This is a genomic window from Streptomyces sp. SL06, assembly GCF_058244745.1.
Window position 1 is genome coordinate 5365683 of the sequence record NZ_JBSYOT010000002.1, and the last position, 57671, is coordinate 5423353.

Sequence of the window (57671 nt, forward strand, 5' to 3'; positions counted from 1 at the left end):
CTCGCCGAGATCGCAGAAGTCGTCGGCGGGCGGATGCACGACATACCGGACGCGTCCGTGCCGGTCACCGGGCCCGTGGTCCGGGACTCCCGGGAAGCGGGGCCCGGCAGCCTGTTCGTCGCCTTCGTGGGCGAGCGGGCGGACGGCCACGACTTCGCCGGCGCGGTCGTCGAGGCCGGTGCCGTGGCCGTGCTCGGCTCCCGCCCCGTCGGCGTGCCCGCGATCGTCGTGGACGACGTCCAGGCCGCCCTCGCCGCCCTCGCCCGGCACGTCGTACAGCGGCTGGGCGCCACCCTCGTGGCCCTCACCGGGTCCGCGGGCAAGACCAGCACCAAGGACCTCATCGCCCAGGTGCTGCGTCGCAAGGCGCCCACGGTGTTCACGCCGGGCTCCCTCAACAACGAGATCGGGCTGCCGCTCACCGCGCTCACCGCCACCGAGGAGACGCGGTTCCTCGTGCTGGAGATGGGCGCCCGCGGCATCGGCCACATCCGCTATCTCACCGGGCTGACCCCGCCGAAGGTCGGCCTCGTCCTCAACGTCGGCTCCGCGCACATCGGCGAGTTCGGCGGCCGGGAGCAGATCGCCCAGGCCAAGGGCGAACTCGTCGAGGCGCTGCCGCCGGCCGAGGAGGGCGGCGTCGCGGTCCTCAACGCGGACGACCCCCTCGTACGGGCCATGGCCTCCCGAACGAAGGCGAAGGTGCTCCTTTTCGGAGAGTCCGACGAAGCGGACGTGTCCGCCGAGAACGTGCGACTCACGGACAGCGGACAGCCCTCCTTCCGGCTTCACACACCCTCCGGTGCAAGCGATGTGACCATGCGCCTGTACGGTGAGCACCACGTGTCGAACGCGCTCGCCGCGGCCGCCGTCGCCCACGAGTTGGGCATGTCCGCAGACGAGATCGCCACCGCGCTCTCCGAGGCGGGCTCCCTCTCCCGCTGGCGGATGGAGGTCACCGAGCGCCCGGACGGCGTGACGGTCGTCAACGACGCCTACAACGCGAACCCCGAGTCCATGCGGGCCGCTCTGCGCGCGCTCGCGGCCATGGGCAAGGGGCGCCGTACGTGGGCGGTGCTCGGCCGGATGGCCGAGCTGGGGGACGAGGCGCTCGCCGAGCACGACGCGGTCGGGCGGCTCGCCGTCCGGCTCAACGTCAGCAAGCTCGTCGCGGTCGGGGGCAGCGAAGCCCGGTGGCTGCAACTGGGCGCATATAACGAGGGTTCGTGGGGTGAGGAGTCGGTGCACGTGTCCGACGCACAGGCGGCGGTCGACCTGTTGCGCAGCGAGTTGCGCCCGGGGGACGTTCGTGCTCGTGAAGGCGTCCCGTTCGGTGGGTCTGGAGAGTGTCGCGACGGCGCTGCTCGAGGCCGGCGCCGAGGGTGAGGTCGCCGCCCGATGATGAAGCAGATCCTGTTCGCGGGAGTCATTGGCCTCTTCCTGACGCTGGTCGGCACCCCGCTGCTGATCAAGCTGCTGGCCCGCAAGGGCTACGGCCAGTACATCCGCGACGACGGCCCGCGCGAGCACGCCAGCAAGCGCGGTACGCCGACGATGGGCGGTATCGCCTTCATCCTGGCGACGGTCGCCGCCTACTTCCTCGCCAAGGTGATCACCGGCTACTCGGACCCCGACGTTGACGCGACGCCGACCTTCTCGGGTCTGCTGGTGCTCGGCCTGATGGTGGGCATGGGCCTGGTCGGCTTCCTCGACGACTACATCAAGATCGTCAAGAGGCGTTCGCTGGGCCTGCGGGCCAAGGCGAAGATGGCCGGCCAGCTCATCGTCGGCATCGCCTTCGCGGTGCTCTCGCTGCAGTTCGCGGACAACCGGGGCAACACACCGGCGTCCACGAAGCTGTCGTTCATCACCGACTTCGGCTGGACCATCGGCCCGGTGCTGTTCGTCGTCTGGGCGCTGTTCATGATCCTCGCCATGTCCAACGGCGTGAACCTCACCGACGGCCTGGACGGTCTGGCCACCGGCGCCTCCGTCCTGGTCTTCAGCGCCTACACCTTCATCGGCGTCTGGCAGTTCCAGGAGTCCTGCGCCAACGCGCTGACCCTGACCAACCCGGGCGCCTGCTACGAGGTGCGAGATCCCCTCGACCTCGCGGTGGTCGCCTCCGCGCTGATGGGTTCCTGCCTCGGCTTCCTGTGGTGGAACACCTCGCCGGCCAAGATCTTCATGGGCGACACCGGTTCGCTCGCGCTCGGCGGTGTGCTCGCGGGTCTGGCGATCTGCTCGCGCACCGAACTGCTGATGGCCATCCTCGGCGGCCTGTTCGTCCTGATCACCATGTCGGTGGTCATCCAGGTCGGCTCCTTCCGGCTCACCGGGAAGCGGGTCTTCCGAATGGCCCCGCTCCAGCACCACTTCGAACTCAAAGGCTGGTCCGAGGTCCTTGTCGTGGTCCGTTTCTGGATCATCCAGGGCATCTGTGTGATCGTCGGACTGGGCCTCTTCTACGCGGGATGGGCAGCGGACAAGTGACCTCCTCCTCGGTGCCCTTCGCCTTCCGGGGCAAGCACGTCACCGTCGCCGGACTCGGCGTCTCCGGCGTCCCGGCCGCCAAGGTCCTGCACGGCCTCGGCGCGCGCGTGAGCGTCGTCAACGACGGCGCCGACGAGCGCGCGCGGGCGCAGGCGGCGGAACTGGAGGCGCTCGGCGTCACCGTGCGCCTGGGCGACGGGGACACGCTGCCCGAAGGCACCGAGCTGATCGTCACCGCGCCCGGCTGGAAGCCGGACAAGCCGCTGTTCACGGCGGCCCGCGAGGCCGGCGTCCCGGTCTGGGGCGATGTCGAACTGGCCTGGCGCCTGCGCGGCCTCGACGGCAGGAAGCCGGCCCCGTGGCTCGCGGTCACCGGCACCAACGGCAAGACCACCACCGTCCGGATGCTGGCCTCGATCCTCGCCGCCGCGGGCCTGCGCACCGCGGCCGTCGGCAACATCGGCGTCTCCCTGCTGGACGCGGTCACCGGCGACGAGGAGTACGACGTCCTGGCCGTGGAGCTGTCCAGCTACCAGCTCCACTGGGCGCCCTCCCCGCGCGCCCACTCGGCCGCCGTGCTCAACCTCGCCCCCGACCACCTCGACTGGCACGGCTCCATGGAGGCCTACACGGCCGACAAGGGCCGTGTCTACGAGGGCAATCGCGTCGCCTGCGTCTACAACGCGGCCGACAAGGCGACCGAGGACCTGGTCCGCGCGGCCGACGTGGAAGAGGGCTGCCGCGCGGTCGGCTTCACGCTGGGCACCCCCGGACCCTCCCAACTCGGCGTCGTGGACGGCATCCTGGTCGACCGCGCCTTCGTCGAGAACCGGCAGACGAACGCCCAGGAACTCGCCGAGGTCCGCGACGTCGACCCGCCGGCCCCGCACAACATCGCCAACGCCCTCGCCGCGGCGGCCCTCGCCCGCGCCTTCGGCGTCCCCGCCGCGGCCGTACGGGACGGGCTGCGGGCCTTCACGCCCGACGCCCACCGCATCGCGCACGTGGCCGACGTCGACGGCGTGGCGTACGTGGACGACTCCAAGGCCACCAACACCCACGCCGCCGAGGCCTCCTTGGCGGCGTACGAGTCGATCGTCTGGATCGCCGGCGGGCTGGCCAAGGGCGCGACCTTCGACGAACTGGTCGCGGGAGCGGCCGGGCGCCTGCGCGGAGCCGTCCTCATCGGCGCCGACCGCGCCCTGATCCGCGAAGCCCTGGCGCGACACGCCCCGGAAGTACCCGTGGTCGACCTCGACCGGACCGACACTGGGGCGATGCTCCAGGCCGTCCAGGAGGCGCGGCGGCTCGCCCGGCCCGGCGACACGGTGCTGCTGGCCCCGGCCTGTGCCTCCATGGACATGTTCACCAACTACAACAAGCGCGGCGACGCGTTCGCGGAGGCCGTTCGCGAACTCGGCGCCTGACCCGGCCGCCTCCTGCGCCGGGCCGACCTCGGGAGGACGCGTGGGACGGTCCATGCCGACGTACGGCGGAGGCAGCGATGCCCGGTAGTCCGCAGAGCCGTACCGGACGTCCGCCCGTGCAGCGGGCCGTCAAACGACCCGCCGCGCCGAGGCCGCCGCGCGAGAACCCCGTGCTCCGCGTGTATCTGCGGCTGCGCCGGGCCTGGGACCGGCCGCTGACCGCGTACTACCTGATCTTCGGCGGCAGTCTGCTGATCATCGTGCTCGGCCTGGTGATGGTCTACTCGGCCTCCCAGATCACCGCGCTCCAACTGTCGCTGTCCGGTTCGTACTTCTTCCGCAAGCAGGCCCTGGCCGCCCTGATCGGCGCCGGCCTCCTCGTGGCCGCCATGCGGATGCCGGTGAAGCTGCACCGGGCGCTCGCCTACCCGATCCTCGCCGGAGCCGTCTTCCTGATGATCCTGGTGCAGGTGCCGGGGATAGGAGTCGCGGTCAACGGCAACCAGAACTGGATCGCGCTGGGCGGCTCCTTCCAGATCCAGCCCAGCGAGTTCGGCAAGCTGGCCCTGGTGCTGTGGGGCGCGGACCTGCTGGCCCGCAAGCAGGACAAGAAGCTGCTGACGCAGTGGAAGCACATGCTGGTGCCGCTGGTGCCGGCGGCGTTCATGCTGCTCGGGCTGATCATGCTCGGCGGCGACATGGGTACGGCGATCATCCTCACGGCGATCCTGTTCGGCCTGCTGTGGCTGGCCGGGGCGCCCACGCGGCTGTTCGCCGGTGTGCTGTCGGTCGCCGCGCTGCTCGGCTTCATCCTCATCAAGACCAGCGAGAACCGCATGGCCCGGCTCAACTGCATCGGTGCCACCGACCCCGGTCCAGGCGACTCCTGCTGGCAGGCCGTGCACGGCATCTACGCCCTCGCCTCGGGCGGGCTGTTCGGCTCCGGGCTCGGCGCGAGTGTGGAGAAATGGGGACAACTGCCCGAAGCGCACACCGACTTCATCTTCGCCATCACCGGTGAGGAACTGGGCCTGGCGGGGACACTGTCGGTACTCGCCCTCTTCGCGGCTCTAGGCTATGCGGGTATCCGCGTGGCCGGACGCACGGAGGACCCCTTCGTGAGGTATGCCGCGGGAGGCGTGACCACCTGGATCACGGCCCAGGCCGTGATCAACATCGGTGCGGTCCTCGGGCTGCTGCCGATCGCCGGTGTTCCCCTCCCGCTGTTCTCCTACGGGGGTTCCGCCCTGCTGCCGACCATGTTCGCCATCGGTCTGCTGATCGCCTTCGCGCGTGACGAACCCGGTGCGCGGGCGGCGCTTGCGTTGCGGCAACCCCGCTTTGGTAGAAAGCGGGGAGCCGGGGGTCCCGGGTCCAAACGGAGCCCCCGGAGTTGGAACACGATGCGACGGCGCGCCTCGGCGGCGCGTTCGTCCGGAGAGCGGTGAATTTCGGTGCATGTCGTACTCGCCGGCGGAGGAACCGCGGGCCACATCGAGCCCGCGCTCGCCCTCGCGGACGCCCTGCGCAGGCAGGATCCGACCGTGGGTATCACGGCCCTGGGCACGGAACGCGGCCTCGAGACCCGCCTGGTACCCGAGCGCGGGTACGAACTGGCGCTGATCCCGGCCGTTCCGCTGCCGCGCAAGCCCACCCCCGAGCTGATCACCGTCCCGGGTCGGCTGCGGGGCACCATCAAGGCGACCGAGCAGATCCTGGAGCGCACCAAGGCGGACGCCGTGGTCGGCTTCGGCGGCTACGTGGCCCTGCCGGGCTACCTCGCGGCCAAACGGCTCGGGGTGCCGATCGTCGTCCACGAGGCCAACGCCCGCCCCGGCCTGGCCAACAAGATCGGCTCGCGCTACGCCGCCCAGGTCGCCGTCTCCACCCCGGACAGCAAGCTGCGCAACTCCCGCTACATCGGCATCCCGCTGCGCCGCGCCGTCGCCACCCTCGACCGCGCCGCCGTGCGCCCCGAGGCCCGCGCGGCCTTCGGGCTCGACCCCAACCTGCCGACGCTGCTGGTCTCCGGCGGCTCGCAGGGCGCCCGCCGCCTCAACGAGGTGGTGCAGCAGGTCGCGCCCTGGCTCCAGCAGGCCGGCATCCAGATCCTGCACGCGGTCGGCCCCAAGAACGAACTGCCGCAGGTCCATCAGATGCCGGGAATGCCCCCGTACATCCCGGTAGGTTATCTGGACCGGATGGACCTCGCGTACGCCGCCGCCGACATGATGCTCTGCCGCGCGGGCGCGATGACCGTCGCCGAACTCTCCGCCGTCGGGCTCCCGGCCGCCTACGTCCCGCTGCCCATCGGCAACGGCGAACAGCGGCTCAACGCCCAGCCGGTGGTCAAGGCCGGCGGCGGACTGCTGGTCGACGACGCGGAACTGACGCCCGAGTGGCTGCAACAGAACGTCCTGCCCGTGCTCGCCGACCCGCACCGGCTGTACGAGATGTCCCGCGCCGCCGCCGAGTTCGGCCGCCGGGACGCCGACGACCTGCTCGTCGGCATGGTGTACGAGGCGATCGCCGCCCGTGCGCACAGCTAGTCACGTATGACGGGAGGCAGGGAGCGTGGCCGGACCGACCACCGCCGAGCGCGGTGCACGCCAGCAGGAGTCGTCCGGCCCGCCCCGCGCACGGCGGTTCCGCCCGCCCCGACTCCGTACGATCATCATCCTTTCCGTCGTCCTTGTGCTCGTCGCGGGCGGCGCCGGCTGGCTGCTCTACGGCTCGAACTGGACCCGTGTGGAACGCGTCTCGGTCTCCGGAACCCGCATCCTGACCCCCGCTCAGGTGCGCGAGGCGGCCGACGTACCGGTCGGGGACCCGCTGATCTCCGTCGACACCGAGGCGGTCGAGGCGCGTCTGCGCCGGGCACTGCCCCGTATCGACGAGGTGGCCGCGGAGCGTTCCTGGCCGCACGGAATCACCCTGAAAGTGACGGAACGCACCCCGGTTCTGCTGGTCCGAAAGGGCCGGAACTTCGTGGAAGTCGACGATGAGGGCGTCCGTTTCGCCACGGTCTCGCAGGCTCCCAAAGGCGTGCCCGGACTGGAACTGGCGCCCGCCCCCTCCGGCTCCGCCGAGGCGAGCCTGCGCCGCTTCGACGAGGACCGGCTGGTGCGGGAGGCGGTGCGGGTGGCCGGCCGTCTTCCGGGCGCGGTCGCCCGGGACACACGGACCGTCAAAGTCCGTTCCTACGACGACATCTCGCTGGAGTTGAGCGGCGAGCGGACCGTGGCGTGGGGGAGCGGTGAGCAGAGTGCGCGCAAGGCGCGCGCCCTCACCGCGCTCATGAAAGCGACTCCCGATGCGCGGCACTTCGACGTGAGTGTCCCCACCGCCCCGGCGTCATCGGGGAGTTGACGGGTATATGTGCAGGCCAGCACCCTGGTTGGGCAGCGCTACGGCTGATCACATAGGGTGAAAAGAAAAACGGGAGGTTCGGCGTGTTCGTTGAACGTGCGCCACTTGTCGACTTAGTGTCCTGTTCAGAAGACTCCAAGGAACAGACACACTGGTAACCCTAAACTTCAGCGTTAGGGTTCGGGTCGGCGCTACGGACCGTCCCATTCGGCATCAGTCGTCGCGTCGCGAGGCAGCAGTGCTTCAACGATTCGGCGACACGTAACTCGAGGCGAGAGGCCTTCGACGTGGCAGCACCGCAGAACTACCTCGCAGTCATCAAAGTCATCGGTGTCGGCGGCGGTGGTGTCAATGCCATCAACCGGATGATCGAGGTCGGTCTCAAGGGCGTCGAGTTCATCGCCATCAACACCGACGCGCAAGCTCTGTTGATGAGCGACGCCAACGTCAAGCTCAACGTCGGCCGCGAACTCACCCGCGGACTCGGCGCCGGAGCCAACCCGGCCGTCGGCCGCAAGGCCGCCGAGGACCACCGCGAGGAGATCGAGGAGGTCCTCAAGGGGGCCGACATGGTCTTCGTGACAGCCGGAGAAGGCGGCGGCACCGGCACCGGCGGCGCGCCCGTCGTGGCCAACATCGCCCGTTCGCTGGGCGCCCTCACCATCGGCGTGGTCACCCGCCCGTTCACCTTCGAGGGACGGCGCCGGGCCAACCAGGCCGAGGACGGCATCGCCGAACTCCGCGAAGAGGTCGACACCCTCATCGTCATCCCCAACGACCGGCTGCTGTCCATCTCGGACCGCCAGGTCAGCGTGCTCGACGCGTTCAAGTCCGCCGACCAGGTGCTGCTGTCCGGTGTGCAGGGCATCACCGACCTCATCACCACGCCGGGCCTGATCAACCTGGACTTCGCCGACGTGAAGTCGGTCATGTCCGAGGCGGGTTCGGCCCTCATGGGCATCGGCTCGGCCCGCGGCGACGACCGCGCGGTGGCCGCGGCCGAGATGGCGATCTCCTCGCCGCTCCTGGAGGCGTCCATCGACGGCGCCCGGGGCGTGCTGCTCTCCATCTCCGGCGGTTCCGACCTCGGCCTCTTCGAGATCAACGAGGCCGCCCAGCTGGTCAGCGAGGCCGCCCACCCCGAGGCCAACATCATCTTCGGCGCGGTCATCGACGACGCCCTCGGCGACGAGGTGCGGGTCACCGTGATCGCGGCCGGCTTCGACGGGGGCCAGCCGCCGTCCAAGCGGGACAACGTCCTCGGCTCCTCCTCGGCCAAGCGCGAGGAGCCCGCTCCGGCCCGGCAGCCCGAGAGCCGCCCGTCCTTCGGCTCGCTCGGCAGCGTCAAGCCGAAGGAGGACCCGGAGCCGGTCCCCGCGCCGGAGCCGGTGAGCGAACTGCCGCCGGTCTCCGCGCCGCCGGTCCCGCCGTCGAGGACCTACTCGGACAGCGCGGCCGAGGAACTGGACGTGCCGGACTTCCTGAAGTGATAGGCCAGCGCGACACCGCGAACGGCGCGCACTTCGGCTTCACCGACCGGTGGGGCGGAGTGAGCGCCGTTCCGTACGAGGAGCTGAATCTCGGCGGCGCGGTCGGCGACGACCCCGGCGCCGTCCTGGCCAACCGGGAGCTGGCGGCCACGTCGCTGGGCGTCGACCCGGCCGGGGTGGTCTGGATGAACCAGGTGCACGGGGCCGATGTCGCCGTGGTCGACGGGCCCTGGGGGGAGCGGCCGGTGCCGCGGGCCGACGCGGTCGTCACCGCCGAACGCGGCCCGGTCCTCGCCGTCCTGACCGCCGACTGCGTACCCGTCCTGCTCGCCGACCCCGTCGCGGGCGTCGCCGCCGCGGCCCACGCGGGCCGGCCAGGCCTGGTCGCCGGGGTCGTCCCCGCCGCAGTACGGGCCATGACCGGACTCGGCGCCGACCCGGCCAGGATCGTCGCCCGCACCGGACCCGCCGTGTGCGGCCGGTGCTACGAGGTGCCCGAGCGGATGCGCGCCGAGGTGGCCGCCGTCGAACCGGCGGCGTACGCCGAGACCGGCTGGGGCACTCCGGCCCTCGACGTGGCCGCCGGCGTGCACGCGCAGCTCGAACGCCTCGGGGTGCGCGAGCGGGCGCAGTCACCGGTGTGCACCCGGGAGTCGAAGGATCACTTCTCGTACCGACGCGACCGCACCACCGGGCGGCTCGCGGGCTATGTGTGGCTGGACTGATGGGACATGACGGACCGTAAGCACGAACTCGCCGAGAACCTGGCGAAAGTGGAGGAGCGCATCGCCGCGGCGTGCGCGGCCGCGGGCCGCGCCCGGGAAGAGGTGACACTCGTCGTGGTCACCAAGACCTACCCGGCGGACGACGTGCGCGTGCTCTGCGAACTCGGTGTGCGCCATGTCGCCGAGAACCGCGACCAGGACGCGGCCCCCAAGGCCGCCGCCTGCTCGGACCTGCCGCTCACCTGGCACTTCGTCGGCCAGTTGCAGACCAACAAGGTGCGGTCCGTGGTCGGTTACGCGGATGTCGTGCAGTCCGTCGACCGGGCCAGGCTGGTCACGGCGCTGTCGAAGGAGGCCGTGCGGGCCGGACGCGAGGTGGGCTGCTTCCTCCAGGTCGCGCTCGACGCGGGGGAGAACGAGCGCGGCGAGCGCGGTGGCGTCTCGCCCGCGGGAATCGAAGAGTTGGCCGACCTGGTCGCCGATTCGGAGGGTCTGCGCCTCGACGGACTGATGACCGTCGCCCCGCTCACCGGCGAGTACGCGGGGCGCGAACAGGCCGCGTTCGAGCACCTCATGGATTTGTCGACCCAGGTGCGCCGAACCCATCCGGCTGCGAACATGGTCTCCGCGGGGATGAGTGCGGACCTTGAGCAGGCCGTGGCCGCCGGAGCGACACATGTACGCGTCGGCACTGCGGTACTCGGAGTCCGCCCCAGGCTCGGGTAACGTCGCCAAGAAGTCGGACCACAGCAGAAAATATGGTCATTACCGCCGAAAGGCGGAGGCAACGACCTCGTGGATCGCGGGCACTTGGCAGTCGTCAGCCGATCCACCACAGAGCGGAGGACTCAGAGCATGGCCGGCGCGATGCGCAAGATGGCGGTCTACCTCGGCCTCGTGGAGGACGATGGGTACGACGGCCGGGGCTTCGACCCCGACGACGACTTCGAACCGGAACTGGACCCGGAGCCCGAGCGGGACCATCGGCGTCATGAACCGGCGCACCAGTCGCACGGTTCACATCAGTCCCAAAGGGACGAAGAGGTACGAGTCGTACAACCGCCCGCACAGCGCGAGCCGGTGTCCCGTTCCGCTTCGCTCGCGGCGGAATCGGGCCGCCCGGCGCGTATCGCGCCCGTGGCGTCCATCACACAAGAACGCGCAAGCCTGGAAAAGAGCGCACCCGTCATCATGCCCAAGGTCGTCTCCGAACGAGAGCCCTACCGGATCACCACACTTCACCCCCGGACCTACAACGAGGCCCGTACTATCGGGGAACACTTCCGTGAGGGCACGCCGGTGATCATGAATCTCACTGAGATGGATGACACAGACGCGAAGCGACTTGTCGACTTTGCGGCGGGTTTGGTGTTTGGTCTTCACGGCAGTATCGAGCGGGTGACGCAGAAGGTGTTCCTGCTGTCTCCTGCTAACGTCGATGTCACAGCGGAGGACAAGGCCCGTATCGCAGAGGGCGGGTTCTTCAACCAGAGCTGAGACGCACCACCGGCAGAGAGCAAGACCACGGGCCCGAGACGGGTCCGAGAGATGGTTCAGGGGAGAGGGAAGCACAGGTCATGAGCGTGGTTCTGGATGTCGTCTACATCGCGCTGATGTGCTTCCTCATCGTGCTCATCTTCCGGTTGGTCATGGACTACGTTTTCCAGTTCGCCCGCTCGTGGCAACCCGGCAAGGCGATGGTGGTCGTTCTCGAGGCCACCTACACTGTCACCGATCCACCGTTGAAGCTTCTGCGGCGGTTCATCCCGCCGCTGCGTCTCGGGGGCGTGGCGCTCGACCTGTCCTTCTTCGTACTGATGATCATCGTCTACATCCTGATCGCGATCGTGAGCCGGCTGTGAGCGATGAGAGAGATACGGGCTTGCCGAATGCCGACGACAACGTTGAGGTGAAAAGATGCCGTTGACCCCCGAGGACGTGCGGAACAAGCAGTTCACGACCGTCCGCCTCCGTGAAGGCTATGACGAGGACGAGGTCGATGCCTTCCTCGACGAGGTCGAAGCCGAACTGACCCGTCTGCTCCGCGAGAACGAGGACCTGCGCGCCAAGCTGGCCGCGGCGACGCGCGCGGCCGCGCAGAACCAGCAGAACATGCGCAAGCCACCGGAACCGCCGCAGGACCAGCAACAGCATCAGCAGCATCAGCAGCAGCACCCACCCCAGCAGGGTGGTATGCCGCAGCAGGGCATGCGAGGTCCCGGCGCTCCGGTGCCCGCCGGCATATCGGGCCCGCCGCAGCAGCAGATGGGCGGCCCCATGGGTGGCCCGCCCCAGCTGCCGAGCGGTGCCCCGCAACTGCCCGCCGGCCCCGGCGGACAGGGTGGCCCGCAGGGCCCCGGCCCGATGGGTCAGGGTCCCGGGCCGATGGGCCAGGGTGGTCCCGGGCCGATGGGGCAGGGCGGCCCCGGTCCCATGGGCCAGGGTGGTCCCGGACCGATGCAGCAGCAGATGGGTCCCGGTCCGATGGGTGGCCCCATGGGCGGCCCGCAGGGTCCCGGTGGCCCCGGCATGCCCGGTCAGGGCGGCCCCGGTGGCGACAGCGCCGCCCGTGTCCTCTCGCTGGCCCAGCAGACCGCCGACCAGGCGATCGCCGAGGCCCGGTCCGAGGCCAACAAGATCGTCGGCGAGGCGCGTTCGCGTGCCGAGGGTCTGGAGCGGGACGCCCGTGCCAAGGCGGACGCCCTGGAGCGGGACGCGCAGGAGAAGCACCGCGTCGCGATGGGCTCCCTGGAGTCCGCCCGCGCCACGCTGGAGCGCAAGGTCGAGGACCTGCGCGGCTTCGAGCGCGAGTACCGGACGAGGCTGAAGTCGTACCTGGAGTCGCAGCTGCGTCAGTTGGAGACCCAGGCGGACGACTCGCTGGCCCCGCCGCGTACGCCCGCCGCGGCCTCCCTGCCGCCGTCCCCGGCGCCCTCGATGGCTCCGGCCGGCGCGAGCGCCCCGTCGTACGGCGGCAACCAGTCGATGGGCGGCGGTCCGGGCCAGTCCGGTCCGTCCTACGGCGGCCAGCAGCAGATGTCGCCGGCGATGACCCAGCCGATGGCGCCGGTGCGGCCGCAGGGGCCGTCTCCGATGGGGCAGGCGCCCTCGCCGATGCGCGGGTTCCTGATCGACGAGGACGACAACTGAGCCGGTGCGCACCGACGTCCAGTAGTACGGCGTAGCCTCCGGCAGCGTTCAGGGCGGGCCCCGGGTTTGAGACCCGGGGCCCGCCCTTGCGCGCGGGGCGGTCCGCCACGGCGCAGGGCCCGCATCCCTCCGGGGGATACGGGCCCTGCGCCGTCGGGTTGTTCGGTCACCGCTTGCGCAGACGGAACGTCAGGGACAGGCCCTCGTCCGTGAACGGGGCGCCGTACGTGTCGTCCGCCTCGCCCTGGGCGAAGTCCGTGGCGAGGACCTCGTCGGCGATCAGGCCCGCGTGGTTGGTCAGGGCGGCGATGGTCGCCGGGTCCGTGGCCGTCCAGCGCAGGGCGATGCGGTCGGCGACGTCGAGGCCGCTGTTCTTGCGGGCCTCCTGGATCAGGCGGATCGCGTCCCGGGCCAGGCCCGCCCGGCGCAGCTCCTCCGTGATCTCCAGGTCAAGAGCCACCGTCGCGCCCGAGTCGGAGGCGACCGACCAGCCCTCGCGCGGCGTCTCCGTGATGATCACCTCGTCGGGGGCGAGGGCGACGGTCTCGCCGTCGACCTCCACCGAGGCCGTGCCCTCGCGCAGGGCGAGGGAGAGCGCCGCGGCGTCCGCGCCCGCGACGGCCTTCGCGACCTCCTGGACGCGCTTGCCGAACCGCTTGCCGAGGGCACGGAAGTTGGCCTTCGCGGTCGTGTCGACCAGGGAGCCGCCGACCTCGCTCAGCGAGGCGAGACTCTCGACGTTCAGCTCCTCCGTGATCTGCGTGTGCAGCTCGGGGGAGAGCGCGTCGAAGCCCGTCACCGCGATCAGCGCGCGCCGCAGCGGCTGACGGGTCTTGACGCCCGACTCCGCGCGCGTGGCGCGGCCCAGTTCGACCAGGCGGCGGACCAGGAGCATCTGCGTCGACAGCTCCGGGTCGATCGCCGACAGGTCGGCCTCGGGCCACGAGGACAGGTGGACCGACTCCGGGGCCCCCGGGGTGACCGGCACGACCAGGTCCTGCCAGACCCGCTCGGTGATGAACGGGGTCAGCGGGGCCATCAGCTTCGTGACCGTCTCGACGACCTCGTGCAGGGTGCGCAGCGCCGCCTTGTCGCCCTGCCAGAAGCGGCGGCGGGAGCGGCGTACGTACCAGTTGGACAGGTCGTCGACGAACGCGGACAGCAGCTTGCCGGCGCGCTGGGTGTCGTAGGCGTCCAGCGCCCGGGTGACCTGGTCGGTGAGCGCGTGCAGTTCGGACAGCAGCCAGCGGTCGAGGACCGGGCGGTCGGCGGGGGCCGGGTCCGCCCCGCTCGGGGACCAGCCCGAGGTGCGGGCGTACAGGGCCTGGAAGGCGACCGTGTTCCAGTAGGTGAGGAGCGTCTTGCGGACGACCTCCTGGATGGTGCCGTGGCCGACGCGGCGGGCCGCCCACGGAGAGCCGCCGGCCGCCATGAACCAGCGGACCGCGTCGGCGCCGTGCCGGTCCATCAGCGGGATGGGCTGCAGGATGTTGCCCAGGTGCTTGGACATCTTGCGGCCGTCCTCGGCGAGGATGTGGCCGAGGCAGACCACGTTCTCGTAGGACGACCTGTCGAAGACCAGGGTGCCGATCGCCATCAGCGTGTAGAACCAGCCGCGGGTCTGGTCGATGGCCTCGCAGATGAACTGCGCGGGGTAGCGGCTCTCGAACAGCTCCTTGTTCTTGTACGGGTAGCCCCACTGGGCGAACGGCATCGAACCCGAGTCGTACCAGGCGTCGATGACCTCCGGCACGCGCGTGGCCGTCTTCCCGCACCCGTCCTGCGGGCAGGCGAAGGTCACGCCGTCGATGTAGGGGCGGTGCGGGTCCAGGGCGGACTGGTCGGTGCCGGTCAGCCCGGTCAGTTCCGCGCGGGAGCCGACGACCGTGAGGTGGTCGTCCTCGCAGCGCCAGATCGGCAGGGGGGTGCCCCAGTAGCGGTTGCGGGACAGGGCCCAGTCGATGTTGTTGTTCAGCCAGTCGCCGTACCGGCCGTGCTTGACCGAGTCCGGGAACCAGTTGGTCTTCTCGTTCTCCTGGAGGAGACGGTCCTTGACGGCCGTGGTGCGGATGTACCAGGACGGCTGCGCGTAGTACAGCAGCGCGGTGTGGCAGCGCCAGCAGTGCGGGTAGCTGTGCTCGTAGGGGATGTGCCGGAACAGCAGGCCCCGGGCGGCCAGGTCCTCGGTGAGCTTCTCGTCGGCCTTCTTGAAGAAGACGCCGCCGACCAGCGGGACGTCCTCCTCGAAGGTGCCGTCGGGGCGGACCGGGTTGACCACCGGCAGGCCGTAGGCGCGGCAGACCTTGAGGTCGTCCTCGCCGAAGGCGGGGGACTGGTGGACGAGCCCCGTGCCGTCCTCGGTGGTGACGTACTCGGCGTTGACCACGTAGTGCGCGGGTGCCGGGAACTCCACCAGTTCGAAGGGGCGCCGGTATGTCCAGCGCTCCATCTCGGCGCCGGTGAAGGACTGCCCGGTGGTCTCCCAGCCCTCGCCGAGCGCCTTGCCGACCAGCGGCTCGGCGACGACCAGCTTCTCCTCGCCGTCGGTCGCGACGACGTAGGTGACCTCGGGGTGCGCCGCGACCGCGGTGTTGGAGACCAGCGTCCAGGGGGTGGTCGTCCACACCAGGAGCGCGGCCTCGCCGGCCAGCGGGCCGGAGGTCAGCGGGAAGCGGACGTAGACGGAGGGGTCGACGACCGTCTCGTAGCCCTGCGCCAGCTCGTGGTCGGACAGGCCGGTGCCGCAGCGGGGGCACCAGGGGGCGACGCGGTGGTCCTGGACCAGCAGGCCCTTGCCGAAGATCTCCTTGAGCGACCACCAGACGGACTCGATGTACTCGGGGTCCATCGTGCGGTACGGGTTCTGGAGGTCGGCCCAGTAGCCCATGCGGGTCGTGAGTTCCTCGAAGGCGTCCGTGTGGCGGGTCACCGACTCGCGGCACTTGGCGTTGAACTCGGCGATGCCGTACGCCTCGATGTCCTGCTTGCCGGAGAAGCCCAGCTCCTTCTCCACCGCCAGCTCCACCGGGAGGCCGTGGCAGTCCCAGCCGGCCTTGCGGCCCACGTGGTAGCCGCGCATCGTGCGGAAGCGGGGGAAGACGTCCTTGAAGACGCGCGCCTCGATGTGGTGGGCGCCGGGCATGCCGTTGGCGGTGGGCGGGCCCTCGTAGAACACCCACTCGGGGCGGCCCTCGGACTGCTCCAGGCTCTTGGCGAAGATCTTCTGCTCGCGCCAGAAGTCGAGCACCGCGTGCTCCAGCGCGGGCAGGTCTACCTGGGCGGGTACCTGGTGGTACTGCGGCTGCGTATTCAACGGGCTTCCTCCGGCGGACGTGCTGCCTTCCGTCGGAGGGACGAGAGCTGCGCTCCCGCGGTACCACCCTCCTTGGCTCCCCGGTGCGTCGGGTGCGCCGGTGAGCCCCCTCATTGGGGCCGCGAGCCGGTTCTAGTCGCCGTGGCTGTCCGGTCACGGCTTTCTTCCGGCGGCTCCGGGGTGATCTTCACGTCGCGCTCGCCCCCGGGCTCACACCGTCCCCGGGTCGCTCTGGGCTGCTGACGCCGCTACTCGTCCCCATCCACGCCTTTCGCTCCGCCCAGTGTACGGCGCCGCGCGGACGACGGCCGACCGGTTTCGGCGCCGGGCGGGCGGGGGTGCCGTGCGGCCTTCCGCCGGGGCGGGCGTGACCCGAATGCCGCCGGCGGGTGTCCGGCCGGCGGGCGGCCGGGCCGGGCCCCGTCGCGGCGGATTACCGGGCGGGGAGCTGGGCACAACGCATTCATGCTCGCCGCTCGGCGTGCGGTGGGCGGGCTGACCGGGCGGCGTGCCCCGTTGCCGCGGGACCCGAGTCGATTTATCGTCCCAGCACGATTCGCGCGCAAGATCACAATATGTGAAGGGGCCGCGGCCATGGTGGCGAAGAAGACCGCCGAACGGCAGTCGGAGACGGCTGCGAAGAAGACCGCTGCCAGGAGGACGACGGCCGCGGGGAAGGGCGGCGCCGAGAAGAGCGGCGCCGAGAGGAGCACCGCGAAGAAGAGCCCGGCGAAGAAGACCGGGGCCCGGAAGAGCCCGGCGAAGACCGCGGCGAAGAAGAGCACGGCCGAGAAGACCGCGGCGAAGAAGAGCACGTCGAAGAAGAGCACGGCCAAGAAGGCGGGCGCGGCCGAGGCCGCGGAGCAGACGGGAGCCACGACGGTGGTTGCGAAGAAGACTCCTGGCACGGCCACGGCGGCCAAGACGGCGGTTCCCAAGGCACGCGGCGTCGCCCCCGGCGACCTCGCGGTACGGCCGGGCGAGGACCCGTGGACCCCGGAGGAGGTCGAGGAGGCGCGCGGGGAGCTGCAGTCCGAGGCCGACCGGCTGCGCACCGAGATCGACTCCTCCGAGCGCTCGCTCCAGGGCATGATGCGCGACTCCGGGGACGGCGCGGGCGACGACGAGGCGGACACCGGCAGCAAGAACATCACGCGCGAGCACGAACTGGCGCTGGCCGCCAACGCGCGCGAGATGCTCACCCAGACCGAGCGCGCCCTGGAACGCCTGGACGCGGGCACCTACGGCCTGTGCGAGAACTGCGGCAATCCCATCGGCAAGGCGCGCATGCAGGCCTTCCCGAGGGCGACCCTGTGCGTCGAGTGCAAGCAGAAGCAGGAGCGCCGGTACTGATCCGCCGCGGTTGTGCGCGCGGATGCCTCCTGAGCACGTGCGGGACGGAATGTGTGCCGTACTCTCGTCCTCAGTCAGGTACCTAGGCTGAGGGATTCACGTGGCAGAGGCGGAGCGCATCATCGGTACGCCGGACACTCCGGACGCGGCGGGGGACGGGCAGGAGCGGCCCGACACCGAGCAGGCTCCGGAGCGTCCCCGGGGCAGGCGGCGCGTCGTGCTGCTGTTCACGGTCGCCGCGTTCGCGTACCTCCTCGACCTGGTCAGCAAGACGATCGTGGTCGCCAGGCTGGAGCACCACGAGCCGGTCGACATCATCGGGGACTGGCTGAGGCTCGTGGCGATCCGCAACGCGGGCGCGGCCTTCGGCTTCGGCGAGGCCTTCACCGTCATCTTCACCGTGATCGCGGCGTCCGTGATCGTCGTCATCGCCCGCCTCGCGCGCAAGCTCCACAGCCTGCCCTGGGCGGTCGCGCTCGGCCTGCTGCTGGGCGGGGCCCTCGGCAATCTCACCGACCGGATCTTCCGCGCCCCCGGCGTCTTCGAGGGCGCGGTCGTCGACTTCATCGCGCCCAAGCACTTCGCCGTCTTCAACCTCGCCGACTCGGCGATCGTCTGCGGCGGCATCCTGATCGTGCTCCTCTCCTTCCGGGGCCTGGACCCGGACGGGACCGTCCACACGGACTGAGCGCGCTCGGGGCGCCGGGCGGGCGTACGGACCTGCCCGGCCCGTCCGGCATACTCGACGGGTGAGCACGCTTCCCGAGATCCGCACCCTGCCCGTGCCCGACGGCCTGGAGGGCGAGCGCGTCGACGCCGCCATCTCCCGCATGTTCGGCTTCTCCCGTACCAAGGCCGCGGAACTCGCCGCGGCGGGCAAGGTGCAGGTCGACGGATCGGTGGTCGGCAAGTCGGAGCGGGTGCACGGCGGCGCCTGGCTCGAGGTCGAGATGCCGCAGGCGCCCGCGCCGGTGCGGGTGGTCGCCGAGCCCGTCGAGGGCATGGAGATCGTGCACGACGACGACGACGTGGTCGTGGTCGTCAAGCCGGTGGGCGTCGCCGCCCACCCGTCCCCGGGCTGGAGCGGCCCCACCGTCATCGGGGGACTGGCCGCCGCCGGGTACCGCGTCTCCACGTCCGGCGCCGCCGAGCGGCAGGGCGTCGTGCACCGCCTCGACGTGGGCACCTCCGGTCTGATGGCGGTGGCCAAGTCGGAGCGCGCGTACACCTCGCTCAAGCGCCAGTTCAAGGAGCGCACGGTGGACAAGCGCTACCACACGCTCGTGCAGGGCCACCCCGACCCGACCAGCGGCACCATCGACGCCCCCATCGGCCGCCACCCCCAGCACGACTACAAGTGGGCCGTCACCGCCGAGGGCAAGCCCTCCGTCACGCACTACGACCTCATCGAGGCCTTCCGCGCCGCCTCCCTGCTCGACGTGAAGCTGGAGACCGGCCGCACCCACCAGATCCGCGTCCACATGGCCGCCCACCGCCACCCCTGCGTCGGCGACCTGACCTACGGCGCCGACCCCACGCTCGCCAAGCGGCTGCGGCTGACCCGCCAGTGGCTGCACGCCGTACGGCTCGGCTTCGAGCACCCCGGCGACGGACAGTGGGTCGAGTACTCCAGCGACTACCCCGAGGACCTCCAGCAGGCCCTCGACCTGGTCCGCGAGGAGACCTACGGATGAGCGCGGCCCGGCCCGTGCCGGTCTGCGCGGTGCGCGTCGCCGAGGACCCCGCCGACCGGGAGGCGTGCTTCGCGGTGCGCAAGGAGGTCTTCGTCGGCGAGCAGGAGGTCCCCGCGGACCTCGAGTACGACGCCCACGACACCGACGCCGTGCACGTCCTCGCGATCCGGGACGACGGGGTGCCGCTGGGCACCGCCCGGCTGCTGCACGGCGAGGCCGCCGCGGAGAGGAACGGCGACGGCGACCCGGCCGTCGGCTCCCTCGGACGGCTCGCCGTCATCCGGGACGCCCGGGGGCTGGGCGTCGGGGCCGCGCTGGTGCGCGCCGTCGAGGACGCGGCACGCGCGCGTGGACTCACCGCGGTGGACCTGCACGCGCAGACCCACGCCCTCGGTTTCTACGCACGACTGGGGTACGAGGCGTACGGACCGGAGTTCCCCGACGCCGGAATGCCGCACCGCGCGATGCGGCGCGCCCTGTGACCTGCGCCGCCGAACGGACTGGTGGGACCGGTGGCATGGCAGGCTTGAGGTCCGCCGTGTGAACGCCGAGACCCCACTGGAGCGGTGACCGTGGATCAGCTGGCCCTGTTGTTCATGCTGTTGTTCGGGGCCCTGCTGAGCGTCCCCATCGGGAACCGGCTCGGGCTCCCGGCGCCGGTGCTGATGACGCTGCTCGGGATCGTCCTCGCGCTCCTCGACTTCGTGCCCAACGTCGACATCCCGCCCGAACTCATCCTGCCCGCGCTGCTGCCGCCGCTGCTGTACGCGGCCGTACGCCGCACGTCCTGGCGGCAGTTCGCGGCCAACCGGCGCCCGATCTTCCTGCTCGCGGTCGCGCTGGTCTTCGTCACCATGGTCAGCGTCGCCGCGGTGGCCAGCGCGATCGTGCCGGGGCTGCCGATCGCCGCCGCCTTCGCGCTGGGCGCGCTGGTCGCGCCGCCCGACCCGGTCGCGGCGACCGCGGTGGCCGGGCAACTGGGGCTGCCGCGCCGCCTGGTGTCCATCCTGGAGGGCGAGGGGCTCTTCAACAACGTCACGGCCATCGTCCTGTACCACGTGGCCATCGCCGCCGCCGTCGGCGGCACCTTCTCGCCCTGGCATGCGGGGATGGACCTGGTGGTGTCCGCCGTCGTCGCCGTCGCGGTCGGCCTCGCGCTGGGCTGGGCCACCAACAAGCTGCTGAGCCTGCTGGGGGACGCCACTCTCCAGATCGGGCTGACCCTGCTGGTGCCGTACGGGGCGTACGTCCTGGCCGAGGAGCTGCACGGCTCCGGGGTGCTCGCGGTGCTCACCACCGCGATGTTCCTCGCCGAGTACGCCTTCGGCGCCGACGACGTGATGACCCGGCTCGCCGGGCACACCGTGTGGGACGTCGTCGACACGCTCGTCACCGGCGTGGCGTTCGGCCTGGTCGGACTGGAGCTGCACAACGCGATCCGCACGGCCTCGGGACGCTGGGCGGAACTGCTCGGCTGGGCCGCGGCGGTCGTGGGCGTGGTGATCCTGGTGCGGCTGCTGTGGCTGCTGCCGGCCACCTGGCTGACCAAGCGGCTGCACGCCAGACGCGACCACGACGAGGACATCCCCATGTCCATGCGGGAGACCATCGTCATGTGGTGGGCGGGGATGCGGGGTGTCGCCTCGGTCGCGCTGGTGCTCGCCATCCCGCTGGAGACGGACGACGGGTCCCCCTTCCCGGACCGCGAGGAGCTGGTCTTCATCGCGTTCGGCGTGATCATGGTCACGCTGCTGTTGCAGGGCCTGACGCTGCCGTGGCTGGTGGGCCGGCTCGGCGTGCGGGCGGACACCGAGCGGGAGAAGGAGTACGAGAAGCAACTGGCCGTCCGGGCGGCCAGGGCGGCGAAGGAGCGGCTCAGGGAGATCGAGTCGGTCGAGGAGCTGCCGGAGGAGCTGTTCGAGCAGTTGGTGCGGCGGGCCTTCGACATCGGGGTGCGGATCAGCCCCGACATCGGCGACGAGGAGCGGCGCGAGGCGATGGAGCAGCGGTCCCGGCGGCTGAAACGGTTCCGCCGGATCCAGGGCGAGATGCTGAGCGCCGCCCGGCACGAGGTGCTGGCCGCACGCAGCGAACCCGGGGCCGACCCGGAGATCGTGGACCGGGTGCTGCGCCACCTGGACGTGCGCAGCCTGCGGTGAGCCGGGCGGCCCGGCGCTCACAGCTGCTTCGTCGGCCGTTCCGGGAAGCGGCGGGAGCCCGCTTCGGGGGAGCGGCGGGGCCGGTGGACGCCGTCGCGGGCCGGCGGCAGGGCCGCGTCCGCCGTGTTGACCCGCGGCAGGGCATAGGGGTGCTCGTCGGCGAGCCAGCGGATCATCCCCTCGCGGACCGTGACCCGTACCGTCCAGATGTCGTCCGCGTCCTTCGCCGTCACCAGGGCCCGCACCTGCATGGTGTTCGGAGTGGTGTCCGTGACGGTCAGGTTGTAGTTGCGGCCGTCCCAGGCCGGGCACTTGCGCAGCAGGTCGCGCAGTTGCTCGCGCATCGCGTCCAGCGGCGCCGTGTGGTCGAGGTCCCAGAAGACGGTCCCGGTCATCTGCGGAGTGCCGCGCGACCAGTTCTCGAACGGTTTGGACGTGAAGTACGACACCGGCATGGTGATCCGGCGCTCGTCCCAGGTGCGCACGGTCAGGAACGTGAGGGTGATCTCCTCGACGGTGCCCCACTCCCCGTCCACCACCACCGTGTCGCCCATGCGCACCATGTCGCCGAAGGCGATCTGGAACCCCGCGAACATGTTGCTGAGCGTGGTCTGCGCGGCGATGCCGGCCACGATGCCGAGCACACCGGCCGAGGCCAGCAGCGAGGCACCCGCCGCGCGCATCGCCGGAAACGTCAGCAGCATCGACGAGACGGCGACCACGCCGACGACCGCCGAGACCACCCGCATGATCAGCGACACCTGGGTGCGCACCCGCCGTACCCGGGCCGGGTTCTGCCGGGCGTGGGCGTGCGCGTAGCGGGAGTACGACGTCTCGACGACCGCCGCCGCGATCCGGACCACCAGCCAGGCCACCGAGCCGATCAGCACCAGCGTCAGGGTCCGGCCGACGCCCGCCCGGTGCTCCGGGAACACCCGCGCCTGGATGTAGGACCCTCTCAGCAGCGCCGAGCACAGGACGAGCTGGTAGGGGATGCGGGCGCGGCGCAGCAGTCCCCACAGCGGCGTCTCGGGGTGCCGTCCGTCGGCCTTGCGCAGCAACAGGTCGGTGGTCCACCCGATGACCAGGGTGAGCAGCACGGAACCGCCGACCACGATCAGGGGGCGGAGTATGGTCTCCATGCCCTCGAACGTAACCGTCCCCGCCCCCTCGTGAACCTGTGACTTGCGTCCCGTCCCGGGTACCGCCGCGCCCGGTGCTGTCACACCCGGCTGGCACCATGTCCTCATGAACATCGTGCTCTTTCACTCGACCCTCGGCCCGAGGCCCGCGGTGCGGCAGGCGGCCGACCGGCTGCGCGCCGCCGGGCACCAGGTGTGGACGCCGGACCTCTACGAGGGCCGGGTCTTCGACACGGTCGAGGAGGGCATGACCCACCAGGACGCGATCGGCAAGGAGGAGCTGCTGAAGCGGGCCGTGCTGGCCGCCGCGCCCTATTCCGAACGGGGCCTTGTGTACGCCGGGTTCTCGCTCGGCGCCTCCATCGCGCAGACCCTCGCCCTCGGCGACCACCGGGCCCGCGCGCTGCTCCTCCTGCACGGCACCTCGGACATCGCGCACAACGCCTCGGTGGACGAACTGCCGGTCCAGCTGCACGTGGCCGAGCCCGACCCCTTCGAGACGGACGACTGGCTCAGCGCCTGGTATCTCCAGATGGGCCGGATCGGCGCCGATGTCGAGGTGCACCGGTATGCCGGGGCCGGCCACCTCTACACCGACCCCGGACTGCCGGACTACGACGAGGAGGCGGCCGAGGCCACCTGGCGGGTGGCGCTCGGCTTCCTCGGCTCGCTGGGGGAGACGGACGCGAGCGGGGATCAGACCGGCGCGTAGACCCGCTCGACGCGCTGGGTGCCGCTGCGCGTGCGGTAGGAACGGGACCACGCGGACGTGGCGGCCGGGTCGGTGCGGTCGGAGACGACGTAGTAGTCCATCTGCGCCCGCTGCGCGGTGATGTCCAGCACGCCGTAGCCGTGCCGGTCGGTGTCGACCCAGTGGACGTGCCGGTTCGCGGCCCGGATGACCGGCTCCGCGACCGCCGAGACCGTGCCCTCGGGGACCTTCACGATGTCGTCGAGGTTGTCGGAGGTCACCGAGGTGACGACGAACTCGGTGGCCGCCGAGGCCGACAGCGGGTACGTACCGGCGTTGTACGGCACGTCGTTGGCCCACGCCATGTGGATGTCGCCGGTCAGGAACACCGTGTTGCCGACGGCGTTCGCGCGCAGGTGCGCAAGCAGTTCGCGGCGGTCGTCGGTGTAGCCGTCCCACTGGTCGGTGTTGAGGGCGAGGCCCTCCTTGGGCAGGCCGAGCAGCTCGGCGAGCGGCTTCAGCAGTGCGGCGGAGAGCGAGCCGATCGCGAACGGCGAGATCATCACCGGGTTGCCGACCAGCCGCCAGGTGGCGTCGGAGGACGCGAGCCGGGACTTGAGCCAGTCGAGCTGGGCGCGGCCGGTGAGGGTGCGCTCCGGGTCGTCGACCTCGCCCTTGCCGAGCGCCGCCTGCTGCGAGCGGAAGGAGCGCAGGTCCAGCAGGGACAGATCGGCCAGCCTGCCGAAGCGCAGCCCGCGGTAGGTGGTGCCGGCGATCGCCGGGCGTACCGGCATCCACTCGAAGTAGGCCCGCTTGGCGGCGGTCTGGCGCGCCGCCCAGCTGCCCTCGGCGCCCTCGGTGTGGTTCTCGGCGCCGCCCGACCAGGCGTCGTTGGCCATCTCGTGGTCGTCCCAGATCGCCACGACCGGCGCGGCGGCGTGCAGGGCCTGGAGGTCGGGGTCGGTCTTGTGGCGGGCGTGCCGGATCCGGTAGTCGGCGAGGGTGAGGATCTCGTGGGCCGGCGCGTGCGGCCGTACGACGGTGTCGCGGTTGCCGTACTCGCCGGTGCCGTACTCGTAGATGTAGTCGCCCAGATGCAGCCAGGCGTCCAGGTCGCCGCGGGCGGCGAGGTGGCGGTACGAGGAGAAGTACCCGGCCTCCCAGTTGGCGCAGGAGACCACGCCGAAGCGCAGGCCCGCGACGGCCGCGTCGGGTGCGGGAGCGGTGCGGGTGCGGGCGACGGGGGAGTCGGTGGGGCCCGCGGAGAAGCGGAACCAGTAGTCCGTGGCGGGTGCCAGGCCCCGCACGTCCGCCTTGACGGTGTGGTCGGAGGCGGCCGTCGCGGTGACGGACCCCTTGGCGACGAGGTGCGTGAAGGCCTTGTCCGTGGCGACGAACCAGCTCACCTCGGTGTCCGGGCCCGTTCCGGAGCCGGGTGCGGCCTCGGGCGTCGGCGTCACCCGGGTCCACAGCAGGACGCCGTCGGGCAGCGGATCGCCGGAGGCGACGCCGTGCAGGAAGGCGGGGGCCGGCTCGACGGCACCGGCGGGCAGTGCCGCGGCGAGCGGGGCGGCCAGGACGGCGCCGGCCGCCGCGGCCCTGACGACCGTACGGCGGCTCGGTGCTCGGGCGCCCGCGCGTTCGGCGGACGACGGGAGGGCGTTCTCGACGGTGTTCTGGGACGATCTGTGTCGACTGGTCACGGCCGATCAGGTTACTGATCGGTACGCGGGCGGGCGGGCGAACTCGCGAAAGTTCGCCCGCCCGTCGACCGGAGGTCACCGGGTCACTTGGTGACGCCCGCGTCCTTCAGCGCCTTCTGCCAGTCGGCGGCGGTGCCCGGGGTGTCGATGACCTTGTCGTTGACCTTGATGGTCGGGGTCGACTCGACGCCGTCGGCCGCGTCGAAGGACTTGCTCATCCGCATCGCCCAGGCGTCGTAGGTGCCCTTCTCCACGGCGTCCTGGAACTTCTTGTTGTTCTTCAGGGCGTCGACCGTGTCCGCCACCTTGATCAGGTAGTCGTCCTTGGCGAACTCGTCGGTCGACTCCTCCGGGTGGTACTTGGCGGAGTACAGGGCGGTCTTGTAGTCGACGAACGCCTCGGGGCTGACGTTCAGCGCGGCGCCGAGCGCGCTGAGCGCGTTCTTCGAGCCCTCGCCGCCCAGGTTGCCGTCGAGGAAGGTGCCGATGGTGAAGGAGAGCTTGTAGTCGCCGTCCTGCATGCCCTTGTTGACGGTCTCGCCGATGCTCTGCTCGAAGGAGGCGCAGGCCGGGCAGCGCGGGTCCTCGTAGAGGTGGACGACGTTGTCGGACTTGGCCTCGCCGACGACGACCGTGGTGCCGTCCTTGCCGGAGGTGTTGGCCGGGGCCACCACCTTGGCGTCGGCGGCCTTCTCCCACGCCGAGGGCTGGTTGCCCTGCACGACGGCGTAGCTGATGCCGCCGGCTATCGCCAGCACGCCGACGATGGAGGCGGCCACGACGGCCTGCCGCTTGACCTTGTCGCGCTTGGCCTGACGCTCGCGCTCCTGGCGCAGACGTTCACGGGCCGCCGTCTTCGCCGCCTGGCTGTTCCGCTTGCTCATGATGGTGATCTCTCCGGGGACGTGCACACGGGGGTGTGCGCGAGTGTGTACGGGGGGACTGCTGTGCTCGGTCGGGTCACACGAGGGCGACCGGGCACGGTGGTCCGCGCCGTCCCAGGGAGTGCGTGAGGATCCGCTCGCGGGCGCCGGTGGTGCGGCCGGTCCGGGGCACCGGGCGGGACGCCGCCGGGGCCCTGCGCACGCTCACGGCCGCGACGGCGAGCAGCAGCGGACGGAAGGTGGTCGCGGCCACCGCGCCCAGCAACTGGGCCAGCGCGCGCTCGCCGCGCCGCAGCCAGGCCGCCGCCAGCAGACCCACCCCGACGTGCGCGCCGAGCAGCAGCCAGGCGGTGGCGGGGTCGGCCTGGGCCAGCACGGACGCCACCCGGTCGGTCTCGGCGCCGGTCACCCGGGTCAGCGGGGCGGTCACACCTGCGTGGACGCCGGTGCCGTCGCCGCACAGCAGGTCGAAGCCGACGGAGCGCAGCGGGCCCGCGACGGGGCCGCCCGCCCGGCCGTAGCAGACGTGCTGGCCGGTGGTGAAGACCGTGTCGGCGGCCAGCTCCAGCGGGATCAGCAGGGCGGCGATCCGCCCGAAGCCGCGCTCGCGCCGCCCGGCCAGGGCGTACGCGAGCAGGAACACGGCGGCGGCGACCGCCGTCACCGTGGCCAGCGGCAGCGGCACCCCGGACAGCAGCACGTGCGACGCGGTGCTGAGGGTCACGACCAGTGCCGTGAACAGCGCCGCGCGTACGGCTCTGAATGGGGTTCCGGATATGTCCATAGCAGTAGAAGAGTCTGTCACGGAGTCCGGTAAGAGACTCCTAAAGGGTTCCTGTGAGAGTGCCGGCGATCACGCCGGTGAGCGCAGACCGGGAATCCGGCCGTTGCGGAACAGGTCGACGAAGATCTGGTGGTCGGCACGCGCGCGTGCGCCGTAGCGGTGCGCGAAGTCGGTCAGCAGGGGCGTGAAGCCCTCCTCGTCGGCCGCGATCGCCGCGTCGATGGCGCGCTCGGTGGAGAACGGCACCAGGGACTCCCCGGACTGGTCGTCGGCCGCCGCGTGCATGGTGGCCGTGGCCCGGCCCAGGTCGGCGACGACCTCGGCGATCTCCTCCGGGTCGTCGATGTCGTCCCAGTCCAGGTCGACGGCGTACGGCGAGACCTCGGCGACCAGCTGGCCGCAGCCGTCCAGCTCGGTCCAGCCCAGCCACGGGTCGGCGTGCGCCTGGAGGGCGCGCTGGGAGATCACCGTGCGGTGGCCCTCGTGCTGGAAGTAGTCCCGGATCGCCCGGTCGGTGACGTGCCGGGAGACCGCCGGGGTCTGGGCCTGCTTGATGTAGATCACAACGTCGTTCTCCAGGGCGTCGCTGTTGCCCTCCAGGAGGATGTTGTACGAGGGCAGGCCGGCCGACCCGATGCCGATGCCCCGGCGTCCCACCACGTCCTTCACGCGGTAGGAGTCCGGACGGGCCAGGGACGACTCGGGGAGCGTCTCCAGATAGCCGTCGAAGGCCGCGAGCACCTTGTAGCGGGTGGCGGCGTCCAGCTCGACGGAGCCGCCGCCGGGGGCGAAGCGGCGCTCGAAGTCACGGATCTCGGTCATCGAGTCCAGCAGCCCGAAGCGGGTCAGGGAGCGGGCCAGGCGCAGCGCGCCCAGCAGCGGCCCCTCCGCGGTGTCCAGGGTGAAGGGCGGCACCTCGTCGCTCTTGGCGCCGGTGGCCAGGGCGTGGATCCGCTCGCGGTAGGCGTCCGCGTACACCCGCACCAGCTCGGTGATCTGCTCGTCGCTGAACGCCTTCGCATACCCGATCAGGGCGACGGAGGCGGCGAAGCGCTCCAGGTCCCAGGTGAAGGGGCCGACATAGGCCTCGTCGAAGTCGTTGGCATTGAAGGTGAGCCGGCCGGTGGAGTCCATGTAGGTGCCGAAGTTCTCCGCGTGCAGGTCGCCGTGGATCCACACCCGGGAGGTCCGCTCGTCCAGGTAGGGGCCGCCGTGCCGCGCAGCGGACTCCCGGCCCGCGGTCAGGTCGTGGTAGAAGAGACACGCCGTGCCGCGGTAGAAGGCGAAGGCCGAGGCCGCCATCTTCCGGAACTTCACGCGGAACGCCGCCGGATCCGCGGCCAGCAGCCGGCCGAAGGCGGTGTCGAAGACGGCGAGGATCTCCTCGCCGCGGTGCTCCTCGTTGGGCTTCGGGACCGACATGCCTGGTGCCTCCTGGTGCGGATGGTGCCTGACGAGTGGAGCGGATCTCCACCCGGCCAACGTTCGGCGGGATGCGGGAGTGCCCGCGCCAGAAGGTACGCGCGGGAGGCCCCGAGGTGTCAGTGGCGAGGCATAGACTTCGACGCCGAACCCCCGGACTGACCGCAGCCCGTCGCCCAGAGTTCTCCCAGGAGGCCGCACGTGTCCAAGCCGCCGTTCACGCACCTGCACGTCCACACCCAGTACTCGCTGCTGGACGGCGCCGCGCGGCTGAAGGACATGTTCGACGCCTGCAATGAGATGGGCATGTCGCACATCGCCATGTCCGACCACGGCAATCTGCACGGGGCGTACGACTTCTTCCACTCCGCGAAGAAGGCCGGGGTCACCCCGATCATCGGGATCGAGGCGTATGTCGCCCCCGAGTCGCGCCGCAACAAGCGCAAGATCCAGTGGGGCCAGCCGCACCAGAAGCGGGACGACGTCTCCGGTTCGGGCGGTTACACCCACAAGACGATGTGGGCGGTGAACAAGACCGGCCTGCACAACCTCTTCCGCCTCTCCTCCGACGCGTACGCCGAGGGCTGGCTGCAGAAGTGGCCCCGGATGGACAAGGAGACCATCTCCCAGTGGTCCGAGGGGATCGTCGCCTCCACCGGCTGCCCCTCCGGCGAGGTGCAGACCCGGCTGCGCCTCGGCCACTTCGACGAGGCACTGAAGGCCGCCGCCGACTACCAGGACATCTTCGGCAAGGACCGCTACTTCCTGGAGCTGATGGACCACGGCATCGACATCGAGCACCGGGTCCGCGACGGCCTGCTGGAGATCGGCAGGAAGCTCGGCATCCCCCCGCTGGTCACCAACGACTCGCACTACACGTACGCGCACGAGGCGACCGCCCACGACGCCCTGCTGTGCATCCAGACCGGCAAGAACCTCTCCGACCCGGACCGCTTCCGCTTCGACGGCACCGGCTACTACCTGAAGTCGACGGACGAGATGTACGCCATCGACTCCTCCGACGCCTGGCAGGAGGGCTGCGCCAACACGCGCCTGGTGGCCGAGATGGTCGATGTCGACGGCATGTTCGAAAAGCGCGACCTCATGCCGAAGTTCGACATCCCCGAGGGCTTCACCGAGGTCACCTGGTTCCAGGAGGAGGTCCGCCGCGGCATGGCGCGCCGCTTCCCCGGCGGCGTCCCCGAGGACCGCCAGAAGCAGGCCGAGTACGAGATGGACGTCATCATCCAGATGGGGTTCCCGGGCTACTTCCTCGTGGTCGCCGACTTCATCATGTGGGCCAAGAACCAGGGCATCGCCGTCGGCCCCGGCCGAGGCTCCGCGGCCGGCTCGATCGTGGCGTACGCGATGGGCATCACCGACCTCGACCCGATCCCGCACGGCCTGATCTTCGAGCGGTTCCTCAACCCCGAGCGCGTCTCCATGCCCGACGTCGACATCGACTTCGACGAGCGCAGGCGCGTCGAGGTGATCAGGTACGTGACGGAGAAGTACGGCGCCGACAAGGTCGCCATGATCGGCACCTACGGCAAGATCAAGGCGAAGAACGCCATCAAGGACTCCGCGCGCGTGCTGGGCTACCCGTACGCCATGGGCGACCGGCTCACCAAGGCCATGCCCGCCAACGTCCTCGGCAAGGGCATCGACCTCAACGGCATCACGGACCCCACCCACCCCCGCTACGGCGAGGCCGGCGAGATCCGCTCGATGTACGAGAGCGAGCCGGACGTGAAGAAGGTCATCGACACCGCCAAGGGCGTCGAGGGCCTGGTCCGGCAGATGGGCGTGCACGCCGCCGGCGTGATCATGTCCAGCGAGCCCATCGTCGACCACGCCCCGATCTGGGTGCGGCACACCGACGGCGTCACCATCACGCAGTGGGACTACCCGCAGTGCGAGTCGCTCGGCCTGCTGAAGATGGACTTCCTCGGCCTGCGCAACCTGACGATCATGGACGACGCCGTCAAGATGGTGAAGTCCAACAAGGGCGTCGACCTCGACCTGCTGGCGCTGCCGCTGGACGATCCCACGACCTTCGAACTGCTCCAGCGCGGTGACACGCTCGGCGTCTTCCAGTTCGACGGCGGCCCGATGCGCTCCCTGCTGCGGCTGATGAAGCCCGACAACTTCGAAGACATCTCCGCCGTCTCCGCGCTCTACCGGCCCGGCCCCATGGGCATGGACTCGCACACCAACTACGCGCTGCGCAAGAACGGCCTCCAGGAGATCACGCCGATCCACAAGGAGCTGGAGGAGCCCCTCCAGGAGGTCCTCGCGGTCACCCACGGCCTGATCGTCTACCAGGAGCAGGTGCAGAAGGCCGCCCAGATCATCGCGGGCTACTCGCTCGGCGAGGCCGACATCCTGCGCCGCGTGATGGGCAAGAAGAAGCCCGACGAACTGGCGAAGAACTTCGTCCTCTTCCAGGAGGGCGCCCGCAAGAACGGCTACAGCGACGAGGCGATCCAGGCCCTGTGGGACGTGCTGGTCCCGTTCGCCGGCTACGCCTTCAACAAGGCGCACTCCGCCGCCTACGGACTGGTCTCGTACTGGACCGGATACCTGAAGGCCAACTACCCGGCCGAGTACATGGCGGCCCTGCTCACCTCGGTCAAGGACGACAAGGACAAGTCGGCCGTCTATCTGAACGAGTGCCGGCGCATGGGCATCAAGGTGCTGCCGCCCAACGTGAACGAGTCCATGTCGAACTTCGCCGCCCAGGGCGACGACGTGATCCTCTTCGGCCTGTCCGCCGTGCGCAATGTCGGCACCAACGTCGTCGAGTCGATCATCAGGTGCCGCAAGGCCAAGGGGAAGTACGCCTCCTTCCCCGACTACCTCGACAAGGTGGAGGCGGTCGTCTGCAACAAGCGGACGACGGAGTCGCTGATCAAGGCCGGCGCCTTCGACGAGCTGGGGCACACCCGCAAGGGCCTCACCGCGCAGTACGAGCCGATGATCGACAATGTGGTCGCGGTCAAGCGCAAGGAGGCCGAGGGCCAGTTCGACCTCTTCGGCGGCATGGGCGAGGAGCAGAACGACGAGCCCGGCTTCGGACTCAACGTCGTCTTCGGCGAGGACGAGTGGGACAAGACCTATCTGCTCGCCCAGGAGCGGGAGATGCTCGGTCTCTACGTCTCCGACCATCCGCTCTTCGGCCTGGAGCACGTGCTGTCCGACAAGGCCGACGCGGGCATCTCCCAGCTCACCGGCGGTGACTTCGGCGACGGCGCGGTCGTCACCATCGGCGGCATCATCTCGGGCCTCCAGCGCAAGATGACCAAGCAGGGCAACGCCTGGGCCATCGCCACCGTCGAGGACCTGGCCGGTTCCATCGAGTGCATGTTCTTCCCGGCGACCTACCAGCTGGTGTCCACCCAACTCGTCGAGGACGCCGTGGTGTTCGTCAAGGGACGCCTCGACAAGCGCGAGGACGTGCCACGCCTCGTCGCGATGGAACTGACGATTCCCGACCTGTCCAACGCGGGCACCAACGCGCCCGTGGTCCTCACCATCCCGGCCACCCGGATCACCCCGCCGATGGTCAGCCGCCTCGGCGAGATCCTCACGCACCACCGGGGCGACAGCGAGGTGCGGATCAGGCTTCAGGGCCCGACCAGGACGACGGTGCTGCGCCTGGACCGGCACCGGGTGAAGCCGGACCCGGCCCTGTTCGGCGATCTCAAGGTGCTGCTCGGACCGTCCTGCCTGGCGGGCTGAGCACCCGGGGGCGCAGGGGACGGAACGGACGAGGGCGCACCCGGTGCCGGGTGCGCCCTCGTGTCCGCGGGGGCCGCAACAGCCCGTTTCGCGGATGTCAGTTGTGGCCGAAGCGCTTCTGCCGCTTGCGGGGGGCCGAGTCGCCGGAGGCCAGCGGCGAGCCGTGCTGCTCGTCGCGGTCCATGACGGGCGAGTCGGCCGTCTGCTGGGCGCGCTCGGACTGCGGCTGCTTACGATCACGGTTGTTCTTGTTCTTGGCCATGGTGATCTACCTCCTGAGGGGGATCTGGGGACCAGGCCCGTGAATTCAGACTCACATAGCCCAACAAAGAACGCATATCGGGTAATTACCGTGTGTGACGGGGTTCGTCGGAGAGTGGGCCGCGCAAACGCCACGCCGAAGATCGAGTTCGGTCCGTTAACCTCCCCGTGGTCGGGCAGACTCGAAGGAAGCCCGAAGCAAACCTCCCGGAAAGAGGGTGGATCGCGTGGACCGCTGCATCGTCCTGGTGGACGCCGGGTATCTGCTGGGGGCCGCCGCGAGTCTGCTCGCCGGGGAGCCCTCACGCTCGCGCATCACCGTCGATCACGCCGCCCTCGTCCAGGGCCTGCGTGACCGCGCCGAATCCGACACACGGCAGCCCCTGCTGCGCATCTACTGGTTCGACGGCGCCCCCGACCGCGTCCCGCAGCCCGAGCACCGCCGGCTGCGCGTCATGCCCCGGGTCACCGTCCGGCTCGGCGCCCTCACGCGCAGTGACGGCCGCTGGGCGCAGAAGGGCGTGGACGCCGCCATGCACGCCGAACTGACCGAACTGGCCCGCAACCGCGCCTGCTCGGACGTCGTCCTGGTGACCGGCGACGGCGACCTGCTGCCCGGCATGATGGCCGCCAAGGAGCACGGCGTCGCCGTCCACCTGTGGGCCGTACAGGCCGCGGACGGCGACTACAACCAGTCCGAGGACCTCGTCGCCGAGGCCGACGAACGACGCGTCCTGGACCGTACGTGGATCACGAAGGCCGTACGCGCCAAGGAATACGGAGGGGTCTGCGCGCCACCGCCCGTGCCCCGCCCCGAGATCGCCGCGATCCTCTCCGCGCCGCTGCCCGAGTCCGCCCTCCCCGGCACCGAGCGGCCCGCCGAGGAACCGGAGCACCCCACCACCGCCGCCGGCGGGCGCAACGGCGCCGCCGAGCGCGTACCGCCCGCCAAGGGCGTCCCCACCCCCAAGGACCTCGCCGCCCTGCGCGCCCCCGGCGCCCAACCCGCCCCGCAGCCGCCGACCGCCACCCTGCGCTGGTCCTCCGACAAGGGCTGGGTGGACCGGTCCGCCGCCGAGCCGCCCGAGGCCGTCTCGATGCCCACGCTGGCCCAGCTGACCACGGCCGAGCAGCGCTGGGCCGACCGCGAGGAGGACATCACGACGGTCGGCGGCGACCCGTACGAGGTCGGGCAGGTCTTCGCGCGCCGCTGGCTGGAGCGCCTCGGCGACCAGGGCCACCTGCAGAAGCTCTCCGGGATGTACCCCCGCATCCCGCACCGCGTCGACGGCGAGCTGCTGCGCTACGCCGCCCGCTTCGGGCTGCTGGCCCACAAGGACGACCAGATCGACGAGCACGACCGGTACGCGATCCGGGCCGGGTTCTGGCGGGAGATCGACGTACGTACGGCGACCGAGCGCACCCCCGCGGCGGAGTGAGACCCCCGGCTGAAACGACACTTATGGGCGGACCCGGAAGCGGGGCGCAGCGACGGACCCCGTACTCTCGTCCCTTGTGAGTACGCGCGCGGCACAGGCACTTCGACCCGGTGGGGCCGTGGTGTGCGCGGTGCGCGGACTGACCAAGACCTATCCGGCGGTGCGCGGCAGGCGGGGCGTACCCGCGGTTCCCGAGGTGCGGGCCACCGACGACGTGACCCTGGAGATCCGCCGCGGTGAGATCTTCGGACTGCTCGGGCCGAACGGCGCCGGCAAGTCCACCCTCGTACGCCAGCTCACCGGGCTGATGCGCCCCGACCGCGGCGGCGTGGAGATCCTCGGGCACGACATCGTGCGCCACCCGGAGCGGGCCGCGCGGATCCTCGCCTACCTCGGGCAGCAGTCCAGCGCCCTGGACGAGCTGACCGTGTCGCTCGCCGCCGAGACCACCGGGCGGCTGCGCGGCCTCGAGGTGCACAGGGCGCGCGCCGAGCGGGACGCCGTCCTCGACGAACTGGGCCTGACCCCCCTCGCCGCCCGCCCGATCAAGAGGCTCTCCGGCGGACAGCGCCGGCTGGCCTGCTTCGCCTCCGCGCTGGTGGGGGAGCGCCCGCTGCTCGTCCTGGACGAACCGACCACCGGCATGGACCCGGTGGCCCGGCGCGCGGTGTGGGCCGCGGTCGACCGGCGGCGCGCCGAGCACGGCACCACCGTGCTGCTCGTCACCCACAACGTCATCGAGGCCGAGACCGTCCTCGACCGGGTCGCCGTCCTCGACCGGGGGCGCGTGATCGCCTGCGACACGCCCTCCGGACTCAAGGAGAAGGTCGCGGGCGAGGTCCGCGTCGACCTGGTGTGGCGCGAGAGCGCGCCGCTGAACGTCCCGGAGGTCGCCGCCCTGCGCGACCGCGCCGTCGAGTCCGGTCGCCGCTGGACGCTGCGGCTCGCCCCCGAGGAGGCCCGCGCGGTCGTCGCCACCGTCACCGGCGGTGCGGCCTTCGCCGCCCTGGACGACTTCACCCTCGCCACCCCCAGCCTGGAGGACGTGTACCTGGCGCTGGGCGGCGCCGCCCGGCAGGGGCTGGTGAGGGCTTGAGCACGCGCACGGTGAGCACACCGGCCGCCGCATCCGTACCCATCAGGGCGACCGCTTCGAACGACCCTAGCGAAGGGGAGCAGCGCGACGTGAGTCTCGTATCCGCCGATGTCCTGCCGGGTGGTGCCCTGGCTGTCGAGGAGGAGCAGGGTGCGGCCGAGCTGGGGCCGAGGGCGCGGCTGTGGCCCTCCCTGGTGGCCGTGTACCGGGCGCAGCTGTCCCGGGCACGGGTCGCGCGCATCCCGCTGCTGTTCGTGGCCACCTTCCAGTCGGTCGGCATCATGATCCTGATGCGCGGGGTCGTGGACGGCGGCGGCGAGGCGCAGGCCGTGGTCGCCGGGGCGTCGGTGCTCGTCGTGGCCTTCGTGGCGCTGAACCTGCTCGCCCAGTACTTCGGCCAGCTGCGCGCGAGCGGCGGCCTCGACCACTACGCGACGCTGCCGGTGCCGCCGGCCGCGGTGGTGCTGGGCGCGGCCGGCGCGTACGCCTCCTTCACCGTGCCCGGGACCGTCGTGACGGCGGTGTTCGGGTGCCTGCTGTTCGGGCTGCCGCTGACGCACCTGTGGGTGCTGGCGGCCGTGATCCCGCTGGCGGGCGCCGCGCTCTCCGGGCTGGGCGCGGCCCTGGGCCTGCTCGCCCCCCGGCCCGAGTTCGCCACGCTCCTCGGCCAGCTGGGCATGTCCGCCGCGCTGCTGCTGGGCGTGCTGCCGCCCGAGCGGATGCCGGGAGTGGTCCTGCTGGCCCGGGACCTGCTGCCCTCGACCTACGGCGTGGAGGCCTTCGCGCGCACGTTCGGGGACCATCCCGACTGGGCCTTCGTCCTCGGGGACCTCGCCGTGTGCGCCGCGGTCGGCGTGATCTCACTGGCCGTCGCCACCTGGGCGTACCGCCGGGCCGCCGTCCGGTGAGGCGCCGCACAGACAGGTTTGGCACGATGGCACAGTGACCGCGCCTCTGACTCCGCCACCGCCACCGAACGACCGCTCGCCGTACCAGGGCGGGCCGGTGCCGCCGCCCGCCGGTGCGCACGCGGTGGGCACCGTGTCCGGCACTCCGTACGACCACTACGGCGAACAGGACGGTCCCGGGATGTTGACCGAAGTGCGTCAGGCTGCCGTGACCGCCGTGGCGGTGGCGCTCTCCGGTGTGCTGCTGGGCCTGCTGTGGTGGCGGCTGGCCCCCAGCGTGCCGCTGGTCGGCGACGTGGTGGGCGACAATTGGACCGTCTACCTCAAGGACTCCGAGGGCGAGCAGGCGGTCGGTGTCGACGGCACCTTCACCCTCCTCGCGCTGGCGTTCGGGGTGGTCAGCGCGGTGCTGGTGTTCCTGCTGCGGCGACGCGGAGGCGTGCCCCTGGTGGTGGCGCTGGGCGTCGGCGGACTGCTCGGGTCACTGCTGGCGTGGCGGGTCGGAGTGTGGCTCGGCCCCACCCAGAACGTGATCGCGCACGCGCGGGACGTGGGCAAAGGGGTGACGTTCTCCGCCCCGCTGAAGCTGGGCGCCAAAGGGGCGCTGCTGGCGTGGTCGATCGCCGCGCTGGTGGTCCATCTGGGGCTGACGGGGCTGTTCGGGCCCCGGGACCCGGAGCCCGATCCGTGGCCGGCGCCGTACGGGGACAAATCCGCGTAGTTCCGGTGGCGGGCCGACTGGATCTGAAGGCACCGGCGGCCGGGCGGCGGCCCGTCGAGGGCTACGCGCGGCCGATCGGGGCGAGCACCGCGTCCGTGAGCCCGGCCAGGTCGCCGGGGGAGAGTTCGACCTCCAGACCGCGGCGGCCCGCCGAGACGCAGACCGTGGCGTGGTCCGACACCGACGCGTCCAGGACCGTCGGCAGCCTCTTGCGCTGGCCCAGCGGGGAGATGCCGCCGCGGACGTAGCCCGTGGTGCGCTCGGCCAGGACCGGGTCGGCCAGCACCGCGCGCTTGCCGCCGACCGCGGCCGCCAGTGCCTTCAGATCCAGCCGGCCCGCCACCGGCACCACCGCGACCGTCAGGGTGCCGTCGACGTTGGCCACCAGCGTCTTGAAGACCCGCTCGGGCGGGACACCCATCGCCTCGGCCGCCTCCTCGCCGTAGGACGGGTGGGCGGGATCGTGCTCGTACGCGTGCACCGTGTACGCGACTGCGGCCGCCGCAAGCGCCACGGTCGCGGGCGTCCCGCCGGGCTGCTGCCCACGCTGCTTCTTCTTCGCCATCAGGGCCGCCACCTCAGTTGAGACTCGTCGGGCCGCGCGTCAGGTCCGGGGACGGCACCGACGGCAGCGAACGGATGATGGCGGTCTCCGAGCGCAGGAGTCTGAGTTCGTCCCGGAGGCGGGAGGCGGTGTCCGGGGCCTGGAGCAGACGCTGCTTCGTCGGCGTGTCCAGCATCATCGCCGCGGCGACCAGGTAGGAGACCACGCCCGGTTCGTCCGGGAGTTCGGCGCCGGTCGCGAGCGACCGCTCGCGTGCCCCCGCAAGCCGCTTCTGGTACTGCCGGAAGGACCGCAGCACGCCCTCGGCCAGCGCGCCCGCCTCGTCGCCGGGTTCCTCGGCCAGCGGCTCCAGCTCGGCCGTCAGGAAGGGGCCCGAGGCGTCCACCGAGACCAGCCGCACCCGGGCCGTGCCGGTGGCCAGCACCTCGAAGGTGCCGTCGGCGCGCTCGCGGATCGTCGCCGCGTCCGCGATACAGCCCACCTTGTGGAACGCCTTGACCGGGTCGGGCCCGAAGCCGGCCGTCGGCCCGCGTTCCAGCGTGGCCGTCGGGTCGGGCAGGCCGGGGGCGCTCCGGGCCACCTCGTGGCCGTCGCGGATCGTCACGACGGCGAACCGGCGCGGTTCGTCCTCGGCGGTTTTCAGCAGCTCGCGCATCATGGCGCGATAGCGCTCCTCGAAGATGTTGAGCGGGAGCACCAGCCCCGGGAACAGAACGGTGTTCAGGGGGAAGAGGGGGAGCCGGACGGTGGTCACGACGCAGAAGCCTAATGGTCGCCGGGGCGGGCGCGTCCGCCGTGCCCACTGTCTGGATGGCCTGAACCCTTCGTGCCGCGCGCGGAGGCCGCCGCGGCACGGACCTCCGCGCGCACCTGGAGGAATCGGCCGAGCGGGTCGTCAAAGTCCCGGTCCCAGGGGAAGGACGTGACGTACGGGCCGGTCAGACGCAGTTGCTCCGCCGCGTCCCGGTGACGCTCCAGGCGTACGAGGACGTACACCAGCAGGTTCCGCAGCTCCGCCGCCCCCGGGTCGGCCGCCGGACGGGACGCCGAGAGGGCGATCGCGCGGTCGGCCGCCGTGTCCAGGCGGGCCCGGCGCGCGTGCGGTCCGGCCGGGTCGCCGCCGGGGCCGCTCGTGGTCAGGCAGATGTGGGCCGCCCGCAGCGGCAGCGCCCGTACGAGCGCGTCCTCGGGGGCGTCCTGTGCGGCGGTCTCGGCGAAGTCCAGGCACTCGCGGTGGGCGTCGGGCGAGGCGGCGGCCAGGTACTCCAGGGCCGCGACATGGCAGCCGAAGTGGTGCGGCGCGCGGCGTACCGCCTGCGCCCACAGCCGCGCGAACTCGGCGTGTCCGGCGCGTGCGCCCCGTGCCGTGTCCAGCGCGGTCCGCCACGGCACCGGGTCGGGTCCGGCGTCCTCGGCGGCGGCCGTGACCGCGGGCAGCGCCTGGCGCAGGAGTTCGGCGCGGGCCGGGGAGTCCCAGTGACGGCACACCGTCAGCCGGGCGGCGACCAGCAGGGCGTCGGGGTCGTCCGGGGCCGCGGCGCACCAGTCGTCCAGCCACTCGGCGCGTGAGCGGGCGAAGGCGGCGAGCCGGGTCGTCCAGCCGTCGCGGTGCTCCCACTCGCCGTGTTCGCGGGTACCGGCGAGCAGGGCGGCCACGGGGCCGTACTCCCCGCGGGCCGCCGCGACCAGGGCGGGGGCGAGGCGTTCGTCGGGGGCGTCGAGGAGCACGTCGTCGTCTTGGGCGAGCCGTGAGGCCCGGGAGCGGTTCCGGGCCGCCACCCGGAGGAACACGCGCAGCATGGCCAGTACGACGGCCGACCCTCCACGATGGTTGTGCGCCCTGGGCGGCGCTCTCCCTGGCCTCCACCACAGGGCTCGCGCGCTTGGTGGGGCCGGGGCTCCCCACCGTCCACGACTGCCGTCCGGTACCGGACGGGGGTCCCGGGCGCCGGGCGCCGCGGCCCCGGTCCCGGAGAGATGTCCCGCCCGGTGGGAATCGTGGTCCGGCGAGGCCGCGTCCTGCCGACCTCCCGCGAGTGGGATTCCGGGGCCCGCGGTCGGTCGCGGTGGGCGGGGGTGCCCGTGGTCGGTTGCGGTGGACCGGAACCCGGGTCGCCGGAGGGGCGGGAGCCCTGCTTGTCGCGGGGCTCCGGTCGGTCGCGGCCGGGTGGGGTCCGCTCGGGGTCAGTTGCGGCGGAGCAGGCGGGTGGCGCCTGCCGCGACCGTGGTGGCCAGGAACCAGCCCAGGAGGATGAAGGCCGCCGCCAGCCACTGCCAGCCGTCGTGGAGCTGCCAGAAGCCCGCCTGGCCCAGGTCGATGACCGGGAGCAGCAGGTCCAGGGCGAAGAGCGCGGGGTTCCAGTCCGGATGCTCGCCGTTTCGCAGCGGCGGCGGCTCGGCGCGGGCGAAGGCGAGCGAGCCGGCCGCCCACAGCACCGCCATCCACACCGCGGCCCGGCCCGGCCGGTAACCGTAGGCGACCGTCCAGTCCTGCGCGTATCCCACCAGCTTCGCGGCGACGGGCAGGCTCTCGCGGCGCCGCCGGTGCTTGGCGAGCAGCACCTCGCGGGCGTCCTCGTCCTCACCGCCGGCCCGCAGCACGGCGGCGAGCCGCTCGTACGGCTCGGGGTTGTACTCGGCGGTGGCGGCGACCACCCACCGCAGCCGCTTCTCCAGCGGGAACGGCCCCCGCGGCACCAGGTTCTCGTAGGCGAAGCCGCCCATGTGCAGCCGGCCGGGCCCCGGCCAACTGTCGGCCCGGTCCATCAGATTGACGACCCGCGCCCCCGACAGCACCACCCGCCCGCGCGCCGGCCGATCGCCGAGGAAGCGCAGCTCGGGCGTCTGCACCCGGCGCAGCGACAGCTCCTGTTCGTCGGTGAGGGTGAACCGCGCGTGTTCGAGGTCGACCGCGTCGCCGAACCGCCCGTCGTCCAGCCGTATCCCGCCCTCGCACTCGAACCGCCTGATCCGCGTCCCCCGCGCGGGCGTGGTGCCCCGCAGCAGCGGGCTGCCAAGCCCCGCCGGCGTCATGTACAGCGTGCGCTCCACCGTCAGCTGCGGGGCGTTCAGCGCGTGCCGGGTGTACGGGTTCAGCAGCCGGGCGCCGCGCAGGCTCAGCGAGACGCCGACCTGGGCGCTGCGCAGACTCACCTCGCCGTACGACTCCAGCATCTCGGCCTGGAGGTCCTGCCCGACGGTCATCCCGTCCGCCGCGATGGAACGGCCGCTTCGGTCCCGGTGCACGATCGCCTGGTTGAGCAGCAGGTCGGTGCCTATCTGCGCGTCGGTGAGCCGGATCCCGCCGCGGAACCGGCAGCGCGGCAGGTGCAGGTCGCCCTCGGTCTGCAACCGGGCCGCCTCCAGCCGCGGTATCGAGCAGTCCACCAGCCGCACGGTCGTGAAACGGGCCTCCGGCAGCAGGACCTCCCGCTCGAAACGGCAGCCCCGCAGCTCCACATAGGGCACCACCGTGCCGCCCGCGAGATCCATCGTGCCGCGGATCCGCACCCCGACGAGCTGCAACGACGACACGCGTCCCGCGAGGGCGGGCGGACCGTCGAGAAGCAGCCAGCACACGATCCGGGCCCGCACGGTCCGCTCCGGGCCCCAGGGGTGCCCGCCGTGCGGATCGTCGGCGAGCGCGTCGCCGCTGCTCAGGTCGTACACACTGCCGTTGCGGAAGGCCTGCCACATGCCGGCCTCGGCGGCGGTCAGGTCGTCCGGCGGCTCTCCGTCACGGCGGCCGGCCCCCTCGGTCACGGTGCTTCACTTCCTCCCCGACTACTCGTCGGTCGCTCACGCTTCGTACAACCGTTCATGCCCACTGAGTGACGCGTTGAACACTCAAAGTGAGCAAAAACCGGCTGAGTTCACTGTGCGTGGCCGCGGCCCGGCGTGTTCCGTATCAGCCATTGATACGTGCGGACCGCGCCCGACGCGGGTCTGAGAGAATTGGATCGTGATCTCCCGAATCGATCTGCGCGGCGACGCCCTCCCCGAGGGTCCCGCCCTGCGTGACCTGCTGCCCCGAGCCGACTTCGACGTCTCGGCCGCCCTGGAGAAGGTGCGGCCGCTCTGCGAGGCCGTGCATCATCGTGGCGACGCGGCGCTGATCGACTTCGCCAAGCGGTTCGACGGGGTCGCGATCGAGCAGGTGCGGGTCCCGGCCGAAGCCCTCACGCGCGCGCTGGAGGGGCTCGACCCGGCCGTGCGCGCCGCCCTGGAGGAGTCCGTCCGCCGCGCCCGTCTGGTCCACCGGGAGCAGCGCCGCACGACCCGCACCACCCAGGTGGTGCCCGGCGGCTCGGTCACCGAGAAGTGGGTGCCGGTCGAGCGCGTCGGTCTCTACGCGCCCGGCGGACGCTCGGTCTACCCCTCCTCCGTGATCATGAACGCGGTGCCCGCGCAGGAGGCCGGGGTCGGGTCGGTCGCGCTCGCCTCGCCCGCGCAGGCCGAGTTCGACGGCCTGCCGCACCCGACGATCCTCGCCGCGTGCGCGCTGCTCGGCGTCGACGAGGTGTACGCGGCCGGTGGCGCCACCGCCGTCGCCATGTTCGCGTACGGCACCGAGTCCTGCCCGCCCGTCAACATGGTCACCGGCCCCGGCAACATCTGGGTCGCCGCCGCCAAGCGCTACTTCACCGGAAGGATCGGCATCGACGCCGAGGCCGGTCCCACCGAGATCGCGGTCCTCGCCGACGCCACCGCCGACCCGGTGCACGTCGCCTCCGACCTGATCAGCCAGGCCGAGCACGACCCGCTGGCGGCGGCCGTCCTGGTCACCGACTCCGCGGACCTCGCGGACGCGGTCGAGAAGGAACTCGGGCCCCAGGTCGAGGCCACCAAGCACGTCGACGAACGGATCGCGCCGGCCCTCAAGGGCAGGCAGTCCGCGATCGTGCTCGTCGACGGCATCGACGAGGGGCTGCGCGTGGTGGACGCCTACGGCGCCGAGCACCTGGAGATCCAGACCGCCGACGCGGCGGCCGTCGCCGACCGGGTGCGCAACGCCGGCGCGATCTTCGTCGGCCCCTGGGCGCCGGTCTCGCTCGGCGACTACGCGGCCGGCTCCAACCACGTCCTGCCCACCGGCGGCTGCGCCTGCCACTCCTCGGGCCTGTCCGTGCAGTCCTTCCTGCGCGGCATCCACATCGTCGACTACACGCGCGACGCGCTCGCCGAGGTCGCGCACCACGTGGTGACGCTGGCGGAGGCGGAGGACCTGCCCGCGCACGGCGCGGCGGTCAAGGCCCGGTTCGACTGGAAGGTTCCCGAAGGCAAGTGACCGGCATCGACGATCTCCCCGTACGGGACGAGCTGCGCGGCAAGTCCCCCTACGGCGCGCCCCAACTCGACGTGCCCGTACGGCTGAACACCAACGAGAACCCCTACCCGCTGCCCGCGGCGCTGGTCGAGCGGATCGCCGAGCGGGTGCGCGAGGCCGCCCGCGACCTCAACCGCTACCCGGACCGGGACGCGGTCGAGCTGCGCACCAGGCTGGCCGAGTACCTCACCGACACCTCCGGTCACGAGGTCGGCGTCGCCAACGTGTGGGCGGCCAACGGCTCCAACGAGGTCATCCAGCAACTGCTGCAGACCTTCGGCGGGCCGGGCCGCACCGCGATCGGCTTCGAACCGTCGTACTCGATGCACGCCCTCATCGCGCGCGGCACCGGCACCGGCTGGATCTCCGGGCCGCGCCACGAGGACTTCACCATCGACGTGCCCGCCGCCGTGCGGGCCCTCGCCGAGCACCGCCCGGACGTCGTCTTCATCACCACCCCCAACAACCCCACCGGCAACGCGGTTCCGGCCGAGACAGTCCTCGCCCTCTACGCGGCGGCGCAGGCCGCGAAGCCCTCGATGGTCGTCGTGGACGAGGCCTACATCGAATTCAGCCACGGCGCCTCGCTGCTGCCGCTGCTGGCCGGCCGGCCCCATCTGGTCGTCTCCCGCACGATGTCCAAGGCGTTCGGTGCGGCCGGCCTGCGCCTGGGCTACCTCGCCGCGCACCCGGCCGTCGTCGACGCCGTGCAGCTGGTACGGCTGCCGTACCACCTGTCGGCCGTCACCCAGGCGACCGCGCTGGCCGCCCTGGAGCACACGGACACGCTGCTGAAGTACGTCGAGCAACTGAAGACCGAGCGGGACCGGCTGGTCGCCGAACTGCGTGCCATCGGCTACGAGGTGACCGAGTCCGACGCGAACTTCGTCCAGTTCGGACGGTTCGCGGACGCGCACGCCACCTGGCGGAAGATCCTCGACCGGGGCGTCCTGGTCCGGGACAACGGCGTACCGGGATGGCTGCGGGTGACCGCCGGCACCCCGCAGGAGAACGACGCGTTCCTCGACGCGGTACGTGAAGTCAAGAAGGAGCAGAACACATGAGCCGCGTGGGACGCGTGGAGCGTACGACCAAGGAGACCTCGGTCCTCGTCGAGATCGACCTCGACGGCACCGGCAAGACCGACATCGCCACCGGCGTCGGCTTCTACGACCACATGCTCGACCAGCTCGGCCGGCACGGCCTGTTCGACCTCACCGTGAAGACCGAGGGCGACCTGCACATCGACTCCCACCACACCATCGAGGACACCGCCCTCGCGCTGGGAGCCGCCTTCAAGCAGGCCCTCGGCGACAAGGTGGGCGTCTACCGCTTTGGCAACTGCACGGTCCCCCTCGACGAGTCCCTCGCCCAGGTCACCGTCGACCTGTCCGGCCGCCCCTACCTCGTGCACACAGAGCCCGAGCGGATGGCGCCGATGATCGGCGAGTACGACACCACGATGACCCGGCACATCCTGGAGTCCTTCGTCGCCCAGGCACAGATCGCGCTGCACGTGCACGTGCCCTACGGGCGCAACGCGCACCACATCGTGGAGTGCCAGTTCAAGGCGCTGGCCCGTGCGCTGCGGTACGCGTCCGAGCGCGACCCGCGCGCGGCCGGCATCCTGCCTTCCACGAAGGGCGCGCTGTAACCCATGAACGGTTCTTCCACCGCGCTGATCGTCGTCGGCCTCTTCTTCCTCGGCGGCGTCATCTCCTTCGTCAAGCAGAAGATGCCCAGGGGCCTCATCGTGCTGCTCTCCATCGGCGCCGCCATGTGCCTGCTCACGGGTGTGCTGAGGCTGGAGGTCTGGAATTGACCTCCGCCGCCAAGCGGGTCGTCGTCTTCGACTACGGCTTCGGCAACGTCCGCTCCGCCGAGCGCGCCCTCGCGCGCGCGGGAGCCGATGTCGAGATCACCCGTGACTACGACACGGCCATGAACGCCGACGGGCTGCTGGTCCCGGGCGTCGGCGCCTTCGCCGCCTGCATGGAGGGCCTGCGGGCCGCCCGCGGCGACTGGGTCGTCGACCGCCGGCTGGCGGGCGGGCGCCCGGTCATGGGCATCTGCGTGGGCATGCAGATCCTGTTCGCGCGCGGCATCGAGCACGGTGTCCAGGCCGAGGGCCTGGACCAGTGGCCCGGCACGGTCGGGCCGCTCAAGGCCGATGTCGTGCCCCACATGGGCTGGAACACGGTCGAGGCACCGGCCGACTCCCAGCTCTTCGCCGGCCTGGACGCGGACGCCCGCTTCTACTTCGTGCACTCCTACGCCGTCCACGAGTGGGCCCAGGAGACGCACAACCCGCTGATCGCCGCCCCCAGGGTCACCTGGTCCACGCACGGCGAATCCTTCGTGGCGGCCGTGGAGAACGGCGCCCTGTGGGCCACGCAGTTCCACCCCGAGAAGTCCGGCGACGCCGGAGCCCAGCTCCTCACCAACTGGATCGAGACCCTGTAGAGATGAGCACGCTCGAACTCCTCCCCGCCGTCGACGTCCGCGACGGCCGGGCCGTCCGTCTCGTGCACGGCGAGTCCGGCACCGAGACCTCCTACGGCTCCCCGCTGGAGGCGGCCCTCGCCTGGCAGCGCTCCGGCGCCGAGTGGCTGCACCTCGTCGACCTGGACGCAGCGTTCGGCACCGGGGACAACCGCGGGCTGATCGCCGAGGTCGCGCGGGCCATGGACATCAAGGTGGAGCTGTCCGGCGGCATCCGCGACGACGACACCCTCGCCGCCGCGCTCGCCACCGGCTGCACACGCGTGAACCTGGGCACGGCCGCCCTGGAGACCCCCGAGTGGGTCGCCCGGATCATCGCCGAGCACGGCGACAGGATCGCGGTCGGCCTGGACGTACGCGGCACCACGCTCCGGGGCCGCGGCTGGACCCGGGACGGCGGCGACCTCTACGAGACGCTGGCGCGCCTCGACAAGGAGGGCTGCGCCCGGTATGTCGTCACCGACATCGCCAAGGACGGCACCCTCCAGGGCCCCAACCTGGAACTCCTGACGAACGTCTGCGCGGCCACCGAGCGCCCGGTCGTGGCCTCGGGCGGTGTCTCCTCCCTGGACGACCTCCGCGCGATCGCCGGCCTCGTCCCGGCCGGTGTCGAGGGCGCCATCGTCGGGAAGGCCCTGTACGCGAAGGCGTTCACCCTGGAAGAAGCCTTGGAGGCTGTGGCGTCATGACATCCGAAGCCGTACGGCGCGTGCAGAGTGGAAGTCCCTGGGAAGAGTCCTTCGGTTTCGCACGGGCCGTGGCGGCGGGTGATCTCGTGATCGTGGCGGGCACCACCGCCTTCAAGGGCGACCTGCTGTACGGCGACGGAGACCCGTACGAACAGACCCGGGTGGCCTTCGGCACCGCCGTCGAGGCGATCGGCGAGTTCGGTCTCGGCATCGGGTCCGTGGTCAGGACCCGGGTGTATCTGGCCCATGCGCGGGATGTCGACGAGGTGGGCCGCGCCCACAAGGAGCTGTTCGACTCCGTGCGCCCGGTCACGACCCTGCTGGTCGTGGGGGGCTTCATGGACTCGCGGGTCCTGGTGTCGGTGGAGCTGGAAGCGTTCGCAGGACAGTGAGAAGCAGTAGAGGAGCCGTGGATTCATGACCCTGGCGGTCCGAGTCATCCCCTGCCTGGACGTGGACAACGGCCGGGTCGTCAAGGGCGTCAACTTCCAGAACCTGCGCGACGCGGGCGACCCCGTCGAGATGGCCAAGGTGTACGACACCGAGGGCGCCGACGAGCTGACGTTCCTGGACATCACCGCCTCGTCGGGCAACCGCGAGACGACCTACGACGTGGTGCGCCGCACCGCCGAGCAGGTGTTCATCCCGCTGACCGTCGGCGGTGGGGTGCGCACCGCCGAGGATGTCGACAAGCTGCTGCGGGCCGGTGCGGACAAGGTGGGCGTCAATACGGCGGCCATCGCCCGTCCCGAGCTGATCCGCGAGATCGCCGAGCGGTTCGGCCGCCAGGTCCTCGTCCTGTCGGTCGACGCCCGCCGCACCGGGGCGGGCACCTTCGAGGTGACCACCCACGGCGGCCGGCGCGGTACCGGCATCGACGCGGTGGAGTGGGCGCACCGCGCCGCCGAGCTGGGCGCGGGCGAGATCCTGCTGAACTCGATGGACGCGGACGGCACCAAGGACGGCTACGACCTGGAGATGATCGCGGCGGTCCGCAAGCACGTGTCCGTCCCGGTGATCGCCTCCGGCGGCGCCGGCCGCCTCGCCGACTTCCCGCCCGCCGTCGCCGCGGGCGCGGACGCGGTCCTGGCGGCGTCCGTCTTCCACTTCGGCGACCTGCGCATCGGCGAGGTCAAGTCCACGCTGCGGGAGGCGGGGCATCCCGTCAGGTAGCACCCCGGAAAAGCGAAGGGAAAGTTGCGCAACGAATATTGTGCAACTTTCCCTTCGTAATCTACGGTGAGGGCATGCCGAGTCGTGAGAACCGCCCCATCACCGACGTGGGCACCCTGAAGGCCCTGGCGCACCCCCTGCGCATGCAGCTCTACCGCGCGCTGTGCATCACCCGCACGGCGACCGCCTCGCAGCTCGCCGAACAGGTCGACGAGGCCGTCTCCCTGGTCAGCTACCACCTGCGCAAACTGGCCGAGCACGGTCTTGTCGAGCAGGCCGAGCCGCAGAGCGCCGACGGCCGGGAGCGGTGGTGGCAGCCCGCCTCCGACGGGGTGAGCATCCGCGACAAGGACTTCAGGGACGCCCCCGAGAAGGCCGCCGCCCACCTCGCGGCCACCCGGCTCTTCCACGAACAGCGCGCCGACATGTACCGCCGCTACCTCGACGAACGCCCCACCTGGGGACCCGAGTGGAACTCCGCCGCCCCCGACAACGAGTCCCTGCTGCGGCTGAACCCCGCCGAACTGGCCGAACTCGGCGCGGAGTTGCTCGCCCTGGCCAGGAAGTACGACGAGCTGGGCCGGGCCGCCGAAGCCGCCGGCGACACCGAAGGGCGCGAGAACGTGGCGCTGCACGTGTACGGATTCCCCTTCCGTGTCTGAGGGGACCACGTCCGTGCCCGACGCACTCATACCCCGGGCAGCCCCCACCGCCCCGCCGGCCCACCGCGACGCCAACGTTCTGCGCTGGCTCTCCGCCTACACCGCCTCCATGCTCGGGGACAGTGTCTTCTTCCTCGCGCTGTCCTGGGCCGCCGTGCGTGGCGGCAGCCCCGCCGAGGCCGGGGTCGTCACCGCCGTGAGCGCGCTGCCCCGGGCGCTGCTCATGCTCGGCGGGGGAGTGGTCGCCGACCGGCTGGGACCGCGGAAGGTCGTCATCGGCAGCGACGCCGTACGCTGCGTCACGGTCCTGGCGGTCGCCGCGGTGCTCTTCGCGGCCGACCCCGGACTGTGGCTCCTCGCCCTGCTCGCGTTCGTCTTCGGCACCGTCGACGCCCTCTTCCTGCCCGCCGTCGGGGCGCTCCCGGCGCGGATCACCGGCAAGGACCAGCTCGCCCGCGTCCAGGGCATGCGCGGCCTCGCGGTCCGCTTCGCCGCCGTCGTGGGCGCCCCGCTGGGCGGGCTCGGCGTGGCGGTCGGCGGTTCGGCCGCCGCCTTCGCGCTGGCCGGAGTGCTGATCGCGGTGTCGGTGCCGCTGCTGGTCTCCGTACGCATGCGCGAGCTGCCGCCCGACGGCACCGGCACCGGCACCGGGGCCGCCCGGGACGCCACCGCCTGGCGCGACCTGCGGGCCGGGCTGCGCCACATCCGCCGGCACCGCGTCCTCGGCCCGCTGATGGTGGCCATCGCGCTCGGCGACCTCGGCTTCGTCGGCCCCCTGAACATCGGCCTGACCCTGCTCGCGGACGAGCGCGGCTGGGGCGCCTCCGGCATGGGCTGGGTCCTCGCGGGATTCGGCACGGGTGCCGGAGCCGCCGCCCTGCTGCTGACCGTACGCGGACGCCTGCCGCGTGCCGGATGGGTCGCCGCCGGCGCCGTCGTCCCCGGCGCGGGCGCGATCGGCGCCCTGGCGCAGGCGCCCGGCCTCGCCGCCGCCGTCGGCATCGCGGTGGCCGTCGGACTGCTCACGGGGCTCAGCGGCGCCATGTGCGCCGCCCTGCTGCAAACCCAGTCCGACCCCGCCTGCCTGGGACGCGTCACCGCGGTCAGCGGCCTCGTCAGCCTCGGCATCGCCCCGCTCAGCATGCCGCTGACCGCCGCCGCCATCGGCGTCTGGGGCACCGGCCCGGTCTTCGCCGTCAGCGCCGCGGTCTGCGGGCTCGGCGGGGTCGTCGCCCTGTGCGCGCCCGGCGTACGGCGGGCCGAACTGCCGGGGTAGGCGCCCGGCCCCGCCCCGGCCGCCCGGCCTCAGATCCCGAGCTGCTTCGTCTCCCGCAGCTTGGCGATCGCGTCCTCCTCGCCCGCCAGCTCCACCCTCGCGGCGCCCTGCCGGCCGAACGCGAACAGCAGCAGCTCGGACGGCTCGCCGGTCGCGGTCACCACCGGCGTACCCCGGTGGGCGACCGTCGTCTGGCCGTTCGGGCGGCGCAGCACCAGACCCGTCGGGATGCCGCGGCCCATCAGCCGGGCGGCGCGCTCCAGACGGGACCACAGGGCGTCCTGGAAGACCGGGTCCAGCTCGCGGGGCGACCAGTCGGGCTGGGCACGGCGGACGTCCTCGGCGTGGACGTAGAACTCCACCGTGTTCGCCGCCTCGTCGACCTGCTTGAGCTGGAAGGGCGAGAACCGCGGCGGCCCGGTGCGGATCAGCTGGAGCAGCTCCTCGTACGGCTTCGCGCCGTACTCCTCCATCACCCGGTCCAGCCGGGACGCCAGCGGCCTGATCAGGGTGCCGCCTGCGGCGTCCGGCCGGCGCTCGCGCACCACCACGTGCGCGGCGAGATCACGGGTCCGCCAGCCCTCGCAGAGGGTGGGTGCCTCCGGTCCCGCCGTTTCCAACAGGTCCGCGAGCAGAAGTCGTTCACGCTTGGCGAAAGTCGACATGCAGTCAGCTTACGGCGGCCGGCCGGGTCCGCCCAATGGACAGTGCCGGGCCGGGCCCGAACCGCGCGGCACAATGGGCGCATGACCAGCAGCTCCCCCCGGCCGTCCGGCCCGCTCGCCCCGGAGATCGCCGCCCGCCTCAAGCGCAGCGCCGACGGCCTCCTGCCCGCCATCGCCCAGCAGTACGACACCGGGGAGGTGCTGATGCTCGGCTGGATGGACGACGAGGCCCTGCACCGCACGCTGACGACGGGACGCTGCACCTACTGGTCGCGCAGCCGCCGGGAGTACTGGGTCAAGGGCGACACCTCCGGGCACTTCCAGTGGGTGAAGTCCGTCGCCCTGGACTGCGACGCCGACACCGTCCTGGTCAAGGTCGACCAGATCGGCGCCGCCTGCCACACCGGCGCCCGCACCTGCTTCGACGCCGACGTGCTCCTCACCGACGGCGCGGGAGCCGACGCGCCCGCCGCGGGTCAGTAGGGTCTGCCGCCATGGACGTCATGGACCTCGACACCTTCCGCAAACTCGCCGCCGACCGCCGGGTGATCCCGGTGAGCCGCAAGCTCCTCGCCGACGGCGACACCCCGGTCGCCCTGTACCGCAAGCTCGCGGCCGAGCGCCCCGGCACCTTCCTGCTGGAGTCCGCGGACGGGGGCACCTCCCAGGCGTTCAGCACCGGGGGAGGCCGATCCTGGTCCCGGTACTCCTTCGTCGGCGTGCGCAGCGCCGCCACGCTCACCGAACGGGACGGCAGGGCCCATTGGCAGGGCACCCCGCCCGTCGGCGTCCCCACCGAGGGCGACCCGCTCGCCGCCCTGCGCGCCACCGTCGAGGCCCTGCACACCCCCCGCGACCTCGCCCACGACCTGGGCCTGCCGCCCTTCACCGGCGGCATGGTCGGCTATCTCGGCTACGACATCGTGCGCCGCCTGGAGAAGGTGGGACCCGGCGAGCGGGACGACCTGAAGCTCCCCGAGCTGACCATGCTGCTCACCAGCGACCTCGCCGTGATGGACCACTGGGAGGGCTCGGTCCTGCTGATCGCCAACGCGATCAACCACAACGACCTGGAGACCGGCGTCGACGAGGCCTACGCCGACGCGGTCGCCCGCCTGGACGCCATGGAGGCCGACCTCGCGCGCGCGGTCGCCCAGCCCCCGGCCGCGCTGCCGCCCTCCGAGCTGCCCGAGTACACCGCGCGGTGGGGCGGCCCCGACTTCCGGGCGGCCGTCGAGGACGTCAAGGAGCGCATCCGCGCGGGCGAGGCCTTCCAGGTCGTGCCCTCGCAGCGGTTCGAGACACCGTGCACGGCGAGCGCCCTCGACGTGTACCGGGTGCTGCGGGCCACCAACCCCTCCCCGTACATGTACCTGCTGCGCCTCGACGGCTTCGACATCGTCGGATCGTCGCCCGAGGCCCTGGTCAAGGTCGAGGACGGGCGCGCCATGGTGCACCCCATCGCCGGCACCCGGCCCCGCGGCGCCACCCCGCGGGAGGACCAGGCCCTCGCCGACGAACTGCTGGCCGACCCCAAGGAGCGCGCCGAGCACCTGATGCTGGTCGACCTCGGCCGCAACGACCTCGGACGCGTCTGCGAACCCGGCTCCGTCGAGGTCGTCGACTTCATGTCCGTCGAGCGGTACTCGCACGTCATGCACATCGTCTCGACGGTCACCGGCCGGGTCGCCCGGGGCCGCACCGCCTTCGACGTCCTCACCTCCTGCTTCCCGGCCGGCACCCTCTCCGGCGCCCCCAAGCCGCGCGCCCTGCAGATCATCGACGAACTCGAACCCTCCCGGCGCGGCCTGTACGGCGGCTGCGTCGGCTACCTCGACTTCGCGGGCGACTCCGACACCGCCATCGCCATCCGCACGGCAGTGCTGCGCGACGGCACGGCCCATGTGCAGGCGGGCGCCGGCGTCGTCGCCGACTCCGACCCGGTCGCCGAGGACATCGAGTGCCGCAACAAGGCGGCGGCGGTGCTGCGGGCCGTGCACACAGCCAACCGGCTGGGGCAATAGGGCGGACCGCCGGGGCGGTGGGGCGATTCTCACGTCGGCCAATCCGAACCCCGGGTGACGGTTCGCCCGGGGTTCGGGTGATAGTGGAGTACGTGACAGCCGTTCCTCACCCCCGCATCCCCGCCGCAGGACCCGCCGGGTCCGGCCGCCGGAGCCTCGCCGTCGCCCTGGTGTGCGGCGCGCTCGGCGCCGCCGTCGCCCTGCTCGCCACCCGGCAGGAGTGGGCGGAGGGCACCGCGAAGGTGGCCGGCGGCGCGTTCCCGCTGACCGTCAGTGGCAGCGACGTCACCGGCGTACCCGCGGCGCTCGCCATAGTGGGCCTCGCCGCGCTCGTCGCCGTGTTCGCCGTCCGCCGCGCCGGACGGTTCGCCGTGGCCGCCCTGCTCGCGCTGAGCGGCGCGGGCACCGTCGCCGCCGCGCTGGCCGGCGCCTCCGACAGCTCCGCGCTGGACGACCAGGCCGCCAAGGCAGCCGGCGACACCTCGGCCACCGTGAACGCCCTCTCCCACACCGCCTGGCCGTACGTCGCGGCGGCGGGCGGCGCCCTGCTCCTGCTGGCCGGGCTGCTCGCCCTGCGCTACGGGCGGCTGTGGCCCGCGATGTCCGGCCGCTACGAACGCGGCGGCGCCCCGCGCCGCCGGCCGAAGCCCGTCGATCCGGACCGCCCCGAGGACCTCTGGAAGGCCATCGACCGCGGCGAGGACCCCACCAGCGCCTGACCCGCGGGTTCGCCCGTACGCGCGCGGGGCGCCCCGCCCACGCGACACGCGCGCCCCGGGCCGTCCGGCCGCCGCCCCGCGCGCGTGGGGAGCACCCCCGCTCACGGCGCGTGCGCCCGTGCGGGACAATGGGTGCGAGCGTCCTGCTCAGACACGGCACACAGCAACGAGGAGCAAGCAATGGCGGGCAGCAGCCACGGTCACACCCCGGCCGCCTGGACCGGTGTCATCATCTCCTTCATCGGTTTCTGCATCGCGGGCATGTTCATGGTGGCGGCCCGGCCGCTGGGCTTCTGGGCCGGCATGGCGGTCGTGCTCCTCGGCGGTGTCGTGGGCTACATCATGCGGATGATGGGCCTCGGCCAGCCGAAGCAGAACCACCCCGTGCACGAGGTCACCGGCGACCACGCGTCGGCCGGCGCCAAGGGCTGACCGGGTACGGCGGTCACGCAGCCTCCCGGGGGGCGGAGCGGCACGAAGGTGCTCGGGCCGCCCCTCACGTGCGCGCGCGGACCGGCGGGGGCAGAATGCCCAGCGTGGACGCCGAGACCGGGAAGCCGATTCCGACCCCGACCAGGACCGCGACGCGGGGCGCGCCCGCCCGCCTGGCCGTCCCGGCCGGAGTGCTCGCGGCCGTCGCCGGCGCCTTCGCGTACGTGGGGAGCGTGGACCCCAACGAACCCGGCCACTACCCCGTCTGCCCCCTGCTGCGTCTCACCGGACTGCACTGCCCCGGATGCGGCGGCCTGCGCAGCGCCCACGCCTTCGCGCACGGGGACGTGCTGACCGCGCTGCACGCCAACGCGCCCGCCGTGCTCGGCTATCTGGGCTTCGCCGTGCTGTGGACCGTCTGGGTGATCCGTACCGTCCGGGGACGGCCGACGAGGGTCGACCTCGGACCGGTCCACCTGTGGACGGCGGGGGCGTTGCTGCTGGCCTTCACGGTGGTCCGGAACCTGCCGTTCGGCGGCTGGCTCCTGCCCTGACCGCCCGGCGGACGGCCGCTTCGAGGGGCGTTTGGGTGGTGGGACCTGCGGCGGCCGGATGCGGGTCCGGTGCCCCGCTGCGGATACCATCGCAGTGACCACAGGTTTCGCCGTCTGAAAGGGGGCCGCTCGCGTGAGTGTGCTCGACGAGATCATCGACGGAGTCCGTGCCGACCTCGCGGAGCGGCAGGCGCGCGTCAGCCTCGACGAGCTGAAGGAGCGCGCGGCCAAGGCACGACCCGCCAAGGACGGGGTGTCCGCGCTGCGCGGCGAAGGCGTCAAGGTCATCTGCGAGGTCAAGCGCTCCAGCCCCTCCAAGGGCGCGCTGGCGGCCATCGCCGACCCGGCCGGACTCGCCGCGGACTACGAGGCGGGCGGTGCCGCCGTCATCTCCGTCCTCACCGAGGAGCGCCGCTTCGGCGGCTCGCTGGCCGACCTGGACTCGGTGCGCGCGCGGGTGGACATCCCCGTGCTGCGCAAGGACTTCGTCGTCACCTCGTACCAGCTGTGGGAGGCCCGCGCGCACGGCGCCGACCTCGTGCTGCTGATCGTCGCGGCACTCGACCAGCCGGCGCTGGAGTCGCTGACCGAGCGCGCCGAGTCCATCGGACTCACCCCCCTGGTCGAGGTGCACGACGAGGACGAGGTCGAGCGCGCGGTGGACGCGGGCGCCAAGGTCATCGGTGTCAACGCGCGCAATCTGAAGACCCTGGAGGTGGACCGCGGCACCTTCGAGCGGGTCGCCCCGGAGATCCCGGCCGGCATCGTCAAGGTCGCCGAGTCCGGCGTCCGCGGCCCGCACGACCTCATCGCCTACGCCAACGAGGGCGCCGACGCCGTCCTGGTCGGCGAGTCCCTGGTCACCGGCCGCGACCCGAAGACCGCCGTCTCCGACCTGGTGGCGGCAGGCGAACACCCCGCACTGCGGCACGGCCGGGGCTGACCTCCCGGTAGGCTGACCCCCGATGACGCTCACCATGACCCCCGTGGACCGGTACGCCCGCCTCGCGCGCGGCTGCCGCCCCCGAGGCTGCCGCGCCCCGGCCCGCCGGGTCCACGGCCGCCGGGTGAGGTATGTCATCGGCGACGAACCGGGCCAGGTGAACGGCAGGCGATGGCGACGCGCCCTTCAGGGGCGCGGGGAACGGCGCGACCGGCCCTCCACGGCCGGCGGCCGACAACGAGTCCTCGCCCCCACGGCGATGAGCCATAACCGGACACTCACCGTGAGGTACACGCATGCCCAGCACCTTCTTCATCCCCGACCCGGACGGGCAAGTCCCCTCCGCCGAGGGCTACTTCGGCGCCTTCGGGGGCAAATTCATCCCGGAGGCCCTGGTCGCGGCCGTCGACGAGGTCGCCGTCGAGTACGACAAGGCCAAGTCCGACCCTGAGTTCGCCCGGGAACTCGACGACCTGCTCGTCCACTACACCGGCCGCCCGTCGCCCCTCACCGAGGTCCCCCGCTTCGCCGAGCAGGCCGGCGGGGCCCGTGTCTTCCTCAAGCGCGAGGACCTGAACCACACCGGCTCCCACAAGATCAACAACGTGCTGGGCCAGGCCCTGCTCACCAGGCGCATGGGCAAGACCCGGGTGATCGCCGAGACCGGTGCCGGCCAGCACGGCGTGGCGACCGCGACGGCCTGCGCCCTGTTCGGCCTCGACTGCACCATCTACATGGGCGAGATCGACACCCGGCGCCAGGCCCTGAACGTGGCCCGCATGCGCATGCTGGGCGCCGAGGTCATCGCCGTGAAGTCCGGCAGCCGCACGCTGAAGGACGCCATCAACGAGGCCTTCCGCGACTGGGTCGCCAACGTCGACCGCACCCACTACCTGTTCGGCACCGTCGCGGGACCCCACCCCTTCCCGGCGATGGTCCGCGACTTCCACCGCGTGATCGGCGTCGAGGCCCGCCGCCAGCTCCTGGAGCAGGCCGGACGCCTCCCCGACGCCGCGATCGCCTGCGTCGGCGGCGGCTCCAACGCCATCGGCCTCTTCCACGCCTTCATCCCCGACGCGGACGTCCGCCTCATCGGGTGCGAGCCCGCCGGACACGGCATCGAGACCGGCGAGCACGCGGCCACCCTCACCGCGGGCGAGCCCGGCATCCTGCACGGCTCCCGGTCCTACGTCCTCCAGGACGACGAGGGCCAGATCACCGAGCCGTACTCCATCTCGGCCGGCCTGGACTACCCGGGCATCGGCCCGGAGCACGCCCACCTCAAGGAGTCCGGCCGCGGCGAGTACCGCGCGGTCACCGACGACGCCGCCATGCGGGCCCTGCGCCTGCTGTCGCGCTCCGAGGGCATCATCCCGGCCATCGAGTCCGCCCACGCGCTGGCCGGCGCCCTGGAGGTCGGCAGAGAACTGGGCGAGGACGGGCTGATCGTGGTCAATCTGTCCGGCCGCGGCGACAAGGACATGGACACCGCCGCCCGCTACTTCGGGCTGTACGACACCGACGCCGAGGTCGCCGCCGACGAGGCCGGCCCCGCGGAGATCGAGGGGGACGCCAAGTGAGCGGGAACGTGCACCTGCTGGACGAGACCCTCGCCGCGGCGAAGTCCGAGGGCCGCGCCGCCCTGATCGCCTACCTCCCGGCCGGATTCCCGAGCGTGACCGGCGGCATCGAGGCGATGAAGGCCGTGTTCGACGGCGGCGCCAACGTCATCGAGGTGGGCCTGCCGCACAGCGACCCCGTCCTGGACGGCCCGGTCATCCAGACCGCCGACGACATCGCCCTGCGCGGCGGCGTGCGGATCGCCGACGTGATGCGCACGGTCCGCGAGGTGCACGCGGCCAGCGGCAAGCCGGTCCTCGTCATGACGTACTGGAACCCCGTCGACCGCTACGGCGTCGAGCGCTTCACCGCCGAACTGGCCGAGGCGGGCGGCGCCGGGTGCATCCTGCCCGACCTGCCCGTCCAGGAGTCGGCGCTGTGGCGGGAGCACGCCGACAAGCAGGGGCTCGCCACGGTCTTCGTGGTCGCGCCCAGCAGCCGGGACGCGCGGCTCGCCGAGATCACCGCGGCCGGCAGCGGCTTCGTCTACGCCGCCTCCCTCATGGGTGTCACCGGCACCCGCGAGTCGGTCGGCGCGCAGGCCGAGGACCTGGTGCGGCGCACCCGCGCCACCACCGACACCCCGGTCTGCGTCGGGCTCGGCGTCTCCAACGCCGCGCAGGCCGCCGAGGTGGCCGGCTTCGCCGACGGCGTGATCGTCGGCTCGGCCTTCGTCAAGCGCATGCTGGACGCCCCCGACGACGCGGCCGGCCTGGCGGGCGTCCGCGCGCTCGCCGCCGACCTCGCGAAGGGCGTGCGCGGACGGGCGTAGGATCCCGCGCGACGACGGGTAAGTCATACGGGTCCCTCGTACGGGTGGACCTGGGACCGGGGAGGCGCGCTGCGCCTCCCCGGTTCGTTCTGCGGGGTGTGAGCGAGAAGAACCGAGAGGGAAAGCGCACCGCCCGGGAGAAGCTGGCGGCGGAGCGCGACAGGCAGAGGTCCAGGGACAAGCGTCGGCGCGCGCTGATCGTCGGCGCGAGCGTGGTCTGCGTCCTGGGGCTCGCGGCGGTGATCGGCGTGGTCGCCGCGAACGCGGGCAAGGACGACGGCAGCGAGTCGGCGGGCCCGGTCGTGGCGCCCTCGGGCGCCCAGGGCAAGGACGCCCTCGCGATCCCGGCCGGCGAGGAGAGCGCCGGGTCGACGCTCACCATCTGGGAGGACTTCCGCTGCCCGGCCTGCAAGGCCTTCGAGCTGGCGTACCGCGACACGATCCACCAGCTCACCGACGCCGGACAGCTCAAGACCGAGTACCACCTGGCCACCATCATCGACGGCAACATGGGCGGCACCGGCTCCCGCAAGGCCGCCAACGCCGCGGCCTGCGCCCAGGACGCCGGCAAGTTCGTCCCGTACCACGACGTGCTCTACGACAACCAGCCGGCCGAGACCGACGACGCCTTCGCCGACGAGAACAAGCTGCTGGAACTGGCGCGCAAGGTCGACGGCCTGGACTCGACCCTGTTCCAGGAGTGCCTGAAGAACGGCAAGCACAACAGCTGGGTGGAGAAGTCCAACAAGGCCTTCCAGAGCGGCGGCTTCAGCGGCACGCCGACCGTCCTGCTGGACGGAAAGAACATCTACCAGGACCGCTCCATGACACCGGAGAAGCTGAAGCAGCTGGTGCAGGATGCCAACAAGTAGCGCGGCGGCGGTGGGGCGCGCGCGGGCGGCTCGTTCCGTCCGCTCGTTACGGACCCGTAGCCGGGCCACTCGCCGCGTGTCCCGTCCGACACGGTAGCGTCGACCCTGCCATGGAACTTGCCTTCATTCCCAGCCCGTCGCGCGGGGTGCTGCACCTCGGCCCCATCCCGCTGCGCGGCTACGCGTTCTGCATCATCATCGGCGTCTTCGTTGCCGTCTGGCTCGGCAACAAGCGCTGGATCGCCCGGGGCGGGCGGCCCGGCACGGTGGCCGACATCGCGGTCTGGGCCGTTCCGTTCGGCCTGGTCGGCGGCCGGCTCTACCACGTGATCACGGACTACCAGCTGTACTTCAGCGAGGGCCGTGACTGGGTCGACGCCTTCAAGGTCTGGCAGGGCGGCCTCGGCATCTGGGGCGCGATCGCCCTCGGCGCGCTGGGCGCCTGGATCGGCGCCCGGCGCCGGGGCATCCCGATGCCCGTGTACGCCGACGCCGTCGCCCCCGGCATCGCCCTCGCCCAGGCCATCGGCCGCTGGGGCAACTGGTTCAACCAGGAGCTGTACGGCCGGGCCACCGACCTGCCATGGGCCGTGAAGATCACCTCGACGACCGACGGACGCGAGCCGGGCACGTACCACCCGACCTTCCTGTACGAGTCGCTGTGGTGCATCGGCGTCGCCCTGCTCGTGATCTGGGCCGACCGCCGCTTCAGGCTGGGGCACGGGCGGGCGTTCGCGCTGTATGTCGCCGCGTACTGCACGGGCCGGTTCTGGATCGAGTACATGCGCGTCGACGACGCCCACCACATCCTGGGCCTGCGGCTGAACAACTGGACCGCGCTCGTCGTGTTCCTGCTCGCCGTGGTGTACATGGTGCTCTCGGCACGGATGCGGCCGGGCCGGGAGACCGTGA

Annotated in this window: 54 protein-coding genes and 2 pseudogenes (2 of these 56 cut by a window edge); 44 read left to right on the forward strand and 12 right to left on the reverse strand. The window is 71.9% G+C overall.

The window, feature by feature from the left end; all coding sequences use genetic code 11:
- The 12 genes and pseudogenes from AC4IHM_RS24580 to AC4IHM_RS24635 all read left to right on the forward strand — a co-directional run.
- Positions 1-1402 (forward strand): annotated as a pseudogene (locus AC4IHM_RS24580) (UDP-N-acetylmuramoyl-tripeptide--D-alanyl-D-alanine ligase); it begins 15 nt to the left of the window's first position.
- Entirely contained in the window at positions 1402-2493 is a 1092-nt protein-coding gene (mraY, locus tag AC4IHM_RS24585; RefSeq protein WP_490870924.1) for a phospho-N-acetylmuramoyl-pentapeptide-transferase, read from the forward strand. Before AC4IHM_RS24580 ends, mraY begins: the two are co-directional and overlap by 1 nt.
- A gap of 11 nt (positions 2494-2504) precedes the next feature.
- Positions 2505-3920, forward strand: a complete 1416-nt coding sequence (murD, locus tag AC4IHM_RS24590; protein WP_490870925.1) for a UDP-N-acetylmuramoyl-L-alanine--D-glutamate ligase — start codon at positions 2505-2507, stop codon at positions 3918-3920.
- Between the two features lie 77 nt (positions 3921-3997).
- Entirely contained in the window at positions 3998-5368 is a 1371-nt protein-coding gene (gene ftsW / locus AC4IHM_RS24595; RefSeq protein WP_490869174.1) for a putative lipid II flippase FtsW, read from the forward strand.
- 6 nt (positions 5369-5374) lie between these two features.
- The gene (murG, locus tag AC4IHM_RS24600) at positions 5375-6469 is read left to right on the forward strand and encodes an undecaprenyldiphospho-muramoylpentapeptide beta-N-acetylglucosaminyltransferase (protein ID WP_490869175.1); all 1095 of its coding nucleotides are present in this window, start codon (positions 5375-5377) and stop codon (positions 6467-6469) included.
- 25 nt (positions 6470-6494) lie between these two features.
- On the forward strand, positions 6495-7289 hold the full coding sequence (ftsQ, locus tag AC4IHM_RS24605) for a cell division protein FtsQ (RefSeq protein ID WP_490869176.1): 795 nt from the start codon (positions 6495-6497) through the stop codon (positions 7287-7289).
- A gap of 287 nt (positions 7290-7576) precedes the next feature.
- Positions 7577-8779, forward strand: a complete 1203-nt coding sequence (gene ftsZ, locus AC4IHM_RS24610) for a cell division protein FtsZ (RefSeq protein WP_490869177.1) — start codon at positions 7577-7579, stop codon at positions 8777-8779.
- A complete protein-coding gene (pgeF, locus tag AC4IHM_RS24615) occupies positions 8776-9504 on the forward strand; it encodes a peptidoglycan editing factor PgeF (RefSeq protein WP_490869178.1) in 729 nt (242 codons plus the stop codon). Before ftsZ ends, pgeF begins: the two co-directional genes overlap by 4 nt.
- A gap of 6 nt (positions 9505-9510) precedes the next feature.
- Positions 9511-10230, forward strand: coding sequence for a YggS family pyridoxal phosphate-dependent enzyme (locus tag AC4IHM_RS24620; RefSeq protein WP_490869179.1), 720 nt, complete (start codon positions 9511-9513; stop codon positions 10228-10230).
- A 129-nt stretch (positions 10231-10359) separates the two neighbouring features.
- Positions 10360-11001 carry a cell division protein SepF gene (locus tag AC4IHM_RS24625; RefSeq protein ID WP_437053715.1) on the forward strand — a complete coding sequence of 214 codons (642 nt, stop codon included), beginning with the start codon at positions 10360-10362 and terminating at the stop codon, positions 10999-11001.
- An 80-nt stretch (positions 11002-11081) separates the two neighbouring features.
- Positions 11082-11366 (forward strand): YggT family protein, encoded by a 285-nt coding sequence (locus tag AC4IHM_RS24630; RefSeq protein WP_019328007.1) that lies wholly within the window; start codon positions 11082-11084, stop codon positions 11364-11366.
- A gap of 55 nt (positions 11367-11421) precedes the next feature.
- Positions 11422-12654 carry a DivIVA domain-containing protein gene (locus AC4IHM_RS24635; RefSeq protein WP_490869180.1) on the forward strand — a complete coding sequence of 411 codons (1233 nt, stop codon included), beginning with the start codon at positions 11422-11424 and terminating at the stop codon, positions 12652-12654.
- Between the two features lie 166 nt (positions 12655-12820).
- Here AC4IHM_RS24635 and ileS read toward each other — a convergent pair whose 3' ends face one another.
- Entirely contained in the window at positions 12821-15967 is a 3147-nt protein-coding gene (gene ileS / locus AC4IHM_RS24640) for an isoleucine--tRNA ligase (RefSeq protein WP_490869181.1), read from the reverse strand.
- A gap of 594 nt (positions 15968-16561) precedes the next feature.
- Here ileS and AC4IHM_RS24645 point away from each other — a divergent pair.
- The 5 genes from AC4IHM_RS24645 (at position 16562) to AC4IHM_RS24665 (ending at position 21173) form a co-directional block, all read left to right on the forward strand.
- Positions 16562-17320, forward strand: a complete 759-nt coding sequence (locus AC4IHM_RS24645; protein WP_490869182.1) for a TraR/DksA family transcriptional regulator — start codon at positions 16562-16564, stop codon at positions 17318-17320.
- A gap of 100 nt (positions 17321-17420) precedes the next feature.
- The gene (gene lspA, locus AC4IHM_RS24650; protein ID WP_490869183.1) at positions 17421-18008 is read left to right on the forward strand and encodes a signal peptidase II; all 588 of its coding nucleotides are present in this window, start codon (positions 17421-17423) and stop codon (positions 18006-18008) included.
- A 61-nt stretch (positions 18009-18069) separates the two neighbouring features.
- Positions 18070-19014 (forward strand): RluA family pseudouridine synthase, encoded by a 945-nt coding sequence (locus AC4IHM_RS24655; RefSeq protein ID WP_490869184.1) that lies wholly within the window; start codon positions 18070-18072, stop codon positions 19012-19014.
- Positions 19011-19496 carry a GNAT family N-acetyltransferase gene (locus AC4IHM_RS24660; protein WP_490869185.1) on the forward strand — a complete coding sequence of 162 codons (486 nt, stop codon included), beginning with the start codon at positions 19011-19013 and terminating at the stop codon, positions 19494-19496. Before AC4IHM_RS24655 ends, AC4IHM_RS24660 begins: the two co-directional genes overlap by 4 nt.
- A 90-nt stretch (positions 19497-19586) precedes the next feature.
- Positions 19587-21173 carry a Na+/H+ antiporter gene (locus AC4IHM_RS24665; protein WP_490869186.1) on the forward strand — a complete coding sequence of 529 codons (1587 nt, stop codon included), beginning with the start codon at positions 19587-19589 and terminating at the stop codon, positions 21171-21173.
- A 17-nt stretch (positions 21174-21190) separates the two neighbouring features.
- Here AC4IHM_RS24665 and AC4IHM_RS24670 read toward each other — a convergent pair whose 3' ends face one another.
- Complete coding sequence (locus AC4IHM_RS24670) at positions 21191-22315, reverse strand: mechanosensitive ion channel family protein (RefSeq protein WP_490869187.1); 1125 nt, start codon at positions 22313-22315, stop codon at positions 21191-21193.
- A 106-nt stretch (positions 22316-22421) separates the two neighbouring features.
- On the opposite strand from AC4IHM_RS24670, the gene AC4IHM_RS24675 reads away from it, so the two are divergent.
- Positions 22422-23027: a dienelactone hydrolase family protein gene (locus AC4IHM_RS24675; RefSeq protein ID WP_490869188.1), complete on the forward strand. Its 606-nt coding sequence runs from the start codon at positions 22422-22424 to the stop codon at positions 23025-23027.
- Here the strand turns inward: AC4IHM_RS24675 and AC4IHM_RS24680 are convergent.
- The 4 genes from AC4IHM_RS24680 to AC4IHM_RS24695 form a co-directional block, all read right to left on the reverse strand.
- Complete coding sequence (locus AC4IHM_RS24680) at positions 23012-24709, reverse strand: alkaline phosphatase D family protein (RefSeq protein WP_490869189.1); 1698 nt, start codon at positions 24707-24709, stop codon at positions 23012-23014. The genes AC4IHM_RS24675 and AC4IHM_RS24680 overlap by 16 nt on opposite strands.
- Before the next feature lie 83 nt (positions 24710-24792).
- Positions 24793-25593 (reverse strand): DsbA family protein, encoded by an 801-nt coding sequence (locus tag AC4IHM_RS24685; protein ID WP_490869190.1) that lies wholly within the window; start codon positions 25591-25593, stop codon positions 24793-24795.
- A gap of 76 nt (positions 25594-25669) precedes the next feature.
- Positions 25670-26377 carry a hypothetical protein gene (locus AC4IHM_RS24690; RefSeq protein WP_490869191.1) on the reverse strand — a complete coding sequence of 236 codons (708 nt, stop codon included), beginning with the start codon at positions 26375-26377 and terminating at the stop codon, positions 25670-25672.
- A 69-nt stretch (positions 26378-26446) separates the two neighbouring features.
- On the reverse strand, positions 26447-27799 hold the full coding sequence (locus AC4IHM_RS24695) for a DUF2252 domain-containing protein (protein ID WP_490869192.1): 1353 nt from the start codon (positions 27797-27799) through the stop codon (positions 26447-26449).
- Positions 27800-28000: 201 nt separating this feature from the next.
- Between AC4IHM_RS24695 and dnaE the strand changes: the two genes are divergently transcribed.
- On the forward strand, positions 28001-31540 hold the full coding sequence (gene dnaE, locus AC4IHM_RS24700) for a DNA polymerase III subunit alpha (protein ID WP_490869193.1): 3540 nt from the start codon (positions 28001-28003) through the stop codon (positions 31538-31540).
- 97 nt (positions 31541-31637) lie between these two features.
- Here the strand turns inward: dnaE and AC4IHM_RS24705 are convergent, their stop codons facing one another.
- Complete coding sequence (locus AC4IHM_RS24705; RefSeq protein WP_490869194.1) at positions 31638-31802, reverse strand: hypothetical protein; 165 nt, start codon at positions 31800-31802, stop codon at positions 31638-31640.
- A 226-nt stretch (positions 31803-32028) separates the two neighbouring features.
- Here AC4IHM_RS24705 and AC4IHM_RS24710 point away from each other — a divergent pair, with 226 nt between their 5' ends.
- The 4 genes from AC4IHM_RS24710 (at position 32029) to AC4IHM_RS24725 (ending at position 35965) form a co-directional block, all read left to right on the forward strand.
- Positions 32029-33240, forward strand: coding sequence for an NYN domain-containing protein (locus AC4IHM_RS24710; protein WP_490869195.1), 1212 nt, complete (start codon positions 32029-32031; stop codon positions 33238-33240).
- A 121-nt stretch (positions 33241-33361) separates the two neighbouring features.
- Positions 33362-34336: an ABC transporter ATP-binding protein gene (locus AC4IHM_RS24715; RefSeq protein WP_490870926.1), complete on the forward strand. Its 975-nt coding sequence runs from the start codon at positions 33362-33364 to the stop codon at positions 34334-34336.
- A gap of 89 nt (positions 34337-34425) precedes the next feature.
- Complete coding sequence (locus tag AC4IHM_RS24720) at positions 34426-35244, forward strand: ABC transporter permease (protein ID WP_490869196.1); 819 nt, start codon at positions 34426-34428, stop codon at positions 35242-35244.
- Positions 35245-35278: 34 nt separating this feature from the next.
- Complete coding sequence (locus tag AC4IHM_RS24725) at positions 35279-35965, forward strand: AAA family ATPase (RefSeq protein WP_490869197.1); 687 nt, start codon at positions 35279-35281, stop codon at positions 35963-35965.
- A 61-nt stretch (positions 35966-36026) separates the two neighbouring features.
- On the opposite strand, the gene ybaK is transcribed toward AC4IHM_RS24725, so the two are convergent.
- The 4 genes from ybaK to AC4IHM_RS24745 all read right to left on the reverse strand — a co-directional run bounded on the left by ybaK (position 36027) and on the right by AC4IHM_RS24745 (position 40292).
- Positions 36027-36530, reverse strand: coding sequence for a Cys-tRNA(Pro) deacylase (gene ybaK / locus AC4IHM_RS24730; RefSeq protein ID WP_490869198.1), 504 nt, complete (start codon positions 36528-36530; stop codon positions 36027-36029).
- A 13-nt stretch (positions 36531-36543) separates the two neighbouring features.
- Entirely contained in the window at positions 36544-37284 is a 741-nt protein-coding gene (locus AC4IHM_RS24735; RefSeq protein ID WP_490869199.1) for an LON peptidase substrate-binding domain-containing protein, read from the reverse strand.
- Between the two features lie 11 nt (positions 37285-37295).
- Entirely contained in the window at positions 37296-38330 is a 1035-nt protein-coding gene (locus AC4IHM_RS24740) for a hypothetical protein (protein WP_490869200.1), read from the reverse strand.
- Positions 38331-38714: 384 nt separating this feature from the next.
- Positions 38715-40292, reverse strand: coding sequence for an oxidoreductase (locus AC4IHM_RS24745; RefSeq protein WP_490869201.1), 1578 nt, complete (start codon positions 40290-40292; stop codon positions 38715-38717).
- 199 nt (positions 40293-40491) lie between these two features.
- Here AC4IHM_RS24745 and hisD point away from each other — a divergent pair, with 199 nt between their 5' ends.
- The 10 genes from hisD to AC4IHM_RS24795 all read left to right on the forward strand — a co-directional run bounded on the left by hisD (position 40492) and on the right by AC4IHM_RS24795 (position 48158).
- Complete coding sequence (hisD, locus tag AC4IHM_RS24750) at positions 40492-41817, forward strand: histidinol dehydrogenase (RefSeq protein WP_490869202.1); 1326 nt, start codon at positions 40492-40494, stop codon at positions 41815-41817.
- Positions 41814-42920: a histidinol-phosphate transaminase gene (locus AC4IHM_RS24755; protein WP_490869203.1), complete on the forward strand. Its 1107-nt coding sequence runs from the start codon at positions 41814-41816 to the stop codon at positions 42918-42920. Before hisD ends, AC4IHM_RS24755 begins: the two co-directional genes overlap by 4 nt.
- Positions 42917-43510: an imidazoleglycerol-phosphate dehydratase HisB gene (gene hisB, locus AC4IHM_RS24760; RefSeq protein WP_490869204.1), complete on the forward strand. Its 594-nt coding sequence runs from the start codon at positions 42917-42919 to the stop codon at positions 43508-43510. Before AC4IHM_RS24755 ends, hisB begins: the two co-directional genes overlap by 4 nt.
- Before the next feature lie 3 nt (positions 43511-43513).
- Positions 43514-43678, forward strand: a complete 165-nt coding sequence (locus tag AC4IHM_RS24765; protein ID WP_490869205.1) for a hypothetical protein — start codon at positions 43514-43516, stop codon at positions 43676-43678.
- A complete protein-coding gene (hisH, locus tag AC4IHM_RS24770) occupies positions 43669-44319 on the forward strand; it encodes an imidazole glycerol phosphate synthase subunit HisH (RefSeq protein ID WP_490870927.1) in 651 nt (216 codons plus the stop codon). The genes AC4IHM_RS24765 and hisH overlap by 10 nt, the downstream gene beginning before the upstream one ends.
- Before the next feature lie 2 nt (positions 44320-44321).
- Entirely contained in the window at positions 44322-45047 is a 726-nt protein-coding gene (priA, locus tag AC4IHM_RS24775; protein ID WP_490869206.1) for a bifunctional 1-(5-phosphoribosyl)-5-((5-phosphoribosylamino)methylideneamino)imidazole-4-carboxamide isomerase/phosphoribosylanthranilate isomerase PriA, read from the forward strand.
- Positions 45044-45439 (forward strand): RidA family protein, encoded by a 396-nt coding sequence (locus tag AC4IHM_RS24780; protein WP_490869207.1) that lies wholly within the window; start codon positions 45044-45046, stop codon positions 45437-45439. Before priA ends, AC4IHM_RS24780 begins: the two co-directional genes overlap by 4 nt.
- Positions 45440-45464: 25 nt before the next feature.
- On the forward strand, positions 45465-46220 hold the full coding sequence (hisF, locus tag AC4IHM_RS24785; RefSeq protein WP_490869208.1) for an imidazole glycerol phosphate synthase subunit HisF: 756 nt from the start codon (positions 45465-45467) through the stop codon (positions 46218-46220).
- 74 nt (positions 46221-46294) lie between these two features.
- On the forward strand, positions 46295-46882 hold the full coding sequence (locus tag AC4IHM_RS24790; RefSeq protein ID WP_490869209.1) for an ArsR/SmtB family transcription factor: 588 nt from the start codon (positions 46295-46297) through the stop codon (positions 46880-46882).
- Positions 46883-46895: 13 nt separating this feature from the next.
- The gene (locus AC4IHM_RS24795; protein WP_490869210.1) at positions 46896-48158 is read left to right on the forward strand and encodes an MFS transporter; all 1263 of its coding nucleotides are present in this window, start codon (positions 46896-46898) and stop codon (positions 48156-48158) included.
- 29 nt (positions 48159-48187) lie between these two features.
- On the opposite strand, the gene AC4IHM_RS24800 is transcribed toward AC4IHM_RS24795, so the two are convergent.
- Positions 48188-48823 carry a TIGR03085 family metal-binding protein gene (locus AC4IHM_RS24800; protein WP_490869211.1) on the reverse strand — a complete coding sequence of 212 codons (636 nt, stop codon included), beginning with the start codon at positions 48821-48823 and terminating at the stop codon, positions 48188-48190.
- An 81-nt stretch (positions 48824-48904) separates the two neighbouring features.
- Between AC4IHM_RS24800 and hisI the strand changes: the two genes are divergently transcribed.
- From hisI to lgt, 11 genes and pseudogenes are all read left to right on the forward strand, one after another.
- Complete coding sequence (gene hisI, locus AC4IHM_RS24805; protein WP_490869212.1) at positions 48905-49306, forward strand: phosphoribosyl-AMP cyclohydrolase; 402 nt, start codon at positions 48905-48907, stop codon at positions 49304-49306.
- Positions 49307-49326: 20 nt separating this feature from the next.
- Positions 49327-50847, forward strand: a complete 1521-nt coding sequence (locus AC4IHM_RS24810) for an anthranilate synthase component I (RefSeq protein ID WP_490870928.1) — start codon at positions 49327-49329, stop codon at positions 50845-50847.
- A gap of 83 nt (positions 50848-50930) precedes the next feature.
- Positions 50931-51566, forward strand: a complete 636-nt coding sequence (locus AC4IHM_RS24815; RefSeq protein WP_490869213.1) for a TIGR02234 family membrane protein — start codon at positions 50931-50933, stop codon at positions 51564-51566.
- A gap of 180 nt (positions 51567-51746) precedes the next feature.
- Complete coding sequence (locus AC4IHM_RS24820; RefSeq protein WP_490869214.1) at positions 51747-51998, forward strand: HGxxPAAW family protein; 252 nt, start codon at positions 51747-51749, stop codon at positions 51996-51998.
- Between the two features lie 95 nt (positions 51999-52093).
- On the forward strand, positions 52094-52552 hold the full coding sequence (locus AC4IHM_RS24825; RefSeq protein WP_490869215.1) for a DUF2752 domain-containing protein: 459 nt from the start codon (positions 52094-52096) through the stop codon (positions 52550-52552).
- Between the two features lie 133 nt (positions 52553-52685).
- Entirely contained in the window at positions 52686-53495 is an 810-nt protein-coding gene (trpC, locus tag AC4IHM_RS24830; protein WP_490869216.1) for an indole-3-glycerol phosphate synthase TrpC, read from the forward strand.
- Between the two features lie 34 nt (positions 53496-53529).
- A pseudogene (locus tag AC4IHM_RS24835) lies at positions 53530-53616 on the forward strand (tryptophan biosynthesis modulator TrpM); the annotation flags it as partial.
- A 175-nt stretch (positions 53617-53791) separates the two neighbouring features.
- Positions 53792-55075, forward strand: a complete 1284-nt coding sequence (trpB, locus tag AC4IHM_RS24840; protein ID WP_490869217.1) for a tryptophan synthase subunit beta — start codon at positions 53792-53794, stop codon at positions 55073-55075.
- Complete coding sequence (gene trpA / locus AC4IHM_RS24845; RefSeq protein WP_490869218.1) at positions 55072-55887, forward strand: tryptophan synthase subunit alpha; 816 nt, start codon at positions 55072-55074, stop codon at positions 55885-55887. The genes trpB and trpA overlap by 4 nt, the downstream gene beginning before the upstream one ends.
- Before the next feature lie 98 nt (positions 55888-55985).
- Positions 55986-56759, forward strand: coding sequence for a DsbA family protein (locus AC4IHM_RS24850; RefSeq protein WP_490869219.1), 774 nt, complete (start codon positions 55986-55988; stop codon positions 56757-56759).
- Between the two features lie 110 nt (positions 56760-56869).
- Positions 56870-57671, forward strand: the 5' portion of a protein-coding gene (lgt, locus tag AC4IHM_RS24855; protein WP_490869220.1) for a prolipoprotein diacylglyceryl transferase. It continues 200 nt past the right edge of the window; only the first 802 of its 1002 coding nucleotides appear in the window; the start codon lies at positions 56870-56872; the stop codon falls past the right edge of the window.

Coding starts and splice junctions, on each gene's coding strand:
- AC4IHM_RS24660 (WP_490869185.1), top strand. CDS start 19,011: ATGAGCGCGGCCCGGCCCGTGCCGGTCTGCGCGGTGCGCGTCGCCGAG.
- AC4IHM_RS24825 (WP_490869215.1), top strand. CDS start 52,094: ATGCCCAGCGTGGACGCCGAGACCGGGAAGCCGATTCCGACCCCGACC.
- hisB (WP_490869204.1), top strand. CDS start 42,917: ATGAGCCGCGTGGGACGCGTGGAGCGTACGACCAAGGAGACCTCGGTC.
- AC4IHM_RS24765 (WP_490869205.1), top strand. CDS start 43,514: ATGAACGGTTCTTCCACCGCGCTGATCGTCGTCGGCCTCTTCTTCCTC.
- AC4IHM_RS24675 (WP_490869188.1), top strand. CDS start 22,422: ATGAACATCGTGCTCTTTCACTCGACCCTCGGCCCGAGGCCCGCGGTG.
- hisF (WP_490869208.1), top strand. CDS start 45,465: ATGACCCTGGCGGTCCGAGTCATCCCCTGCCTGGACGTGGACAACGGC.
- AC4IHM_RS24790 (WP_490869209.1), top strand. CDS start 46,295: ATGCCGAGTCGTGAGAACCGCCCCATCACCGACGTGGGCACCCTGAAG.
- AC4IHM_RS24670 (WP_490869187.1), bottom strand. CDS start 22,315: ATGGAGACCATACTCCGCCCCCTGATCGTGGTCGGCGGTTCCGTGCTG.
- AC4IHM_RS24635 (WP_490869180.1), top strand. CDS start 11,422: ATGCCGTTGACCCCCGAGGACGTGCGGAACAAGCAGTTCACGACCGTC.
- AC4IHM_RS24740 (WP_490869200.1), bottom strand. CDS start 38,330: ATGCTGCGCGTGTTCCTCCGGGTGGCGGCCCGGAACCGCTCCCGGGCC.
- AC4IHM_RS24705 (WP_490869194.1), bottom strand. CDS start 31,802: ATGGCCAAGAACAAGAACAACCGTGATCGTAAGCAGCCGCAGTCCGAG.
- AC4IHM_RS24685 (WP_490869190.1), bottom strand. CDS start 25,593: ATGAGCAAGCGGAACAGCCAGGCGGCGAAGACGGCGGCCCGTGAACGT.
- mraY (WP_490870924.1), top strand. CDS start 1,402: ATGAAGCAGATCCTGTTCGCGGGAGTCATTGGCCTCTTCCTGACGCTG.
- AC4IHM_RS24810 (WP_490870928.1), top strand. CDS start 49,327: ATGGACCTCGACACCTTCCGCAAACTCGCCGCCGACCGCCGGGTGATC.
- AC4IHM_RS24625 (WP_437053715.1), top strand. CDS start 10,360: ATGGCCGGCGCGATGCGCAAGATGGCGGTCTACCTCGGCCTCGTGGAG.
- AC4IHM_RS24645 (WP_490869182.1), top strand. CDS start 16,562: ATGGTGGCGAAGAAGACCGCCGAACGGCAGTCGGAGACGGCTGCGAAG.
- priA (WP_490869206.1), top strand. CDS start 44,322: ATGAGCACGCTCGAACTCCTCCCCGCCGTCGACGTCCGCGACGGCCGG.
- AC4IHM_RS24620 (WP_490869179.1), top strand. CDS start 9,511: ATGACGGACCGTAAGCACGAACTCGCCGAGAACCTGGCGAAAGTGGAG.
- ftsW (WP_490869174.1), top strand. CDS start 3,998: ATGCCCGGTAGTCCGCAGAGCCGTACCGGACGTCCGCCCGTGCAGCGG.
- AC4IHM_RS24800 (WP_490869211.1), bottom strand. CDS start 48,823: ATGTCGACTTTCGCCAAGCGTGAACGACTTCTGCTCGCGGACCTGTTG.
- ybaK (WP_490869198.1), bottom strand. CDS start 36,530: ATGGCGAAGAAGAAGCAGCGTGGGCAGCAGCCCGGCGGGACGCCCGCG.
- AC4IHM_RS24695 (WP_490869192.1), bottom strand. CDS start 27,799: ATGTCGGTCCCGAAGCCCAACGAGGAGCACCGCGGCGAGGAGATCCTC.
- AC4IHM_RS24690 (WP_490869191.1), bottom strand. CDS start 26,377: ATGGACATATCCGGAACCCCATTCAGAGCCGTACGCGCGGCGCTGTTC.
- trpB (WP_490869217.1), top strand. CDS start 53,792: ATGCCCAGCACCTTCTTCATCCCCGACCCGGACGGGCAAGTCCCCTCC.
- hisI (WP_490869212.1), top strand. CDS start 48,905: ATGACCAGCAGCTCCCCCCGGCCGTCCGGCCCGCTCGCCCCGGAGATC.
- AC4IHM_RS24630 (WP_019328007.1), top strand. CDS start 11,082: ATGAGCGTGGTTCTGGATGTCGTCTACATCGCGCTGATGTGCTTCCTC.
- AC4IHM_RS24820 (WP_490869214.1), top strand. CDS start 51,747: ATGGCGGGCAGCAGCCACGGTCACACCCCGGCCGCCTGGACCGGTGTC.
- AC4IHM_RS24780 (WP_490869207.1), top strand. CDS start 45,044: ATGACATCCGAAGCCGTACGGCGCGTGCAGAGTGGAAGTCCCTGGGAA.